This window comes from Blautia sp. HCP3S3_C12 (assembly GCF_052064155.1).
Lineage (GTDB): Bacteria > Bacillota > Clostridia > Lachnospirales > Lachnospiraceae > Blautia_A.
The window spans coordinates 230,687-287,419 of the sequence record NZ_JBQHWC010000001.1 but is presented as its reverse complement, the minus strand read 5'-3'; the positions used below and the strand labels follow the sequence as shown (position 1 = coordinate 287,419).

At 41.2% G+C, this 56,733-nt stretch carries 61 protein-coding genes, 5 pseudogenes and 1 other annotated feature (1 of these 67 running past the window's edge); of the genes and pseudogenes, 15 read left to right on the top strand and 51 right to left on the bottom strand.

The annotated features are described in order from the left end of the window. Positions 1-22: 22 nt before the first annotated feature. From ACTNDS_RS01430 to ACTNDS_RS01355, 16 genes are all read right to left on the bottom strand, one after another. A complete protein-coding gene (locus tag ACTNDS_RS01430) occupies positions 23-202 on the bottom strand; it encodes a type II toxin-antitoxin system HicA family toxin (RefSeq protein WP_441032829.1) in 180 nt (59 codons plus the stop codon). Positions 203-512: 310 nt separating this feature from the next. Next, a complete protein-coding gene (locus ACTNDS_RS01425) occupies positions 513-944 on the bottom strand; it encodes a DUF1492 domain-containing protein (protein ID WP_441032826.1) in 432 nt (143 codons plus the stop codon). A 266-nt stretch (positions 945-1,210) separates the two neighbouring features. Then, positions 1,211-1,393, bottom strand: a complete 183-nt coding sequence (locus ACTNDS_RS01420; RefSeq protein WP_441032823.1) for a hypothetical protein — start codon at positions 1,391-1,393, stop codon at positions 1,211-1,213. Between the two features lie 2 nt (positions 1,394-1,395). Next, positions 1,396-1,644, bottom strand: a complete 249-nt coding sequence (locus ACTNDS_RS01415) for a hypothetical protein (RefSeq protein WP_441032820.1) — start codon at positions 1,642-1,644, stop codon at positions 1,396-1,398. A gap of 29 nt (positions 1,645-1,673) precedes the next feature. Next, positions 1,674-1,802, bottom strand: a complete 129-nt coding sequence (locus tag ACTNDS_RS01410; protein WP_441032817.1) for a hypothetical protein — start codon at positions 1,800-1,802, stop codon at positions 1,674-1,676. Next, a complete protein-coding gene (locus ACTNDS_RS01405; protein ID WP_441032814.1) occupies positions 1,777-2,154 on the bottom strand; it encodes a hypothetical protein in 378 nt (125 codons plus the stop codon). The genes ACTNDS_RS01410 and ACTNDS_RS01405 overlap by 26 nt, the downstream gene beginning before the upstream one ends. Then, positions 2,151-2,408: a hypothetical protein gene (locus tag ACTNDS_RS01400; protein ID WP_441032811.1), complete on the bottom strand. Its 258-nt coding sequence runs from the start codon at positions 2,406-2,408 to the stop codon at positions 2,151-2,153. The genes ACTNDS_RS01405 and ACTNDS_RS01400 overlap by 4 nt, the downstream gene beginning before the upstream one ends. Then, positions 2,375-2,599, bottom strand: a complete 225-nt coding sequence (locus tag ACTNDS_RS01395) for a hypothetical protein (protein ID WP_441032808.1) — start codon at positions 2,597-2,599, stop codon at positions 2,375-2,377. The genes ACTNDS_RS01400 and ACTNDS_RS01395 overlap by 34 nt, the downstream gene beginning before the upstream one ends. A gap of 78 nt (positions 2,600-2,677) precedes the next feature. Continuing rightward, on the bottom strand, positions 2,678-4,036 hold the full coding sequence (locus tag ACTNDS_RS01390; RefSeq protein WP_441032805.1) for a hypothetical protein: 1,359 nt from the start codon (positions 4,034-4,036) through the stop codon (positions 2,678-2,680). A 10-nt stretch (positions 4,037-4,046) separates the two neighbouring features. Then, a complete protein-coding gene (locus tag ACTNDS_RS01385) occupies positions 4,047-5,960 on the bottom strand; it encodes a PcfJ domain-containing protein (RefSeq protein ID WP_441032802.1) in 1,914 nt (637 codons plus the stop codon). Then, positions 5,957-6,451 (bottom strand): hypothetical protein, encoded by a 495-nt coding sequence (locus ACTNDS_RS01380; RefSeq protein ID WP_441032799.1) that lies wholly within the window; start codon positions 6,449-6,451, stop codon positions 5,957-5,959. The genes ACTNDS_RS01385 and ACTNDS_RS01380 overlap by 4 nt, the downstream gene beginning before the upstream one ends. A 75-nt stretch (positions 6,452-6,526) precedes the next feature. Then, positions 6,527-7,282, bottom strand: a complete 756-nt coding sequence (locus tag ACTNDS_RS01375) for a rolling circle replication-associated protein (protein WP_441032796.1) — start codon at positions 7,280-7,282, stop codon at positions 6,527-6,529. A gap of 206 nt (positions 7,283-7,488) precedes the next feature. Continuing rightward, positions 7,489-7,698: a hypothetical protein gene (locus ACTNDS_RS01370; RefSeq protein WP_441032793.1), complete on the bottom strand. Its 210-nt coding sequence runs from the start codon at positions 7,696-7,698 to the stop codon at positions 7,489-7,491. Positions 7,699-7,711: 13 nt separating this feature from the next. Beyond that, the gene (locus tag ACTNDS_RS01365) at positions 7,712-7,837 is read right to left on the bottom strand and encodes a hypothetical protein (protein WP_441032790.1); all 126 of its coding nucleotides are present in this window, start codon (positions 7,835-7,837) and stop codon (positions 7,712-7,714) included. Positions 7,838-7,853: 16 nt separating this feature from the next. Next, complete coding sequence (locus ACTNDS_RS01360) at positions 7,854-8,246, bottom strand: hypothetical protein (RefSeq protein WP_227194621.1); 393 nt, start codon at positions 8,244-8,246, stop codon at positions 7,854-7,856. 33 nt (positions 8,247-8,279) lie between these two features. Beyond that, positions 8,280-8,435: a hypothetical protein gene (locus ACTNDS_RS01355; protein ID WP_441032787.1), complete on the bottom strand. Its 156-nt coding sequence runs from the start codon at positions 8,433-8,435 to the stop codon at positions 8,280-8,282. 164 nt (positions 8,436-8,599) lie between these two features. On the opposite strand from ACTNDS_RS01355, the gene ACTNDS_RS01350 reads away from it, so the two are divergent. Both ACTNDS_RS01350 and ACTNDS_RS01345 read left to right on the top strand, forming a co-directional pair. Beyond that, complete coding sequence (locus ACTNDS_RS01350; RefSeq protein WP_441032785.1) at positions 8,600-8,938, top strand: hypothetical protein; 339 nt, start codon at positions 8,600-8,602, stop codon at positions 8,936-8,938. 214 nt (positions 8,939-9,152) lie between these two features. Continuing rightward, entirely contained in the window at positions 9,153-9,689 is a 537-nt protein-coding gene (locus ACTNDS_RS01345; protein ID WP_441032782.1) for a hypothetical protein, read from the top strand. 238 nt (positions 9,690-9,927) lie between these two features. Here ACTNDS_RS01345 and ACTNDS_RS01340 read toward each other — a convergent pair whose 3' ends face one another. Next, positions 9,928-10,158, bottom strand: coding sequence for a helix-turn-helix domain-containing protein (locus ACTNDS_RS01340; RefSeq protein ID WP_441032779.1), 231 nt, complete (start codon positions 10,156-10,158; stop codon positions 9,928-9,930). Between the two features lie 222 nt (positions 10,159-10,380). Between ACTNDS_RS01340 and ACTNDS_RS01335 the strand changes: the two genes are divergently transcribed. The 4 genes from ACTNDS_RS01335 (at position 10,381) to ACTNDS_RS01320 (ending at position 13,987) form a co-directional block, all read left to right on the top strand. Continuing rightward, complete coding sequence (locus tag ACTNDS_RS01335; RefSeq protein ID WP_441032776.1) at positions 10,381-10,800, top strand: helix-turn-helix domain-containing protein; 420 nt, start codon at positions 10,381-10,383, stop codon at positions 10,798-10,800. Between the two features lie 9 nt (positions 10,801-10,809). Next, the gene (locus ACTNDS_RS01330; RefSeq protein ID WP_441032773.1) at positions 10,810-11,232 is read left to right on the top strand and encodes an ImmA/IrrE family metallo-endopeptidase; all 423 of its coding nucleotides are present in this window, start codon (positions 10,810-10,812) and stop codon (positions 11,230-11,232) included. Between the two features lie 47 nt (positions 11,233-11,279). Continuing rightward, the gene (locus ACTNDS_RS01325) at positions 11,280-12,260 is read left to right on the top strand and encodes a DUF3644 domain-containing protein (RefSeq protein WP_441032770.1); all 981 of its coding nucleotides are present in this window, start codon (positions 11,280-11,282) and stop codon (positions 12,258-12,260) included. Positions 12,261-12,571: 311 nt separating this feature from the next. Further along, entirely contained in the window at positions 12,572-13,987 is a 1,416-nt protein-coding gene (locus tag ACTNDS_RS01320; protein ID WP_441032767.1) for a recombinase family protein, read from the top strand. A 126-nt stretch (positions 13,988-14,113) separates the two neighbouring features. On the opposite strand, the pseudogene ACTNDS_RS01315 reads toward ACTNDS_RS01320, so the two are convergent. From ACTNDS_RS01315 to ACTNDS_RS01305, 3 genes and pseudogenes are all read right to left on the bottom strand, one after another. Further along, a pseudogene (locus ACTNDS_RS01315) lies at positions 14,114-14,212 on the bottom strand (manganese catalase family protein); the annotation flags it as partial. A 3-nt stretch (positions 14,213-14,215) separates the two neighbouring features. Beyond that, a complete protein-coding gene (locus tag ACTNDS_RS01310; RefSeq protein ID WP_441032764.1) occupies positions 14,216-14,491 on the bottom strand; it encodes a spore coat protein CotJB in 276 nt (91 codons plus the stop codon). Then, on the bottom strand, positions 14,488-14,727 hold the full coding sequence (locus ACTNDS_RS01305) for a spore coat associated protein CotJA (protein WP_243874008.1): 240 nt from the start codon (positions 14,725-14,727) through the stop codon (positions 14,488-14,490). Before ACTNDS_RS01305 ends, ACTNDS_RS01310 begins: the two co-directional genes overlap by 4 nt. A gap of 445 nt (positions 14,728-15,172) precedes the next feature. On the opposite strand from ACTNDS_RS01305, the pseudogene trkA reads away from it, so the two are divergent. Together trkA and ACTNDS_RS01295 are read left to right on the top strand one after the other, a co-directional pair. Continuing rightward, positions 15,173-16,530: pseudogene (trkA, locus tag ACTNDS_RS01300) on the top strand (Trk system potassium transporter TrkA). Between the two features lie 12 nt (positions 16,531-16,542). Then, complete coding sequence (locus tag ACTNDS_RS01295) at positions 16,543-17,982, top strand: TrkH family potassium uptake protein (protein ID WP_441032761.1); 1,440 nt, start codon at positions 16,543-16,545, stop codon at positions 17,980-17,982. Positions 17,983-18,162: 180 nt separating this feature from the next. Here ACTNDS_RS01295 and ACTNDS_RS01290 read toward each other — a convergent pair whose 3' ends face one another. The 14 genes from ACTNDS_RS01290 to ACTNDS_RS01225 all read right to left on the bottom strand — a co-directional run bounded on the left by ACTNDS_RS01290 (position 18,163) and on the right by ACTNDS_RS01225 (position 34,035). Next, entirely contained in the window at positions 18,163-19,095 is a 933-nt protein-coding gene (locus ACTNDS_RS01290) for a radical SAM protein (RefSeq protein ID WP_441032758.1), read from the bottom strand. Positions 19,096-19,173: 78 nt separating this feature from the next. Continuing rightward, a complete protein-coding gene (gene sigE, locus ACTNDS_RS01285) occupies positions 19,174-19,884 on the bottom strand; it encodes an RNA polymerase sporulation sigma factor SigE (protein WP_173743251.1) in 711 nt (236 codons plus the stop codon). Between the two features lie 13 nt (positions 19,885-19,897). Further along, the gene (locus ACTNDS_RS01280; RefSeq protein ID WP_173743252.1) at positions 19,898-20,746 is read right to left on the bottom strand and encodes a sigma-E processing peptidase SpoIIGA; all 849 of its coding nucleotides are present in this window, start codon (positions 20,744-20,746) and stop codon (positions 19,898-19,900) included. Between the two features lie 215 nt (positions 20,747-20,961). Continuing rightward, a complete protein-coding gene (locus ACTNDS_RS01275) occupies positions 20,962-21,495 on the bottom strand; it encodes a YdcF family protein (protein WP_330699344.1) in 534 nt (177 codons plus the stop codon). Next, positions 21,434-21,949: an SEC-C metal-binding domain-containing protein gene (locus ACTNDS_RS01270; RefSeq protein WP_019162367.1), complete on the bottom strand. Its 516-nt coding sequence runs from the start codon at positions 21,947-21,949 to the stop codon at positions 21,434-21,436. The genes ACTNDS_RS01275 and ACTNDS_RS01270 overlap by 62 nt, the downstream gene beginning before the upstream one ends. Positions 21,950-22,166: 217 nt before the next feature. Beyond that, positions 22,167-22,991: an HAD family hydrolase gene (locus ACTNDS_RS01265; protein ID WP_303242006.1), complete on the bottom strand. Its 825-nt coding sequence runs from the start codon at positions 22,989-22,991 to the stop codon at positions 22,167-22,169. A gap of 100 nt (positions 22,992-23,091) precedes the next feature. Continuing rightward, a complete protein-coding gene (locus ACTNDS_RS01260) occupies positions 23,092-24,372 on the bottom strand; it encodes an adenylosuccinate synthase (RefSeq protein ID WP_441032752.1) in 1,281 nt (426 codons plus the stop codon). 33 nt (positions 24,373-24,405) lie between these two features. Then, the gene (gene purB, locus ACTNDS_RS01255) at positions 24,406-25,839 is read right to left on the bottom strand and encodes an adenylosuccinate lyase (protein ID WP_019162370.1); all 1,434 of its coding nucleotides are present in this window, start codon (positions 25,837-25,839) and stop codon (positions 24,406-24,408) included. Between the two features lie 85 nt (positions 25,840-25,924). Continuing rightward, positions 25,925-26,611: an amino acid ABC transporter ATP-binding protein gene (locus ACTNDS_RS01250; RefSeq protein ID WP_173743255.1), complete on the bottom strand. Its 687-nt coding sequence runs from the start codon at positions 26,609-26,611 to the stop codon at positions 25,925-25,927. A gap of 50 nt (positions 26,612-26,661) precedes the next feature. Beyond that, positions 26,662-27,312: an amino acid ABC transporter permease gene (locus ACTNDS_RS01245; RefSeq protein WP_441032749.1), complete on the bottom strand. Its 651-nt coding sequence runs from the start codon at positions 27,310-27,312 to the stop codon at positions 26,662-26,664. Positions 27,313-27,423: 111 nt separating this feature from the next. Next, entirely contained in the window at positions 27,424-28,293 is an 870-nt protein-coding gene (locus ACTNDS_RS01240; protein ID WP_441032746.1) for an amino acid ABC transporter substrate-binding protein, read from the bottom strand. A gap of 134 nt (positions 28,294-28,427) precedes the next feature. Continuing rightward, positions 28,428-29,210: a hypothetical protein gene (locus tag ACTNDS_RS01235; protein WP_441032743.1), complete on the bottom strand. Its 783-nt coding sequence runs from the start codon at positions 29,208-29,210 to the stop codon at positions 28,428-28,430. 13 nt (positions 29,211-29,223) lie between these two features. Then, a complete protein-coding gene (locus ACTNDS_RS01230; protein WP_019162375.1) occupies positions 29,224-30,471 on the bottom strand; it encodes a DUF5716 family protein in 1,248 nt (415 codons plus the stop codon). A gap of 18 nt (positions 30,472-30,489) precedes the next feature. Further along, positions 30,490-34,035: a DUF5717 family protein gene (locus ACTNDS_RS01225; RefSeq protein WP_441032741.1), complete on the bottom strand. Its 3,546-nt coding sequence runs from the start codon at positions 34,033-34,035 to the stop codon at positions 30,490-30,492. Between the two features lie 195 nt (positions 34,036-34,230). On the opposite strand from ACTNDS_RS01225, the gene ACTNDS_RS01220 reads away from it, so the two are divergent. Next, positions 34,231-35,040 carry a transglutaminase domain-containing protein gene (locus ACTNDS_RS01220; RefSeq protein ID WP_441032738.1) on the top strand — a complete coding sequence of 270 codons (810 nt, stop codon included), beginning with the start codon at positions 34,231-34,233 and terminating at the stop codon, positions 35,038-35,040. A gap of 116 nt (positions 35,041-35,156) precedes the next feature. Here ACTNDS_RS01220 and ACTNDS_RS01215 read toward each other — a convergent pair whose 3' ends face one another. Then, the gene (locus ACTNDS_RS01215) at positions 35,157-35,900 is read right to left on the bottom strand and encodes an aldo/keto reductase (RefSeq protein ID WP_441032736.1); all 744 of its coding nucleotides are present in this window, start codon (positions 35,898-35,900) and stop codon (positions 35,157-35,159) included. A 113-nt stretch (positions 35,901-36,013) separates the two neighbouring features. Then, positions 36,014-36,232, top strand: a binding site (T-box leader). Positions 36,233-36,380: 148 nt separating this feature from the next. On the opposite strand from ACTNDS_RS01215, the gene thrS reads away from it, so the two are divergent. Together thrS and ACTNDS_RS01205 are read left to right on the top strand one after the other, a co-directional pair. Next, on the top strand, positions 36,381-38,342 hold the full coding sequence (gene thrS / locus ACTNDS_RS01210) for a threonine--tRNA ligase (RefSeq protein WP_441032734.1): 1,962 nt from the start codon (positions 36,381-36,383) through the stop codon (positions 38,340-38,342). Between the two features lie 104 nt (positions 38,343-38,446). After that, a complete protein-coding gene (locus tag ACTNDS_RS01205) occupies positions 38,447-39,808 on the top strand; it encodes an MATE family efflux transporter (RefSeq protein WP_441032731.1) in 1,362 nt (453 codons plus the stop codon). Between the two features lie 110 nt (positions 39,809-39,918). Here ACTNDS_RS01205 and ACTNDS_RS01200 read toward each other — a convergent pair whose 3' ends face one another. Next, positions 39,919-40,968, bottom strand: coding sequence for an NAD(P)H-dependent flavin oxidoreductase (locus ACTNDS_RS01200; RefSeq protein ID WP_441032729.1), 1,050 nt, complete (start codon positions 40,966-40,968; stop codon positions 39,919-39,921). 337 nt (positions 40,969-41,305) lie between these two features. Further along, entirely contained in the window at positions 41,306-41,998 is a 693-nt protein-coding gene (locus tag ACTNDS_RS01195) for a Crp/Fnr family transcriptional regulator (protein ID WP_441032726.1), read from the bottom strand. A gap of 95 nt (positions 41,999-42,093) precedes the next feature. On the opposite strand from ACTNDS_RS01195, the gene ACTNDS_RS01190 reads away from it, so the two are divergent. Together ACTNDS_RS01190 and hcp are read left to right on the top strand one after the other, a co-directional pair. Then, positions 42,094-42,813 (top strand): 4Fe-4S binding protein, encoded by a 720-nt coding sequence (locus ACTNDS_RS01190; protein ID WP_441032723.1) that lies wholly within the window; start codon positions 42,094-42,096, stop codon positions 42,811-42,813. A 14-nt stretch (positions 42,814-42,827) separates the two neighbouring features. Next, the gene (hcp, locus tag ACTNDS_RS01185) at positions 42,828-44,426 is read left to right on the top strand and encodes a hydroxylamine reductase (RefSeq protein WP_441032721.1); all 1,599 of its coding nucleotides are present in this window, start codon (positions 42,828-42,830) and stop codon (positions 44,424-44,426) included. 67 nt (positions 44,427-44,493) lie between these two features. On the opposite strand, the gene ACTNDS_RS01180 is transcribed toward hcp, so the two are convergent. Next, the gene (locus ACTNDS_RS01180; RefSeq protein ID WP_441032719.1) at positions 44,494-45,381 is read right to left on the bottom strand and encodes an AraC family transcriptional regulator; all 888 of its coding nucleotides are present in this window, start codon (positions 45,379-45,381) and stop codon (positions 44,494-44,496) included. Between the two features lie 164 nt (positions 45,382-45,545). Between ACTNDS_RS01180 and ACTNDS_RS01175 the strand changes: the two genes are divergently transcribed. Further along, the gene (locus ACTNDS_RS01175) at positions 45,546-46,772 is read left to right on the top strand and encodes an MFS transporter (protein WP_441032716.1); all 1,227 of its coding nucleotides are present in this window, start codon (positions 45,546-45,548) and stop codon (positions 46,770-46,772) included. A 156-nt stretch (positions 46,773-46,928) separates the two neighbouring features. On the opposite strand, the gene ACTNDS_RS01170 is transcribed toward ACTNDS_RS01175, so the two are convergent. From ACTNDS_RS01170 to ACTNDS_RS01115, 12 genes and pseudogenes are all read right to left on the bottom strand, one after another. Continuing rightward, the gene (locus tag ACTNDS_RS01170) at positions 46,929-47,297 is read right to left on the bottom strand and encodes a hypothetical protein (protein WP_062807890.1); all 369 of its coding nucleotides are present in this window, start codon (positions 47,295-47,297) and stop codon (positions 46,929-46,931) included. Positions 47,298-47,358: 61 nt separating this feature from the next. Then, positions 47,359-47,961: an alpha/beta hydrolase gene (locus tag ACTNDS_RS01165; RefSeq protein WP_173679665.1), complete on the bottom strand. Its 603-nt coding sequence runs from the start codon at positions 47,959-47,961 to the stop codon at positions 47,359-47,361. Positions 47,962-47,995: 34 nt separating this feature from the next. Then, positions 47,996-48,463, bottom strand: coding sequence for a hypothetical protein (locus ACTNDS_RS01160; RefSeq protein WP_005340973.1), 468 nt, complete (start codon positions 48,461-48,463; stop codon positions 47,996-47,998). A gap of 124 nt (positions 48,464-48,587) precedes the next feature. Next, positions 48,588-49,127, bottom strand: coding sequence for a restriction endonuclease subunit S (locus tag ACTNDS_RS01155; RefSeq protein WP_441032712.1), 540 nt, complete (start codon positions 49,125-49,127; stop codon positions 48,588-48,590). A 244-nt stretch (positions 49,128-49,371) separates the two neighbouring features. Continuing rightward, on the bottom strand, positions 49,372-50,427 hold the full coding sequence (locus tag ACTNDS_RS01150; protein WP_441032710.1) for a hypothetical protein: 1,056 nt from the start codon (positions 50,425-50,427) through the stop codon (positions 49,372-49,374). Positions 50,428-50,739: 312 nt separating this feature from the next. After that, positions 50,740-51,276, bottom strand: coding sequence for a GNAT family N-acetyltransferase (locus tag ACTNDS_RS01145; RefSeq protein WP_441032708.1), 537 nt, complete (start codon positions 51,274-51,276; stop codon positions 50,740-50,742). Positions 51,277-51,647: 371 nt separating this feature from the next. After that, positions 51,648-52,751: an RNA-guided endonuclease TnpB family protein gene (locus ACTNDS_RS01140; RefSeq protein WP_441032705.1), complete on the bottom strand. Its 1,104-nt coding sequence runs from the start codon at positions 52,749-52,751 to the stop codon at positions 51,648-51,650. Between the two features lie 54 nt (positions 52,752-52,805). Beyond that, a pseudogene (tnpA, locus tag ACTNDS_RS01135) lies at positions 52,806-53,066 on the bottom strand (IS200/IS605 family transposase); the annotation flags it as partial. A gap of 98 nt (positions 53,067-53,164) precedes the next feature. Further along, positions 53,165-54,550: an MATE family efflux transporter gene (locus tag ACTNDS_RS01130; protein WP_118566248.1), complete on the bottom strand. Its 1,386-nt coding sequence runs from the start codon at positions 54,548-54,550 to the stop codon at positions 53,165-53,167. Positions 54,551-54,619: 69 nt separating this feature from the next. Beyond that, positions 54,620-54,727, bottom strand: a pseudogene (locus ACTNDS_RS01125) (PDDEXK nuclease domain-containing protein); the annotation flags it as partial. A 108-nt stretch (positions 54,728-54,835) separates the two neighbouring features. After that, positions 54,836-55,372 (bottom strand): GNAT family N-acetyltransferase, encoded by a 537-nt coding sequence (locus tag ACTNDS_RS01120; RefSeq protein WP_441032702.1) that lies wholly within the window; start codon positions 55,370-55,372, stop codon positions 54,836-54,838. Between the two features lie 453 nt (positions 55,373-55,825). Continuing rightward, a pseudogene (locus tag ACTNDS_RS01115) lies at positions 55,826-55,942 on the bottom strand (DUF4825 domain-containing protein); the annotation flags it as partial. Between the two features lie 213 nt (positions 55,943-56,155). Between ACTNDS_RS01115 and ACTNDS_RS01110 the strand changes: the two are divergent. Next, positions 56,156-56,581: a Fur family transcriptional regulator gene (locus tag ACTNDS_RS01110; RefSeq protein ID WP_441032699.1), complete on the top strand. Its 426-nt coding sequence runs from the start codon at positions 56,156-56,158 to the stop codon at positions 56,579-56,581. Here ACTNDS_RS01110 and ACTNDS_RS01105 read toward each other — a convergent pair. Beyond that, positions 56,572-56,733: the 3' portion of a YibE/F family protein gene (locus tag ACTNDS_RS01105; RefSeq protein ID WP_022381228.1), read on the bottom strand. 612 nt of this gene lie beyond the right edge of the window; only the last 162 of its 774 coding nucleotides appear in the window; its start codon lies off the right edge, out of view — the gene reads right to left on this strand; it ends in the stop codon at positions 56,572-56,574. The genes ACTNDS_RS01110 and ACTNDS_RS01105 overlap by 10 nt on opposite strands.

Sequence of the window (56,733 nt, the reverse complement as noted above, 5' to 3'; positions counted from 1 at the left end):
TATTATAAGTTTGGGCTGGAATTTATATTCCAGCCTGTCGCATAATAGATTTTGCAGTATCGATATTTATATCGCCACCGTGTTCAGGTATCGTCACTTTACCCGGCTTGCTTGGATGTTTGTACTGATGATGTGAACCCTTTTGGCCAACTTGACGCCAACCATCCGCAAGCAATATTTTTTCGATTTCTCGAAACTTCATCTCAACGGTACTCCTTTCTTTTTCTTTTCAATCGTGTTTCTTTATGCGCTCATTATAATGCATACTATGCGCATTGTCAACAGTTTTTTTGCGCATTATGCGCATTATAAAAAGGAGATAGTAGTAGAGAACATCAGGATTCGAACCTGTGGCTTCATGGCTTGCGCTCACTCCCTCTCGGTGAGATGTTCTGGTGATCTGCCAGGTGGCACTGGCAGTCATCTAAGGGAAGGAGAACTCTGAATGATCTTTTCCATCTGAGTTCATTGTAATAATATCATAAATAGAGCGTGTACTTCTATGTACTCTTTTATATTTTAAAATTCATCAGTGCTCTTCCATGGATTTTATGTATCCACTTCCAACTGTAATTCATTTTCACAGCCACTTCTTCCCATTTCATTCCAAGTATGTATCTCAGTCTCAACACTTCCTGCTCATCCTCATTCTCCATCTGGCTGATCTGCCTCTCAATCTTCTGGTAGCATCTCACTTTTTCCAAGCGTTCCTCTTTCAGAAGGTCTATCTGTTCATCCAGAATAGCTGCGTAATCAGACAGATCTGAATGACTGCTGCCGTGTGGCATTCCATCATTGACTACCGATGGAAACATCTTATCCAGTCTCAACCTCTGGATTTCATCCAGGATATCCTGCTCTCTTTTTATTGCCCGCCGGTAGGATTTCAAGTATTCTTTCTTTTGTTCGTTTTCTTCCTGAATTGTAATCTCTGCTGTTTCCATCGGTATCGCTCCCCTTTCACAAATTCTTCAAATCTGTATCACATATCGCTCACATTTTCTGGGTATATTATTACCTGTACAGAGCAAAGAGTAATTGCAAATAAAACTTTTTTCTTTTTCATACTTTTAGCCGGGAGCTGTTGATAGTTCCCGGTCTCCTTCTTTTTATGGCTCTTTTTGACATATGTGCCAGTAGTGGCAGAATAGACAACAAAATCTGCATTTCTTTCCTCTGGCTTCAAAGAGCCAATGTCTTAGACGTTTTCTCATCTGTTCCATTCCCTTCCAGATCCTAAATCTTTTATTCTAGTTATCTTTAATCCCATGCGATATGCCATTGCTCTGAGTATGCAATAGTCTTTATATGTATGCTGTGGCATTCGATCTGCTGCCTGAATTGCTTTGCTGGCTGTCGGATCTGGATAGCCTTCTTTGTTTTTTCCTGTCATTCTTATGTCCTCCCGCATAATTTTAGAAACCAGTTTCTCCGCATTTCCCATTTGATCCATATTGGATCCTGTTTGGAAATAGCTGTATCTATTACTTCTATTGCATATCTATGTCCAATTGCATAATTCCCACAATAGGCTCCTGATACCGCACTTCTGGAACACTTTAGTCTTTCTGCTGCTTGTTTCAGTGTAACCGCCGATTCTATAATCTTTCCTGTCTTTATGTCTGTGATCTCATATAAATTCATTTCCTCTCCTCATAGAGTCTGCATTCCTTTCAGTTTGTTCTGGCTGTAACATATTTGCCTTTGATGATATGCATGTTCGGGCAGGTGGGGTGGGTGTATACTGCTACAGTTCCGATGTGTCCTGTACTATGTTTACATGTTTCTGCTCTTGTGCTCATTTTCATCCTCCAGATAATTCTTACCGAATAGTTTTACAAATTCTTCCCTGCTGCCACATTTCTTTTCAAAGGCCCTCTGGCCGATCCGCTGCAGGGTGCTTCGGACTTCTTTGCTTCGATGTACGGCTATCTCAGAGGATGTATGGCACTCTGGACAAAGGTATACTGTTAAACCATATTGCTCCGAGTATTTTCGGTTTGCACTGCCATAGATGTGATGGCGTTCCGTATAGCCTCGTTTCTGGCAGATGAAGCACTGACCTTTTATGTCTCTGTCTATGATGCTTTTATGGTGTTTCTTTCGTTTTTTTCTAATGGTTCCTTTGGGAAATAATAATCCTTCCTGATTCATACCCAGCATCCTTTCATTGACGGTACATCAAATTCTGTTCTCTGGAAGAATATCCCAATCCAGTATGTCTGAATATCTTTCTGTAATTCTTCCAGTGTATCTTTTACGATCACGGTATCCGTTGGTTTGGTTAATTCAAATATTCTGCCTACAGATTTTGTCGGATAATCTTCCGGGTGTTCAAATACTGCAATGATCGGGAATCTGATGTCCTCTAAATTTATCTCCTGTATCGATGTGACGATCTTATCCATTCATTTCTCCTTGAAATATTCCGGTTAAAGTCTTCTACCATTCTGGTAGCTTCCCGCTTCTTCATGGCTGCCAGTCCGCCCCAGGGCTTGCCGATAAAAACATGGTAGTCCAGGCTGGTGTAGATTAAACAGTCCGGAGGATTCCATCCCATGGTTTTTCGGAATCGTTTCTTTTTCTGTCTTTTATTCATTTCCTTTCACCTTTCCCCTTCCTGTGATCTGACAGGCTCACACAGGAAGGATGTATCTATGTGAATTTTAGGGCACCCTTAATCTTCCCAGGGTCTTCCGTTATGGTCTACTTTTCCGTTTAACCATTCATTCCAGAAGACAGGATCCAGAAGTGTGCTGTATGTCTTGTTTGCAAACTGCCGCATGGATTTCGCTATATACTCAGCTGTTCCGTAGGCCGTTAACGTATCTATATACTCTTTTCTGGTCTTAGGTATCACTTCCGGAATCTCCGAATTGGATTGCGCCGGCGCAATTTCCGGTACTTTCTCTGTTTTTTCTTCAGGTTTCGGCATATATTCCGGATGATTCATGATGTTGTCTTGTCCCGGAATCTGTGGTTCTTCTTCTGGAAGTGCTGTTTCTTGACTTTTTTCTATATTTTCCGGCTGAGATTCCGGTGTTTCAGAATAGGGCTCCGCTTTAGGATTTCCTGGTACGGAGTCCTCTTTTTCTGAAACTGCTGTTTTTTGATTTTCTTCATGGTTATCCGCAGTTTTTTCCACATTCTCCACCGATTCTGGCTGTTGCGCCGGCGCAATTTCCGGTTCAGGGCGAACATCATGTTTGGGTATCGGATTCGATACGGGTTTTGGTGTAAGTTTCGGAATCTCTTTTGGTGTTGGGTCATGTGTTTCCTCTGGGATCCCGAAGTAATTCTCGTATGTTTTCGCTCCTGCTGCCGCTTCCGCAAATATCTCCTGCGTATATGCAAAAAACTGGTCCCAAGAGATATTTCTCATCTCTCCATTGAATATCTTGACTGTGATATCTTCCTGATGGAACATCAAGAAGACTGTTCCTTTTCGATAACTCATACTGTCACCAGGGTTGATGATCTGCGCCATTTCCTTGATGTTTCCGGACTGATATGCCTCACTGCTGTACAGGGTATTGAGGATTCCTGTCTTTTCTCGAAAGAATTCCTGGATCGTGGCATGGAGCTTGTCCTCTGTACTCTGTGCAGATTTCCAGTCTAAGAGATTCATCGGATTACTTTCATTTTCTTTGTTGAAGTCTTTTAATTCGCGGATGTCCTCTCTTTTATCCTCCGGATGAAAGATCTGTTGGTCTTCTTCCGGAAGCTGGAGCATTTCTACCAGGTTATTGAATTTGAATTCCCTGTACTGTTCTTTAAGCTCCGGTGTATCTCCCGGAATGGAATATTTCTCATATACTTTCATGAAGCGGCTGACTCCTGATGGATTCATGCCATATTCTGTTCTGGCAAATTCTGAAATGGTATTGTAGCCATCGTGTTTGAAGGCTTGGGACTTATCAATCCTGGTCAGCTGCCATCCGATCCGCACAAAGCTCTTTACCATTCCTCCCAGTTCCTGTTTGATCTCGTTTTTACTCTGGATGTAATCATCCATACTTAACTGCACATATTCCATAGTGTCCTCCTTATGCTATGCCTGCTGCCGGTACCTGAATCTTTATCTTCTTTTTCCGGATACTCCGTTTATACCGGTTCAGGACATCATTGATGATCTCTTTATCTGGCTGTCTGTCATATTCTGAATAGAACTGGATGATATGGTCATTCTTTAAGCTGATTTCTATGGTGTAATAAGGCTTTTTCAGTTCTGATTTTCTTCTCAGGAACAGGATCCAGCTGGCGCCGTCCGCCATCTTTCTCATGTAAGTGTCACTGCTTCCCACGCAATGATGAAGTTTTCTTCCTTCATCCATCAGTTCTTTACATGCCCCTGCCGGTATGATCATGTATTCCCGGTCTTCCCAGAAGTAATCTTTCATGTCCGGAAGTCTTCTTTTTATCCGGTCATCCAGTTCCTTATATCCTTCCAGTCGTTTAACATCTTTTCTCTGATTTCTCACTTCTACTAGCTGATCATGTCTTGCCTTTAAATCCTTTGGAAATCTCACAATGTCATCAGTGGTATCATATCCCTCTTCTCTTGCCATACGCAGGTAGTCTCTCCATATGATTGCGGACTTTCCCGGAGCTATTTTCTGTTTCTTCAGATAGTTGACCATCCGGTTTACGCTTTCAAGTTCATCAAGGATATCCTGGCAGTCACTTATTTTTAAATTCTTCCCGGCAATCCATTCCAGACTTTCCTGTGTGATCCGGATGTCATTTTCCTGTTCGTACCTGAGCCATTCCAGGATGGCAGCTCCACCGTTTATCGTTTTCAGTCTGTTCAAGTGGTTTCCGTCCAGCATTAATGCCTCTCTGAGATTCTTTCCGCTTCTGTTGATCTCTACCCAGCGATCATTTACGATATCTGCCGCCAGTCTTGTCAGACCCGCTTTTGTCAGATATTCCAGATAAGAGTTGTTGTGGAAGGATATGATATATGTGTTTACGTTGAATTTCATGCCTGCATTTGCAAGGATATCCATTCCGCTGTGTTCCAGACCTCCGGCTTTTAGTACTTCCGGAAGCTTTCCGGGATACAGGTATGACGGAACGAATCTCTTTCCATGTGGTTTGTCCCAGAATTCCTGTGTGAACTCATCTGCTTCCGGAATCGTCCCGTACCATACTTTTCCCCAGGTTTCCCCCTGTGGGATAATGGCCCTGATTCTCTCAAACAGCTTTATTTCTTTCTTCCCTGCTGTCCATCTGCAGACTGCCCGGAACTGGCGCTCCACCCACTTTTTGTCATATTTCTGCAAGATGGTTACCGGGGCTTTGGCTGTCTTTTCCTCCTGTCTGCTGTTTGTCGTTACCGGTGCCTTGCATTTCGGGCATATGGTTTTTTCTCCATGCTTCCATCCGTGTTTTCTCCAGCCGGCATAACCGCAGGCGGTACAGCTGAATACAGTCCGTTTCTCTTCTTTCTTAAAAAACAGGATATTCCCCGGAAATATTTTATCTTCTACCCACCTCTCTGCTTCCTCCGGCACGCAGGGGACTTCTGTCATCATTTCATTGATTCTTTCCTGCTTCCGGATGTATGCCATGTCTCTTTTTGTTTCATTCACCGTTGTCTCGTAGCTGTTAATGTTGTAAGTTTCCAGAAAGTCATATACCCTCTCTTTATCTTCCTGTGTATCCCACTTCATATCCGGGGAACTATAGTAAAAATCGTTTTTCAAAGCTGATTGTCCCATGCAAAGTCTGAGTACATTTTCGAACTTGCAGGTTGTCCACGTTTCATTTATCCATGTACTGTGGTTTTCTTTATCTGCGAAATACCGGGCTTTCAGTTCTCCTTTTACAAACAGACTAATCTCTACCGCCCACTCTCCGTCCACTTCAAGAAGCTGGCTTGCAGCGATCACATTGTCAGAGTCTTTTACTTTCGGGGCTGCGCATGGGATGCAGCGCAATAATTTTGTCCGCTTCATGCCTTTACTCCTCCCATGTAGTAATCCCGGATCAGCTCCTTGGCTTTTGCCATACCAGGAATTCCAAATGTCACCTTGCTGGCACTGACTCCTGCTGCCTTTATAATTTCTTTATCTACTGTGATCTGGTTTTTAAAAGAATATTTCAGTAGAACCGCCATACATCCCTGCAGAGTCTTTCCTTTCTTGCGAACCTGGTGGGCGATCATCTCGTTCTCCATACATAGTCCCTTGATGTACTCTACCCAGTCCAGCATCAGTTCCTTAGGTTTTAATTTCATGCATTCCACATCAATCTTTCCAATAGCAGCAGATGTGGAATCGCAGAGGGATGGGATGACTTCTTCCAGATACATCTCTACATAATCATCCGGAATTCCGTTTTCCTTTGCCAGTTCTTTTAAGCTGTCCAGATCTCCTTCCTGCAGAAGATTGGCTGCCAGTTCATTGATCTCTGTGTATGAATTCATTTCTCCAAATTTATCAAACATTGTGTTCTCCTCTCCTTGTGTTTTTATCCCTGACAATAAGTGAAATATCTACTCTTGCCATTTTCTGGTCCATCTTCAAATCCTCCTGTCTATCTTTACAAGTGTGTAATGGCGGTACGCGTATCCTGTCACAGGATTGATTCCTTTTTTGATGGAATCCGGATCCACATAATAGCCTTTGGGGGCTTTGGGTTCTCTGACTACTCCATCTTTGTCTATCAGGGAACGTCTTTTTATTTCTTTTCTGGACGGTTCTCTGCGGATCAGGTTTCTGGACGGATGATATGCTTTTGCTTTTTCCGGTTCCCATTCCTGCAAAGGTGTTGCTATGTACTCTGCCAGATCTCCATTTTTCAAGTCGTATACCACTTTCATGTTCGGATTCCCATGTGTCCAGAGTTCCCTGACCATCTTTTCTGTTCGGGTCTCTGCATTTGATTTGGCATTTAAGAGGATGTGTATGTGGATTGCACCCCTCTTTCCTATCTGCGGTCTCCAGATATACTTTAAGATCCAACCATATTTCCGGTATCTGGTCTGAAGCCGCCTTATGAATTTCTGCATATGCTTTATCATCTCTTCCCAGCTTACCCTCTTGTCTTTCTGGTAGGTGAGTGTGATCCAGCTGTCTCCGGTTGTGAAATTCCACTTTACCAGCCTCCTAAGATCTCTCACCCTCTTCCACTGATTCTGCCTTATGATATCTTCCGGGGTGGGTTCCTTCTTCGGCTCCCTCTTCTGACCCCTTGCACCATATCTTCCTGTATGCTTTTCCTCTACCTCTAAGGTTTCCCCACAATCCCATGTATCTCTTATGTATCCACACTTCATATGTCACCCCGGTGTCGTAAGTTTAATACCCTCAATCAAGCCCTGAAGGGACTTCCCTGTCCCCTGAAAAGGTTAAAAATATAGCAGGCTTTCTCCTGCTTAAATCTTGACTTTTTGCCACCTGGATGTTATATTCTTTATAGGTTTAATATCCAAGTGGCGGAAAGTCACCCTGACTCATGTATTTGCGTTACATGAGTCTTTTTTTATTCTATGTGTTCAATCGGTCCGTATAGGCCCTCCATTTCTTTTGCTTTCCGGAGTGCTTCTTCCATAGTTCCTACGTAACTTGCAAGTGTCTTGTTTCTGAATCTTACGATTCGGATGGTTCGTTGCTGATCCGGAGGAACTTTTGTTGTTTCTTTGGCTTTTCTGGAAAGTCGTTCCACTTCCTTTATTCTTTCTTCTTCTGTCATTTTTTGTCTCCTCCTAAGCTCTCCTAAGCTGATCTACCGCCCAGCATGAAGACATTCCAAAAAGAATGTTTAACCATACCGGCATATCCACATATTTCCCTGCAAGGATGCAGAGGGCTATGATTATGTACTGTTTCATAATGCTTGTCCTTCCCCTATTCTTCACCCAAAATTTTTTCCAGTGCATTGGTTCGGTTCATATACGTTCTTCCGGTCGTACTTTTCTCTGCTTTCCTGACTGCGCCAAGAAGCCTCTCAAGCTCATTGATCGTTTTCTGATTCTGATCTGTCCACTGCACGATCGGGGTCATTATTCTTTGAATGTCTTTGGCTTCCCTGCGCCTCTTTCTGATTTCCCTCAGTGCAAGACCTTGTAAAACATAATCGTCTGGATAGTTGTCGTTGAGCTCAATGTTATGTAAGATATCCTGCGTCTTATTGTCCAGATCAGTTTCATTACTTGCTGCAATTCTATTTAATTCCTGGCATGATCTGCAGAATTTTAAAAATGCATTGATCTGGTTACTGAATCCATCTATTTTAACCACCTCCGTTTTAATGCTTGTCCTTCTTTCTCCGCCTTAACCGGCGGCTTTTCTTTCATAGTTCATGCTCAGAAGAAGTTCGTCCTGTCTCTGGATGAGCAGACATTTGATTTCTCCTTCTGACATATTACTGGCTTTATGCTGAATTCCATTAATGCGGATATTTCTTGTTACCAGTTTTAGTTCTGACATCTTCCTCACCTCTTCTTTATGGTATGGGAAATGATATGTATGGGTTACTGTTTATAAAAATTTAAGCAGTTTGTCGAACGACCTTTGTTGACTTCTCTTTGTTTCTCTCCTATTCTTGTATTACAGGGTACTAGCATACTAAAATTTATTGAAAGGAGATTGTTATGATTGACTCAGCTTCCTATTCTTTATTAAAAAAATTCCTTAAACACCAATGGTCACTGCGTGAAATATCCGCAAATCTTGATGCCGACCCTGCATTTGTTGCAGATTCGCTTTCTTATTTACTCGAAAAACGTTATATCCGTAAAACCCTTGGGCATCTTTCCGAAACAGATGTCTACTTAGATGACTGTTTTTGCATTACCCACTTCGGCCTAGTGGCTATTCACGAATATCAAAGATCGTCTTTGCATTTTATATTCAGTGAAATACGATCATGGATCGCTTTGTTAATTTCTTTTGCTGCTCTTATGATTAGCATCATTGCATTAGTGCGATAATGCTAAATATGATAGCAACTATGGAAAATACTATGGTTGCTATCTGTGCTGCTTCACGAAGTGCCCTACGAATCATTTCATCCTCTTCTTCCCATTGAGTTTTCCTTGTTCTCACCTCTTTCCAGATATCCATTCATTGACTTTTGTTTGTGCTTCTTCTATTCTGGTATTACAGGTACTGGCGTACCTGAATTTAATAGAATGGAGGCGTTTTATGTTTCAGCAAGAAAAAGAATATCTGGAGGATGCTTATTCTCATTACCAAAAAACCGGTGAGCGTTCCATGCAGTATAATTTTTCAGGGACTAACCGTGAAAAACAGCTCACTATCCGTTGCTTGGATGCACTACGTGATGATGGATATATTCTCTACGAATATCAGGCAACTGGCTTTTATGGGATCAGACTCACTCCTAAAGGTATTCATTTTGTAGAAAATGGTTATCAAGATGATATTCTTCCTACTGTTTCTGGAAGTAATAATATTTTCGTTACTGGTTCCGGAAATACAATATCCAATAACTACAACCAAATCATTGCAGATGTAGAAGCATCAGAACTTGACTCTGAGATAAAAGAATTATTAGAATCACTTTTATATGAGTTGAAAAATCCTGTTTTGTCTGAGAAGAAAAAAGAGTCAAAAATCAAGGATTTTCTATCAGAGGTTTCTTCTAATACTTTATCTGACACTGCTTCTTCAGTCTTATCTACTTTACTTATGTTCCTTTTTAAGAAGATAATTTTTTAATCTGATCAGCCAGTATTCTGATCTGTTTTTAAAGGTGCTGGCTGATATCTTATAAGTAATTGGCGTGCTGAAATTGCCATGATCGCTTTCCTCTTGCTTTGTGACATATACATGTCGTTTTCTAAATAACTGTTTTTGGATAGAAACAGAATATCTATTTCCGTTATCTGTGAACTGTATTTTGGTTTCTTCCACTTATCTCACCTCTTTCTGGATATCCAAATCATGTTTTTCTCCTCTATGCTGTCTCATTCTGGTCTGACAGAAACCCATCAATTCGGCTTGATGCCCAACATTCAAGCGGAATTCCTGTTGCTGATTCAATCTTAAGAAGTGTATGCAATGAAGGTTTAGAACCATCATCTTTCCAACGCCCCACCGTTCCATTTCCGATATTGCATTTTTTTTCAAATTCCTTAATTGAAATTTGTTCTTTTTCACAATAGCGAACTACTTTTTCGTAAAACAAAATAGACTCTCCTTTCTAAAAAATAATTTATGTTTTAGAGGAAAGTCTATTGACATTTATTAGAGAATAATCTAAAATAAGAATTGTCCAGAAACTTATTTTTAGGGAATCTCTCTTTTATGTTTTAGGCTTTCCCCTAAGCACATTTTTATTATATAGAGTATTCTCTAATTTGTCAACACTATTTTTAGGCTTTCACCTAAAAAAATATGGAGGTACTCTATGAACTGTGTGGAAAGAGTTAAACAGATATGCAAAGAGCGGAAAGTTCCCATTTCAAGATTAGAAAAAGATCTTGGCTTTTCAAACGGGTATATCGGACAACTGAAAAAGGGAACTCTCCCGAATGATAGGCTTATGAAAGTAGCTGATTATTTCGGCGTAACAATTGACTATCTAATGACAGGAGATGATTCATCCGAACAGAAAGGTTTAACAGCAAGGGATAATCGTGATATCGCAAAAGACTTGGATAACATCATGGAAAAACTGACATCCGGTGAAAACGGTCCTGCCAGTTATAATGGAGAAGAAATCAGCCCAGAGGCGGCAGAACTTTTTAAAGATGAACTGGAAATTGCGTTGAAACGATTAAAGCTTATCAACAAAGAAAAATACACACCAAAGAAATACAAAAAGTAGGTGAGATGCTTGGATATCAAGAAGATTGTTTCTTACTACAAAAGAAAAACAGGAACCGCAGACCCTTTCGACATTGCCGATCAGCTCGGTATCTTATACCAGATATGCAATCTGCAGTTCGAGGGATGCTATATGTTCCTGAAGAATCACCGCTACATATTCATTAATGAAAATCTTCCGGAGCATGAGCAACGTCTGGTTATGGCTCATGAGCTTGGACACGCTATCCTGCACCGGAAAGAAAATTGTTATTTTATCAGAAATAAAACTCTCTTATTAAATTCAAAAAAGGAAATTGAAGCTAATAGATTCGCTATGGAGCTGTTATTACCAGATTCGTTATTGGAAGAATATAGAGATTTTACTATTGAACAGATATCTCGGATGACGGGGTATCATCAGAAACTAATTGAATTACGTATTCCGAATTAATTCGCTTCGGCGTTTTAAAGAAAAAAAATTGAAAAAAGGAGGTAGCTATGCAACCTACAGACTTGTCCAACCAATTACTTGATAAATCAAAAGAGGCGTTTACTATGGCAATTGAACTGTACAACAAACCAACCATTCATTATCGAGTTGAAGGCTTTGCTATGTTTATCTGTAACGCCTGGGAATTAATGTTAAAAGCTCATATACTTAAGGTTTATGGTGAAAAGAGTATATATTATAAAGATAACCCAAATCGCACACTAAGTTTAGAAAATTGTATTCAAAAAGTATTTACTAATAACAAAGATCCTCTTCGCCTGAATCTGGAAAAAATCGTGGAATTACGCAATACTAGTACGCATTTTATTACCGAAGATTACGAAATGGTTTATGTTCCTCTATTTCAGGCATGTGTGTTAAATTTCAACGAAAAAATGATGGCATTTCACCAGATTGATATGACTAAAATAATACCTCAAAATTTTTTATCATTATCAGTAAGCATGAAAGCTTTAAACGAATCAGAAATTGTTGCTAAATATCCTGAGGAAATCGCCAGGAAAATATTAGATATGAAAAATAATGTGGATGCGCTTGCACTCGAAAACAACAATGCTAAATTTTCTATTAGAATCGACCATTATCATTATCTAACCAAAAATAAGGATAAAGCAACTTCTTTTGTAAAAATAGATAATTCAGCTGATACGTCTGTTAAGATCATAAAAGAATTAAAGGATCCTAACAACACGCATAATCTTACAGCAAAAGCATGCATTAGTAAAATTCGAGACCGTTTAGCCAAAAACAAGATTGAACTTTGGTATAACGGAAATATTGTTAAATTTACCAGTTTTCATTTTACTAATTTTTGTAAACACTATGGTATAAAAGAAAATGAGAAATTTTGTTATATTCATAAGCAATTTGCTCAGCCTCAATATTCTTACTCGTTGCAAACGATTGAATTTATAGCTACTGAGCTTGAAAAAGATCCTAAACATATTTTAGATAACATAAAAAAATAAGCTAACCCCAGGGGCAAAGGAATTCTAAGCTTCACAGCCTACTCCCATTCGGGAACCCAGCCTTATCCGTCACGAGTTAACTTATTTATATTATATATTATTCTTTAAATGTTGTCAATTATGTATATTATTTCATACAAAAACCGCCCTTGCGCTACCAACACAAGGGCGACAATCAGAATCTCCGAAGAGATCCAGCACTTTAGCAAAGATATTGTATCATCTTCGGAGTAGTTACACAATCAGAACATTTGTGTGGCTGTTATTTTTGTACTTAAAATTACATATTTTATAAAACCGAGGTGATATTTATGAGTAGTAAAGTGGCATGTCTTTACATCCGCGTTTCGACAGAGGACCAAACAGAACTTTCTCCTGATGCGCAGAAACGTCTTTTGCTGGATTATGCTCAGAAGAATGATATGATTGTTTCCGGAGATTTTATCTTTACTGAGAGTGTTTCCGGCCGGCACGCACAGAAGCGTCCGGAGTTTCAGAAGATGATCGCCCTGGCGAAGCAGCCCTCTCACCCTATTGATGTGATCCTGGTATGGAAATTCAGTCGTTTCGCCCGTAACCAGGAAGAGTCTATCGTATACAAGAGCATGCTCAAGAAGGATAATGTAGACGTGATCAGTGTATCTGAGCCACTGATTGAGGGACCTTTTGGCAGTCTGATCGAGCGTATCATCGAATGGATGGATGAATACTACTCTATTCGATTGTCAGGTGAGGTTTTGCGTGGCATGAAAGAAAAAGCCCTGCAAAAAGGCTATCAGACGTCTCCCTGTCTTGGCTATACTGCAGTTGGACATGGAAAGCCTTATGTTATTAATGAGGCTGAATATGCCATTGTCTCTTATATTATGGACCTGTATGATAATCAGAACTTAGATGAGACAGCTATTGCCAGACGTTGCAATGATCTCGGGTACCGGACGAAACGTGGAAAACTCTTCGAGCGGCGCAGCGTTGACCGAATTCTTGGAAATCCCTTCTATTGCGGAACTGTTGTCTGGAACGGAGTGGAATTTGAAGGAAGCCATGAGGTACGCCTTTCCAGGGAACGGTATGAAAAACGTCAGAAGCTGATTACTTCCCGAAAGCGTCCAATCAAGGCGCGAAATGTATCTGCCTGTAAACACTGGCTATCCGGACTTTTAAAGTGTTCTGTCTGTGGAGCCACACTTTCTTACACCGGCAATAATAGGTGCCCTTATTTTCAGTGCTGGAAGTACGCAAAGGGATTTCATAAGACTTCCGTGGCCTTATCCGTCAAAAAGGCTGAAGAAGCTGTGATAAGCTATTTTGAACAGATCTTAGATGGAGCAGAATTTACATATGTGTGTAAAAAGAAAAAGGCTGATCATTCACTGCAAATTGAACAGTTGCAGAAAGAGATCAGTAAGCTCAGTATGAGGGAAAGCCGGATCAAAGAAGCTTATGAGGCAGGAGTAGACACTCTGGAAGAATATAGGAGCAATAAGGACCGTCTGGTATCAGACCGATTAGAATTGACCGCTGCCCTTTCACAGCTATTACAGGAAGAACAGGCAGAACAACCTAATACAGAAGAAATCCTGAAAGAGATCCGTTCTGTTGCGGACGTCTTGAAGAATCCAGACGTAGGTTATGAAGAAAAGGGAAATCTGATCAGAAGTGTTGTGGAACAGATCATATATGATAAAGAGTCTGGGAAAATGTCTTTTGACATCATTATTTCCTGAATTTCAGACATCTATAAAAAAGTGCTATTTTGGCAGTTTTAACACTTTTGTAATATTTTTCCAAAATTGAAAATCCCGCAAACCCGCATAAACACTGGGGTTGCGGGGCTATTATAGGGTACTGCACTCCGGGCCACCGTACTGGCTGAGGATATACTGTGCAATCTTTGCATTCGGTTTGGTAATATTTACCGGATACTGAAGTCTTTTTTCATAATTCCACATAAGCTATCTGCATCCTCCTTCCCTTTCCCAGGGAAATGGCTGTTCCATCCATTTCCAGTTCTCTGACTCTGACATATCCGTACAATCTATAGTAAGAGGTCCAAAGTTTTGGGCATATTTTTCCAGAAGTTCTTTCCTCTCCTTTACCATTTTTCTGCATAGCATCAGAGCTCTCTCATCACAGGGATGGGTATCCAGGTATAAAAGCAGATCATCTACAGCAAAGCTGACCTGATTTATCCGATTCAGAAGTTGCTTTCCGGACCTGTTTTCGTTCATCGGAAACCACCTCTCTTTCCGCAGAATGGCTTGCAAAGCTGTGGGAAAACTGTTCCCACATTCAAAGCATAAGACAAATCAAAAATATCTGTAAATTCCTGACTGGGAACATAAGCCATGGCAGGCTCCGGAGATTTGGGACGGGTAACCATTTCATTCATTGGCTGCTGGCGGTTCATGCCGCAGGTTCGGTTATAGGGTCTGCCACAGGAACAGGCCATATGATAATTTTCCATATTCAATCCTTCCTGATATCATTTTCCATATTCAGTTACCCTATATTTTATGATACCTTTTCCAAAAGGTGCCCCAGATTACCTATTATGTCTTTTTTAACCAGCACTCCTGACGTTACTGTTCACTCCGTTCACAGTAACGTAGCCAAAATTCATTCCAGATTGCCTGCGGCAATGGAATTTTGGCTTGTATGTCTCGGAATTTTGGCATATCCATGCCAAAACACCTCGCGGGATAGTAGTGTGTGAACAGTAACTTCCTAACGCCAAAAAAATCACAAAATTCTCATATTTACAAACAGATTTAATAGTGCTATAGCATCCTTGTTTTCATATGTATAAAAGCTATATAATATTATAAAATATTTCGGGAGAACTGTTGCATAGATTATCATTGGGGATAACAGAAAGTGCATCAGCCCGTTGACTATCTTTTGGAGGAATTATGCAGATTATTATTGTTGGGTGTGGAAATGTCGGCCGAACTCTTGCCGAGCAGCTACAGGAAGAAGAATCCGATATAACTCTTATTGATGTCTCTGCCAACGTGATCAACTCATTGCAGGATGACATTGATGCAATGGGAATTGTAGGAAATGGTGCCAGCATCAATACGCTTATGGAAGCCGGAGTTGACAAGGCAGACATTCTCATCGCAGTGACTGGCTCTGACGAAATGAACCTTCTTTGCTGTCTGATCACCCAGAAAACAGGACACTGCCAGACAATTGCCAGAGTCCGCAATCCAATTTACGGCAATGAGATCAGCTTTATCAAAAAACGTCTCGGTGTAAACATGATCATTAATCCGGAACTGGCAGCAGCCCAGGAGATTTCCCGTCTGCTCCGCTTCCCCTCTGCCATTAAGATCGATACCTTTTCCAGAGGACGGGTAGAGCTTTTGAAATTCAAGGTGCTGCCTGAGTTTGGACTGGATGGTATGACGATTTCGCGCATTACAGAGACACTCAAATGCGATGTGCTTTTCTGTGCCGTTGAGAGCAGGGATCAGGTTTCTATCCCAGGCGGTAATCATATGATCCACAACGGAGACAATGTTTCTATTCTTGCTTCTCCGGTAAATGCCGCTGCCTTTTTCAAAAAAATCGGACTGAAGACCCATCAGGTGAAAAATGCCATCATCGTAGGTGGTGGTACAATCTCCTACTATCTGGCCAAGGCACTTCTTGACATGAATATTTCCGTAAAAATCATTGAGCAGAATACAGCCCGCTGCGAGACCCTGAGTGATCTGCTTCCCAGTGCCACTATTATCAATGGTGACGAACCAACCGCAGCCTTCTCATGGAGGAAGGTCTGCCCCAGACTGAAGCTTTTGTGTCTCTTACCAATCTGGATGAGGAAAATGTTTTCCTTGCACTGTTTGCCAAAACAATTTCCAATGCCAAGCTGGTAGCCAAGGTCAACCGTCTTGCTTTTGACGATGTTATTGACAATCTGGATATTGGAAGTGTAATCTATCCCAAATATATCACTTCTGACAGGATTCTGCAGTATGTACGTGCCATGCAGAACAGTATCGGAAGTAATGTAGAAACCCTTTATCATATTCTGGACAATAAGGCAGAGGCTCTGGAATTTGCCATCCGTGATAATTCTCCGGTAGTTGGGATCCCGCTGTCAGAGCTGAATCTCCGCCAGAATCTTCTGGTTGGATATCTCAACCATAATGGTGTAGTAAAAATCCCCCGCGGACATGACACCATACAGGTAGGTGATACTGTGATCATCGTAACTACCCATAAGGGACTTCGTGATATCACAGACATTCTTGAGAAGTAAAGGAGTCTGATCGTGAATTATTCTATTATTTTTTATATTATCGGATGGATTCTCAAGCTGGAAGCTATATTTATGTTTCTTCCCGGAATCACCGCTGTGATCTACGGTGAAACTTCCGGCTTTGCTTTTCTGATCACCATTATCATCTGTCTGGCTCTTGGCATTCCACTCACCTGGAAAAAGCCATCCAAAAAAGCATTTTACACAAAAGAAGGGTTTGTAACAGTCGCTTTAAGCTGGATTGTACTAAGTATTATGGGAGCACTCCCTTTTATCTTCAGCGGAAGCATTCCAAACCCTGTAGATGCAATATTTGAAACTGTATCCGGTTTTACCACTACCGGAGCCAGTATTCTGGCTGATGTAGAAATCCTTCCCCACTGTGTACTAATCTGGAGAAGCTTTACACACTGGATCGGCGGTATGGGTGTTCTGGTATTTATCCTGTCTCTCCTGCCTCTGACAGGTGGTTATCATATGAACCTGATGAAAGCAGAGAGCCCGGGACCTTCTGTCAGCAAGCTGGTTCCAAAAGTACAGTCCACTGCAAAAATTCTGTATGGAATTTATTTTGTCATGACAGTGATACAGATCATTCTTCTGCTTCTTGGAGGAATGCCTCTGTTTGATTCCCTCTGTGCTGCTTTTGGTACTGCAGGTACCGGAGGATTCGGTATCAAATCCGACAGCATGGCCGGATACAGCACTTACCTTCAGGTTGTGATCACTATATTTATGATCCTGTTTGGAATTAACTTCAATGCCTATTTCCTGCTTATCACCAGGAAATTTGCCCAGGCCTTTAAAATGGAGGAAGTCCGCTATTATCTGGGAATTATTGCGATTGCAGTATTGATCATTACCTGCAACATTTATCACATGTACGGAAGTGTATCAGAATCCCTTCAGCAGGCAGCCTTTCAGGTAGGATCCATCATCACAACCACCGGTTATGCCACAACAGATTTTAACCTATGGCCGGAGATTTCACGAACTATACTGGTAATGCTTATGTTTATAGGAGCCTGTGCAGGAAGTACCGGCGGTGGTATCAAGGTTTCCAGGATCCTGATCCTTTGTAAAACAATCCGCAAGGAACTTCATATTTTTCTGCACCCCAATGCAGTAAAAAAAATAAAGATGAATGGCAAAGTCATTCCTCATGAAGTGCTTCGCTCTACCAATATCTTTATAATTGTTTATATACTGATCATTGCCGGATCTATCTTCCTGATTGCCTTTGATGACTTTGACCTGATCACAAACTTTACTGCAGTTACAGCCACCTTTAATAACATCGGGCCCGGTCTGGAGCTGGTAGGTCCTATCGGAAACTTCGGAATGTTTTCCTGGTTTTCCAAAATTGTCCTCACTTTTGATATGCTGGCAGGCCGACTGGAAATTTTCCCATTACTGCTGCTGTTTGTAAGGGATACCTGGAAAAAATTCTAAGACTCAGAGAAATATATCTCTAAATTTATTTTATCTTTTACATTTTGTTCATATATTATCCATATTTATTGGATATAGTATCAGTAAGAAAGATAGCTATATCTTTCTTATAAATATTTTTCTTTTTCATACGCGCCGGTACGTAAGTACCGGCCTCCTTCCATTTTATGGGAGTTTTTTTTATTTTCTGCCAACTCCCTCATAATCAAATGCCGGGATAAAGCTCTCCCTGGCAGTCTCACCTTCTTGAAAAAAGCCATTTTCTATTCCAAGTTCCAGTGCTGCATTCAATACCTTTTCATATTCTCTTTCTGTTACCCTGCGGTTTAATTCCCTGTATTTCTCCTGCTCATAAACCGGTGTATACTGATTCATAATGCTGATATAAATATGCGTTCCAAATGCACGCTGTAAATACTTCAATACCTGAATGGAATTTCTGGTATGTCCCGGCAGGATCAAATGTCTCACAATAGTTCCTTTTTTAATATATCCTTCCTCATCAAAAACAACAGGACCTGTCTGACGCATCATCTCTGCCAGTGCATTTCCTACAATTTCAGGATAATCCGCTGCATGGGAAAACTGCTGTGCCAGCAAAGGATCTGCATATTTATAATCAGGCAGATAAACATCTACATACCCCTCCAGAAGCTTTAAGGTTTCCACCTTCTCATAACCACTGGAATTATACACCACCGGCAATCCCATTCCCTGTTCTCCTGCTATATCCAAAGCAGCAGTAATCTGAGGCACATAATGGGCTCCTGTAACCAAATTGATGTTTGCTGCCCCCTTATCCTGAAGCTCCAGAAATATTTCAGCCAGCCGTTTTACGTCAATCTCACAGCCATCCTTTCCAATGGCAATATCACGGTTCTGGCAAAAGCAGCACCGCAGCCCGCAGCCGGTAAAAAACACTGCCCCTGAGCCTTTGCATCCTGAAATGCAGGGTTCCTCCCACATATGCAAAGCAGCCCGCGCTGCATAGATTTTATCCGTCATTCCACAGTATCCTGTCCTGCCTGCCATTCTGTCCGCATGACAATTTCTGGGACACAGAGTACAGTCTTTCATATATTTTTCTATTTCATCTGTTTTTTTCTGCATCATCTGTTTGATTCATTCTGTTCCTCTTTCTTATTTGTCAGCCATAGCTTACTGTAAATTTTCTTTTCCGTCAAGGGGGCTTCATTCATATTTTACGATTTCCTTTTTCAGCCTCTTCATAATTCTTTTCTCCAGTCTGGAAATATAAGACTGAGAAATTCCCAGCAGATCAGCTACCTCTTTCTGCGTCTGCTCCTTGCTGTCCCTGCTTCCGATCCCAAATCTCAGCCTTACGATTGTCTGCTCTCTGTCAGACAATTTTCCAATGGCCTTTGTCAGCAGAGAAATTTCTGCTTCATCCTCTAGCCGTCTGGATATCACGTCCTCGTCCGTTCCCAGAATATCTGACAGAAGGAGTTCATTGCCATCCCAGTCTACATTCAGCGGTTCATCAATGGAAACCTCCATTTTGGTCTTGCTGTTCCTGCGCAGATACATCAGGATTTCATTTTCAATACATCTTGATGCATAGGTTGCCAGTTTAATATTCTTCACAGGATTGAAGGTATTGATTGCCTTGATCAGACCTATGGTTCCGATAGAGATCAGATCCTCCACTCCTACCCCTGTATTGTCAAACTTCTTTGCAATATAAACAACCAATCGGAGATTGTGTTCGATCAGAACAGATCTGGCCTCTTCCTTCTGGTCTGTTCCCAGCTTGCCCAACACAAATGCTTCCCTCTTGGGATCCAAAGGTGCAGGCAGCACATCGTTTCCCCCTATATAAAAAATATCCCCTGACCGGTTCATTACCATTCTTGATACAAACTGAACTGGATAACAACTCATAATAATCCCCCTCCTACTGTAGTAATCTGGAATTTAAAAGTACTTCATATTCCTTACCAAAAGCGGAGGGTTCAAAAGGAAATGCAAACACAGGACTTTCTATCTGAACCACTTCTGCCGCGGTCTGAACACAAAGCTTCTCCAGCGTGACCGCCAGAAGCATTCCCTTTTCCCTGTCAATTCCCCGATAGGAAATCAGATGTGGATGAAGCCCTGCGATCTCAGTATCTTGCAGCTCTTCCGGTTTCTCCTGCAGGTGCCTTAACTGATCTGCTGTTTTTTCTGACAATATCTGTTCCAGAATTTCCGGTTTTCCAATAGAAACCGGTTTTCCTGTTACAGAATCCATCAGAAGATTTCCTGAATCGTAAAATCCATAAAAAGAAAATGTTTTCCCCTGATAGGACAGGGTAAGAGGATATACATTTTTCATCCGTATTTTTACAGAATCCTGCAGATAGGACCATGCAGTAAGCAAAAGCCAGGTCACTGTTCCAAGAAGCAGAAAGGTTTTCACGGTAAGATTCCCATGATCTGCAGTCTCCCAAAAGCCTCCACACAGAAACGCAGCCAAATACAATGTCAGCACCGATTTTACAAGGAGACTTCCCTTTTTCAGTCCACAGCCCAAAATCAACATTCCTGTTCCACAGGCTCCGTGAAGGAGTATAAATGCCGGTGGAAACAATTCAAAGGGGATGCAAAGAATCAAACTGGAAAACAATGCCCCAAGAAAAGCTCCCAGCAGTGTTCTGAAAAAGCTTTTTCTGCATCGGAATACCCTTCCAACAAACCAGAGAAGGATATAATCCATCAGAAGATTCGTTAAAAAAACTACATCTATGTATACTTCATAATGCATTCTCCTTCCCCCTGTATTCTTTTTTCTGTTAAGCCTTCCCTTTGGTAAGTGCTATTCATTATAGGAGATTACCCTTGCAGATTTTGTCAAAATGGCAGAGACCGGTCTTAGAATTTATCGCAGGAATACGACAGAAAACGGCATAAAAAAACAGCAGCAGCAAATCTCGAAGTATCTGCTGCTACCGTATTTTGCTGTTACTGTTTCTGATTTTTCTACCAGTTTCCCAAAAGCTTATCCTTTAAAATCGCCAGTATTTCCCTTGGAATATAAATCAAAAGTCTCCAGGAACTATATCTGGAAGGTATGGGATATGCTTCACGGAATCCACATTTTCGGGCTATGGCTGTGCCGCGGAATACATGAAAATTATTTGTCACTACTCCCACTGAATGGTCTGCTCCGATCAGTTCTCTGCTGAAACGCAGATTTTCTGCAGTACTGACAGATCGTTCTTCCAGAAAAAGACGTTCCGGTGCAATTCCATGCTCTGTCAGATAATGATACATTGCCCTGGCCTCTGTGATCAGTTCGCCTTCCCCCTGACCTCCTGACAGAACAGCCTTCGTCTCCGGATGATCCTCCAGATACTGCAAAGCCCTTCTGGTTCGTTCCAGAAGGGCTAATGTAAGCCGGGTACCATCTACATGGGCACCCAGGACAATAATATATTCCACGTCAGGCTGCTTACGCATTTCTTCCGCAGCAGTATTTGTATTTCTTTCCACTGCCGCATGGACACGGATCATTACGTCCAATCTTATGTGCTTTTACCACTGTACCGGATTTCTTCTGCTCCAGATACAGTTCTTTTCTCTTCTCAGGTGTGAAAATTGCATCCCACTGAGGCAGTTCATAGAGCCAGTCTGCTCTTGCATCTACCATATTTTTGTACAGAAGCTCTTTGTCAAAGCAAAGAGATACCTTTGTATTCTCGTCCATTGTCTCAATAGGGTTCGGAATCTTAAGACTGTCATTGATACCATCCAGGAAACCTACCATTGTGAGAACTTCCAGACCATATTTGTCAGCCAGTTCTTTAACAGTACCGGTTACCACTTCGTCCGGATTAGCAAGAAGTTTTTCATAAATACCTTTTTCAATATTAAAATAATTTGCCCAGAATCTCTGAAGTTTATTACGGTCTGCCTGCTGGTCATAGGCGATGGAACGCCACTGCTCTAAAATTGTTTTATCGCTCATTTCCTTAATCCTCTTTTCCGTTTAGGTAATACGCCTGTGAAAGTATCTGAACGAATATATTCCCCACAAGCTTTTATATTATATCATCTTTTTTTCCAAAATACAAATCCTATTGTTTATATTTTTGGTGAAATTTTCGTAAATAGTGTTACTGTTCACTCCGTTCTCAGTAACCGTAAATAATCTTTTCTTCTGCCGAAAACAAAACCAGTACTTTCTACTTTACTCCCAGTTTCTCCAGTTCTGCTGTTCCCTGCTTAAAGGAATGGAATTGAATAGCATGAATTCCAAACTTCTCTGCAGCTTCACAATTTTCTTTTCTGTCATCCAGAAAAACAGATTTCTCAGGCTCCAGATGATAACGTTCGATCAAAGTCCGGTATATTTCCGGTTCTGGTTTGATCTGCTTTACATCACAGGAGAAAACCGCTCCGTCTACATATTTCAGGAACGTAAGTTTCTGTTTTGTCATTCGCATGGTCTCATTTCCATAATTAGATAAAATATAGACTTTATATCCCTTATCTTTCAGATAGCGCACCCAGGTATCTGCATACTCCATCTTTTCAATAGTTTTACCGGAATCCTTCATTACAGCCCGGATTTCCGCTTCACAGTCCGGCGCTGCTTTCACCATCTGATTCACATAATATTCTTCCTCATAGCTTCCCCGGTCACGTTCATTCCATGTATCACTGAGAAATACAGCTTTTGCGATCTTATCCCTTTTCTCCGGTGTAAATCCAAAGCTGTCCAGATAGGCCTCCCACTCAAATTTAACCAGCACCTTACCTACATCAAAAATAATATTTTCCACCACTGAATTCCTCTCTTTCTTTTTGTCACGGTCCAGTATCCTGTAAACCATCCACATTGCATAAGCAAGAACAGGGACAATAATGGCAACTCCAATTGCTGCCCTAAAATAATTACCAGCATTTTCGCCCTTGCCAAAAGCAAAAAACATGGGCATGCACGCTGCCAGAAGCAGGACAATAATGGCAATCCATGCTCCAATCTGTTTCTTTTTATTATTTTTCATTTTATACCTCTCCAAGATAAAGATAAGGCTGCCGCAAAAAATCTGTGATCTGCGACAGCCTTTCCTGGTTATTGGTTGCAGCTTTCAGCAACCCACATTTTTATTTATTTCTGTAGATAATATCGTCTCTTCCAGGTCCGTTGGAAATCATAGTGATGGGGAATCCAATCTGTTTTTCTACAAATTCAATATAATTTCTGCAGTTCTCAGGCAGATCCTCATATTTTTTGATTCCACGGATATCACATTTCCATCCTGGTAGTTTCTCCAGAACAGGTTTTGCTTTCTCAAGCTTTACAGTAGTCGGGAAATCAGTGGTAATCTCACCGTCAATATCATATGCAGTACAAACCGGTATCTCATCCAGATATCCCAGAACATCCAGTACTGTAAACGCTACATCTGTAGTTCCCTGCATACGGCATCCGTATTTGGAAGCAACACAGTCAAACCATCCCATACGTCTCGGACGTCCTGTAGTAGCACCAAACTCACCGCCGTCACCACCGCGTTTTCTCAGCTCATCTGCCTCTTCCCCGAAAATTTCAGAAACAAATGCTCCTGCTCCTACTGCACTGGAATAAGCCTTGCATACAGTAACGATTTCCTTAATTTCGTATGGTGGAAGACCTGCTCCTACTGCACCATATCCTGCCAGTGTAGAAGAAGAAGTAACCATTGGATAAATTCCATGATCAGGATCCTTCAGAGAACCAAGCTGTCCCTCAAGAAGAACCTCTTTTCCCTCTTTCAATGCATTCCACAGATAAAGAGAAACATCACATACATATGGCTCAACCATTTTCTTATATTCCATCATTTCTTCAAAAAGCTTCTCAGGATCAAGAAGTGGTTTATGATATAAATGCTCCAGTAAAACATTCTTAGTCTCGCATACACTTGCCAGCTTCTCTTTCAGATGCTCTTCATCAAAAAGCTCGCTGACCTGGAAACCGATCTTTGCGTATTTGTCTGAATAAAACGGTGCAATACCGGATTTAGTGGATCCAAAAGATTTACCGCCCAGACGTTCCTCCTCATACTGGTCAAAAAGGATATGATAAGGCATTACCATCTGCGCTCTCTCAGAAATAAGGATCTTCGGAGCCGGTACCCCTCTGCTTACTATTTCATTATATTCCTTGAAAAATACCGGAATATTTAAAGCTACACCATTACCGATCACACTTGTTGTGTGATCATAGAATACACCTGACGGAAGGGTATGAAGGGCAAATTTACCATAATTATTTACGATAGTATGACCTGCATTTGCTCCGCCCTGAAATCTTACAATAATATCCGCTTTCTGGGCAAGCATATCAGTAATCTTACCTTTACCCTCGTCACCCCAGTTAGCACCTACAACCGCTTTTACCATAATCTGCTATTCCTCCTGAAATCTGTATAATTATCAAACGTTGATTTCTGCTTTAATTCCCAACATATCCTTATGAGCATCAAGAATGGGCTGAACCACTTTGCTCACAAATTTCTCTGTCTGCTCCTTGGCACGTCCCACATATTTTGTGGGATCCATGGATTTCTGAAGATCCTCAAGTGTCAGATTAAATGCAGGATCTGCCGCAATCAACTCAAGAAGATTATTATCCTTGCCCTCTACCTTTACGGTCTTCCCGGCTTCCATGGAAAGCTCACGGATACGTTCATGAAGTTCCTGACGGTCTCCGCCTGCCTTTACTGCATCCATCATGATATTCTCAGTAGCCATGAATGGAAGCTCTGCCATCATATGTTTCTCAATAACTTTAGGATATACCACCAGTCCATCCACTACATTGAGGCACAGATCCAGGATTCCGTCAATTGCCAGAAATCCTTCCGGAATACTCAGACGCTTGTTTGCTGAATCATCCAGTGTTCTCTCAAACCACTGAGTTGCAGATGTGATTGCAGGGTTCAGAGCATCTACCATCACATATCTGGAAAGAGATGCAATACGTTCACTTCTCATAGGATTTCTCTTATATGCCATTGCAGAAGAACCGATCTGTGATTTTTCAAAGGGCTCCTCTACTTCCTTCAGATGCTGAAGGAGACGGATATCATTTGACATCTTATGTGCACTTGCTGCAATTCCGGCAAGAATATTGGCAACACGGGTGTCTACCTTACGGGAATAGGTCTGTCCGGATACCGGATAGCATTCCTTAAATCCCATCTTCTCTGCGATCATAGGATCAATCTTGTCAATGGTCTCCTGGTCTCCGTCAAAAAGCTCAAGGAAGCTTGCCTGTGTACCTGTAGTTCCCTTGGAGCCAAGAAGCTTCATTGTACTTAACACGTACTCCAGATCCTCCAGGTCAAGTAAAAACTCCTGAGTCCATAATGTTGCACGCTTTCCTACAGTAGTAGGCTGCGCAGGCTGGAAATGTGTGAAAGCCAGGGTCGGCTGTGCCTTGTATTTGTCTGCAAAAGCAGCAAGCTCTGCGATAACATTGACCAGCTTTTTGCGTACAAGCTTCAGGGCTTCTGTCATCACAATAATATCTGTATTGTCACCTACATAACAGGAGGTAGCTCCCAGATGGATGATGCCCTTTGCTTTCGGGCACTGTACACCGTATGCATATACATGAGACATAACATCATGGCGTACCTGACGTTCTCTCTCTCTGGCAACCTCATAATTAATATCTTCTGCATGAGCCTTCAGCTCATCGATCTGCTCCTGTGTAATGTTAAGACCAAGCTCCTTCTCTGTCTCTGCAAGTGCGATCCAGAGCTTTCTCCAGGTACGGAATTTCATATCCGGAGAAAAGATATACTGCATTTCTTTGCTGGCATAACGTTCTGATAAAGGACTTACATATCTGTCTGTACTCATCATTCACTCTCCTGTTTTTTAGTAGGATGGTTTTCATCCTTTGAAATTATATAACATCATTCCCCTAAAAGCAACCACAAAAACCTTATCCCTGATGGAATTTGCCAAGAAACTCCTTCATTCGCACATGATCTGAGGCAAAAACCTCCTGCGGAGTTCCTTCTACTGCGATCAGCCCCTTGTCCATGAAAATAATATGATCCGAAATGTCCCTTGCAAAAGTCATCTCATGAGTAACGATCACCATGGTGATATGCTCCGCTGCCAGATCTCTGATTACCTTCAGGATCTCACCTGTAAGCTCAGGATCCAATGCTGAAGTAGGCTCATCAAAAAACAGGATCTTTGGATTCATACAAAGAGCTCTGGCAATGGATACACGCTGCTGCTGTCCGCCCGACAGCTGGAATGGGTAAGCATTCTCCCTGTCAGAAAGCCCCATCTGCTTTAATAGCTTTCTTGCCTGGGCATACACTTCATCCTTTTTTCTTTTCTGCACCTTGATAGGAGCATCTGTAATATTCTTCAATACAGAAAAATGTGGAAACAGATTAAAATTCTGGAAGACCAGCCCCACATCCCCCTGTTTGATAATTTCACCGCTGTCCGGTGTCTCAAGTCCTGTAGCACACCGAAGAAGTGTAGATTTACCGGAACCGGAAGGTCCGATAATACTTAAAACTTCTCCCTCCTCCACCTCAAGGGAAATATCTTTCAAAACTTCAAGGCTTCCGAAGCTTTTTTTAATATGCTTCATTTCAAATAATTTCATATATTTTCCTCTTATCTATCAGCTTCCTGACAATTCTGCCATCTGCTCTGTTAATGGTAATAATTTAGTTTCTTCTCAATTTTGTCCATTACAATTGCCACCAGCAGATTAAATACAAAATAAAATACTGCTGCAATCACAAAAGGCATCATAGTGGTCTGGGCACTGGCAATCTGTTTGGCAATGGTAAACATTTCCGCTACTGCAACCACAAAGGCCAGTGAGGTATCCTTTACCAGTGTGATCACTTCATTTGTCACAGCCGGAAGAATTCTCTTGATCACCTGGGGCAGAATAATTCTGAAAAATGTCTGCATCTTATTATATCCCAGAATTTTGGCTGCTTCATACTGACCTGCAGAAATGGATTCAATTCCACCTCTGTAAATTTCTGCAAAATATGCCGCATAGTTAATGCTGAAAGCAATAAACACTGCGATCAGGCTGTAGCCCATGGAAATACGGATGCCAAAAATAAAATAAGGTCCAAAATATACCACCATCAGCTGAAGCATTAAAGGTGTTCCACGCATAATGGAAATATATGCAGATACAATCCCCCGCATCACCGGATTCTTCGACATTCTGCCAAAACAGATCAAAAGTCCCAGTGGCAGGGAAAACAACAGTGTCACAACAAAAATCTCCACAGATACCACCATACCACTGGCAAGCTGTTGAAGCATCACACTTATTGACATATAAGTTTCCTCCTGAAATAAAATATATCCTGTACAGTACGAAAGGGACTGTCACAGCAAAAATGCTTTCTGCCGTAATAGCCCCGTTCCTTTATTTATTTAACACAACTATTATTCTGCTTTTGCTTCTTCTGTAGGAGTAGCTTCAGCCTCTTCGGTTTCATCCTCAGCTGCGTCCTTCTCTTCCTCTCCACCAATGCAAAGCATATCTGCTACTTCATATTTCTCAGCAAGCTTATCTACCTCACCTGCATCATAAAGCTTCAGAACTTCATTCCATACCGTATCCTTCAGTTCGTCATTGCCTTTCTTGAAACCAATGCCGTACTGCTCACTCTGAATCGGCTCGTCCATGATCACATATTTGCCTTCTTCTCTCTGGGAAAGCTGATATTTGGCAACACCGATATCTACTGCAATGGCATCTGCTGCACCGGAATCCAGATTCATAAATGCTGTATTATAATCAGGATTCTCTGTAAGTGACCCAAAGCTTGCTGTCAGATCCTTGTTATCATCATTGTTCAGTGCATCCAAAGCTGCAGAAGCCGCCTGCACAACTACATTCTTACCTGCCAGATCTGTCAGCTTCTCAATACCGGAATCTGCGGAAACAACCATTACCTGCTCATTGTTCAGGTATGGATCAGACCAGGTATAATCATCCTCACGTCCATTGATCGTGAAACCATTCCAGATACAGTCAATGGATCCTGAATTCAGTTCCATATCCTTGGAATCCCAGTTGATCGGTTTTTTGACCAGTTCCCATCCAAGATTATCACAGACTTCCTGTGCAAGATCAAGGTCAAAGCCTACATATTCTCCATTATCATCCTTATATCCAAAAGGAGGATACTCTGCATCAAAACCAACTGTTAAAGTTTTATTCTCAGCATCTGCATATACAGAAACAACACCAGCCATAAGAGAAGCTGCCATTGCACCGGCCATAAGTACTGCTAATGTTCTCTTTTTCATGATAAACATCTCCTCTTCATCTATTTTTCTTTATCACGCAGTCACTCTACCACGTGAAAGTATGTGTTTATCCTAACATAAGCCCACATGGCTGTCAACCCTTCTTTTTTAAATAGTCAGAGGATTTTGTTGTATCAGGAACCTGTACTCCTGTGATATCCTGCAGTAAGCTTTGCAAGCGTACTGTCCACATCCTTTTCTTCCAAGGCAGGTTCGGGAACAGCAGCAAATTGTTTCAAAGCATTCTGTATATCCTCTTTGATCTCATCTGTCACATCAAGTCTGACCAGTTCCTTTTCATACTCAGCCCCGGAACGGATGCTCCGGTATGACAACAGATATGCCTTTAATTCTTTCGGAGATTGCGTCTTTTCCCATGCGTGATAAAAACACTCCATGGCTTTCTCCATCTGAAAAAGATAGCTGTAGGCGCATCCCAGGTTATGCCATACATCGGACACAAATCCCTTCCTCTGCTCCTCCAGATCTGTCCTCTCAAGAAGCTTCTGATATACCCGGATAGCATTTACATACATTCCGTTTTCCATCAGGGAATCTCCCTTTTGCTTCTGACGCATATCTGCACTTTCCTTACTTATCAGCACCAGTCTGCTGTTAAGTGCTTTTAATTCCTCATAGGTAAGATAATTAATTTCCTTAAATACCGGATAGATCACATCATCTACATGGATATCCTGTCCCAGAAATTGCCTGATCTTTGCTGCCAGCCCGGGCAGATTCAATTCTTCTCCTATCCAGATACAAAGCTCCTCATTGATGATGGTTTTATCTATCAGATAAAGGTTATGGTACAGATAGTAGCAAAGCTCTTCTACAGAATAAATATTCGTACTGATATTCTCTATAAAATACGGACGCTCTGCTTTTTTTGTCTGGCATAAAATATATCCACTCATCTGTCTGTCTCCTTTACCATTCTACTGTCTCTGTCCATACCTTACCGCAGGACGGAAACAATTCTCCAAATCCCAGATCCTTCACTGTTACTTTACACTCTTTTGGAGAAATATACTGCAATTCCAGATACAGCCGCGTGGTTTTGTTTGGACGCCTTGGAATTCCCGGAAGCATCATGCCCACACGTCTTTTCTCCGGCCTGTCAAAAGTACTCACAACAAACACCAGCTCTTCCGTATTATCCAGGATCAGTTCACAGGATGCCTTGCAGTCATACCAGTTGTTGCCTGCTTCGATCAGAGGATAATACGCCGGAGAACCCATAACACGCATCTCCATTCCCACATCTGCCATAACAAGAGAATCACTGAGAAAACGGTATCCTTTTAACGCTTTATCTTCCAGTTTTTCCTTACCTGCAGCACAGGCCCCTTTGGCAAACAGATTATTTCCATAAAATACCTTACGTTTCTGATAGCAAAGAATTTTTATGGACTGTCCGGCCCAATCCTGTGAGAAGCCTCTGCCTGTGATCTGAATGCTGGAATATAAATCCCTGCCCAGGGTTTGCTGGACAAATTTACAGAATTCAATATCTCTTTCCTCATCATTGACCGGAAGTGCCCTGACAACAGGTTCTTCCAGTCTGACAGATACCGGTTTCGTACTTCCGTTCAAGGTCAGTTTCCGGAAAGACACATTTTCCGGAGTGAACGCGTACCAGGCAACACTGCGGTTCCAGGTTTCCCTCTTCTGTGAAAGCGCATAATAATAAAAGCTTTCCCCGTAATCCTGAAGCATATATTTTCCTTCCGGAAATCCCATGGACGAAAACGCCTTCCGAAAATTCTCCACCTGGATATTTCCCAGATCCTCCAGTGTAACTACAATACATTTCGTATTTTTTACCAGCTCAGTGATACCGAGAAACTTCAGGATTCCTTTCAAAAATTCAGCCAGCAGCTCCCAGGGCTCATATTCCTGTCCTTCTACCACTACGGAATCCTTTTTTTCGCAGATTCCGTAGAGATCATGGATCATAATTCCTCCCTTTTCCCTGGCAAAATACTCTGCTTCCAGTCCTACACAGTAATCCTTCTGCTCTGTTCTCCTGCACAGGCAGGTAGGTGCCTCATACTGGCTTCCTCCCACCTTCATGGAAAGAGAACGTGGTTCCTCTCCTTTACGGTCATAATAACAAATCTGGGAATATTCTCTGCCAAAATCAATTCCCACGATCAAATCACGGATTTCGTTCATCTGTTTCTCCTGTCTTTCCTATTTTCCAGATTCCTTTTCAATGGAAAACATACTCTTCACATACTGCTCCTGACGAAGATATTTTTTCAGCTGAGTCATTACCTCCTGGCTGTTATCCAATCTGCGGGCAGAAAGCATCTGATTGATCAGCTGATATTTGCTCACCGGAATGCCCTCAACCTTGTCCATGGTGATCACACGCTCCTGAGTCTGCCAGGTTTTTTCCCCCAGCTCAGCCTTAAAATAGTAATGCAGAGTTTCACCGTAAAACAGCGTAAAGGTTTTGGTAAAAATTCCCTCATACAGATTACGCAGGGGCTCCATCTGATATTTCAGTTCTCCGCCCAGCCCAGCATCCAGAGCATAATAAAGAGTCACCTTTCCGGCCGGATCTGTATGGTACTCTACAAAGGTTTTATCATCCAGCTGATAAGGGCTCAGCATGGACGCCGGAAGCCTTTTAAAAAATGCAAATTTCAGATTTTTCTTCATACATTTCTGCAAAATCTCTTTTTCCAGGGCCAGCTGATCCTGACTTGGATTCTTCTCTCTGGAAAGTGACTCAAAGAGGGCCAGGCTGCAGATAAAATTCACCGGCCATTTCTGCCTGCAGGCAGTCTCCAGTTCATTGCGCACAAAAATACTCATAGGATATTCCCGCACAAACACGCCATAAGCAATCTGTGTCAGGTAGGCACCAATCAGATATTCTTTGCCAGCATGCTTTACATAATCCTCCAGGATTTTCTCCCCTTCTTTACGATAATCAGAAGTAAACATCAGAAGTCCCAGAAGCTTTTCTTCCAATTCATAGGTATCCATATCAAAGCCATGAGCACTTTTCCACACTGACAGCAGCTCATCCAATGGTCCAAATCGATAATCCATAAGATATTTCAGGATCACCTCATCATATTTTCCCATTCTGTATACATCTGAGGCCAGAGCCAGAAGCTCTTCATCCTCAGCCATCTCACATTTGGTAAGCATTCTGCTGGTAAGCCTCAGCAGGCTTTCCGGTCGGATTCCCTCATATCCGGATTCCTCGATCACAGACATGGCCTGAGAATAAAGCCCCCTGGATATCAGCACCTCCAGAAGCTGTATCCTGTCTGCTTCCGCATATTCCTGATAATCAAGCTTTTTCAGATATTCCTCCTGATCTCCTGCAGGGTTTTCCTCCCCATAATACTTCAGCAGACTTCTCCGGATTTCTGTCCGGTATCCTTCAGAAAATGCTTTCATCTTGGCAGCTTCCTGATATAATTCCAGATTATCCCTTCCTAACTCTGCATTCACACAGTAATGAAGCAGAACCCCCGGCTCTCTTATGCCCAGGGACAGAACCTTTTCCATAAGCTCCCGTTCATCAAAAAGCTTCTTAACATTGTAATCTACCGTTGCATAATAACGTCTCTGTTTTTCATCCTGGAAAAGGATCACTGCATCCTCTGTATAAATCCTTGGATATGCTACTCCCTGCACACAGGGATAGACTTCCTCCATAGAGAATTTATCATGACGTACGATCACCGTGCGGATTTTTTTATCATCACAGTACAACCTGCAGGTAAACATTTTCCCTGCGATCAGCTCTGCCTGTTCCCTGTTCTCCGGTTCTGTGAGAAATTCCTGATAAAGTACTGCGTAATTCTCATCCATCCGGCCCTCTGCTGCCTTTTTACCAGCAAATTCAGCCATACTCTCCCGATATTCCCTATAGGTTCCCGGCTGTGCATCTTTATTTCCCACAATACTTGCATAAATAAAGGCTTTTTTATCATCGCCCAGGGAATTATTATTATATGTAAAATACATCAGAAGAGGCTTTGGCAGCTCTCTCTGATAGGAGGTATCCATCGTTTCCACATAATATTCATACAATCTGGTAAGCCTGAGTCCTCGCTCAACAGCCAGGGCAAACCAGCGGAAATAGATTCGTTCTCTCGGATTTCCCAACATAATATAACGGCAGATTGCTTCCAGGGTATCATCTGCCGGAAAAGCTTCATAACCTGCTGCCAGGGCACGGTACATGCTTGGACAGAAGTTTTTCTCATAACCGGTCAGATAAGCAAAACGCATTACAAGCTCCTCTGTAAGCATTTCTTCTTTTCCTGCCAGGAGGAAAACCTGGGTCCAGAAGCTGCTCATTCTGTGTAACAAAGACATATCTTTACTGATATATTTCCAGGCTTCCAGATAGAGAAGTGGATTGTGACAGCCCTTTTCAAATAATTCCTCCATCATAAACACAGCTCTGGATGGAGAATTCCTAAGCTCCTGATCCACCTGCAGCAGAATCCAGAATAACAGAAAGCTGTCCTCTCTCTGCATGGAGAAATTGCGAAGTCTGCGCACTGCCTGCTCTCTGTCTCTGTATAATCCGGTAAGAGTACAAAGATATAAGTAAGCGCCTGCCATTTCCAGTTCCTCCCGCAGGAAGGTCTGATCCTTAAATCTGCGCAGGATTTCCTTTGCCTGTTCTTCTTCTCCCCCCACATGGCAGAGATATGCCTCATACATCTGATATTTTGGATAATTACAGCCTTCTTCCTGAAGCTGGTTCAACAGAAAACGGCTGCTGCTGATCCAGGTGCCCTGCTCCATTTTTCCGCAGGAATATTCCATAAAATCTTTCATTAAAGAAAAAACCTGCTGTTTCTCATGAAGGCTGGTCTTCAGCTGTACCTTAGGACCGCCGGATGCTGTAATTCTGTAAACCAGCTCCTGATAAGGGCTTTTTACATGAATTTCCCCGTACTGCCGTCCCTTCTGTAAAGCTTCTTTGTGGATCACATACTCAACCTGATAATATCCACCGATAAAGTCCTCATCTGTGACTACATACTTCGGCACTTCCAGAAAATCTCCTCTTGCCTCAATGTCCAGTCTTAAATGTCCCCAACCATCCTTATGTACAGGAAAAGACTCTCTCACAGTTTCTGTAATTTCATAAAAACTGTTATGATCAAATTTTAATTCCATGTTTACCGGTTTCTTCCGTCCGGTTCCCACAAGAAACTCCTCAAGATTCTGATAAGTTACAGGCTGTCTGGAAAGCCCCTTATAAAGAGCCAGTTCCTTTGTCCCTGCATTTTTCAGAAGTCTTGGAAATCCAGGATCTGTAAAAAGACGGTAGGCTTCTTTAAAATCCTCTTTTGCAATCTTTACAAAGGAATCCATATCCGTTACAGAACCTGCCACACTGTGCATCTCTTCCTTTTCAGCCTGGATCACAAAGGGAATTCTGTACTCTCCTACATTGGTGGTAAAGCACAGCCAGCCCTCATGTCTGTCACCCGGATTCATTCCTACACCATCCACCCCGTACTGCAGACGTATTGTAGTCCCCGTGAACTGATCTGTTCCCGGAACAACCCGCCTGTTGGAAGATGTAATATATCCACGGATCCTCTGGTTACCTTCTGTCCCGAAATACAGTTCTCCCCTGTATACATCTCCGGCTTTCAGTGTCACTTCAATTTTCTCTTTTGAAAAAAGAAGTCCCGGCTGCTCATATCTGAATTTTCCACTTAAGAGTTCTTCTATCGTCTTTTTCAAGTTGTTCACCTATATTTCCCTGTTCATCATAATTTATCACTGTCAAATAACCTTATCTGTTTATTATACACCACAACCGCAACCTGTGCAATATTTGGCTTGACCGGATGTTTTTAACCTTGCGAACACCTATCATTTCTAATATACTGATACTATAATATCAAGGTCAAAAGACCAGAAAACAGGAGGTGCTCTATGAACAAGAAAAAGTCTTTGCTTTGTCCCTGCATTGTGTTTGCATTTCTCTTTGCCTGTATAATGTTTTCCACCTTTGCCTATGCCAAAGCTGCCCCATGCAATAAATTTGAAAAAAAGGCCAGTGGAAATGTTTATTATTACGACAAAACCGGCAAACGGGTAACAGGTCTTGTCACGATCAAGGGGAAAAAGTACTATTTTGACAGCAAGGGTGTACAACAGAACGGCTGGCAGAAAATCAAGGGAAATTATTATTTCTTCCGGATCAAAAACGGGGCTCAGGCATATATGGTCACCTCCGGAAAAGTCAATCAGATTTCTCTCGCCAAAAACGGAAAAGCCAGATACAACAGCCAGGAGCTGCGTAAATTAAATGTTATGGTATATGCCAATCAGCAAATGAGACAGATCACAAAGAGAAATATGTCCATGCCTGAGAAACTCTGGATTTGTTTTCAGAAAGCCGTCAACTACAACTATGGTGGAGCAGGCAATGATTTTGCCTACCGTTCTGCTGCTGCCAACTGGGATGTGGGCTATGCTGAAGACATGTTTTACAGAGGCAGAGGCAATTGTTTTGCATTTGCATCCGCTTTTGCCTATCTGGCCAATGCAGTGGGCTATGAAGCCAGTGTAGTTTCCTCAGGCGGGCACGGATGGGCAGAAATCAAGGGGAAGGTTTGTGACCCTGACTGGGCAAAGGTTACCAGGAACATAAAGCTTTACTATCGTATGGATTATAGCCTCAGTGGAATAAACGGAATCCCCCGATATAAAAACAACCGGGCATATGTAAAAATCGTTTAACCGAATATCCACTTGACTCTTTATAAATATTTATCCCAGTACATTGTTTCGCAACAGAAAAATCCGGACAGTCTGCCAGACTTTGCCCGGATTTTTCATTTTCTGTACATATAAAATTACTCCCGATAGTCCTCTGCACGGAAAGGAATCTCAAAAGTTCCCATAGCGTCTTTTAAATCCTCTGTGTTTCGCGGTCCATACAGTGGCAGACACTGAAAATTCTGACAGGTCAGATACCCCAGCACAGCCTGGCTAACAGAAATCCTATACTTTTCCATCAGTTTACTAATGATTCTCATATTATTCAGATTACCTTCCGCATAGTACTCTGAATTTACCACTGCTTTCCAGCCAGCTGCCAGAAGTTTATGAAAAAATCCATTGCATGCTGCAGAATAGGGCGTTGCCAGATTTTGTGGATTCTCTTCATGATATCTCTGCATTTCTTTATCCATGATCACCAGAGTATCATCTGCCATAGGTTTCATCCACGGCTCCCCAATATTATATAAAGCTTCGTTTGCCACAAATCCACGGCAGCCTTTAGACGCAGCATAGACATCTGCTTCTTTCATTCTGGCTGTCGTCCAGTTGGAGCAGGCATAATAGCGAATTTTTCCCTGCTTTCTGAAATCCTCCATAATATCGATCAGTTCACTGACCGGCACATCTTCGTTGTCTCTGTGATAAAAATAAATATCAATATAATCTGTTCCCAGCACACGCAGGGATTCTTCCAGGTCATATTTCAGGCAGCTTTCACTTACTCTGGATTTATGCATATCCGGATTCGGTCCTGTCATATCCGGATGTCCGCCTTTACTCACCAGAATAACATCTAATATATGATGCTCCCTCAAAAATCAATCCCTTACTGTTCATTCCATACTGGCTGCGGCAATGGAATTTGTAATTTAGCAATTGACAAACCTATTTTTCAAGTTTATAATCAGTGGCAGAAAAGATAAGAAAGCTTAAAACGTTGAAGAGAAGAGTAAGCTGAGGAACGTTACAGAGAGAAATGCATTCCGGTGCAAGCATTTCATCGGGAAACAGCCGAAGACCACCTCTGAGTGACTTTAATACAGTCCGGTGATTCCGTTACCATCGAATGAAGTGGTTCTGAATTATTATTTTCAGTCATTCAGAACAACCGGGGTGGAACCGCGAGTAATAATATCTCGTCCCCTACAGTATTTAACCGTACTGTAGGGGATTTTTTTATTCTTTCTTTTCCCCCTTTGCAGTACAAAATACACTGAAAGATGCTCCTCACATCCAAACAGGCAGCCGGACATCTGACAGCATACAAAGAATATATAATAAAGGAGATAATGACCATGATCGTAACATTAAAAGACGGATCAAAAAAAGAATACGCTGAAGCAAAATCAGTCATCGACATTGCTTACGACATCAGCGAAGGCCTTGCACGTGCAGCCTGTGCAGGTGAAGTAAACGGAGAAGTCGTGGACTTAAGAACAGTTCTCGACAGTGACTGCGAATTAAACATCCTGACAGCAAAAGACGAAAAAGGACTTGCAGTTCTCCGTCACACAGCATCCCATGTACTTGCCCAGGCAGTGCAGACATTATATCCAGATGCAAAGGTTGCTATCGGACCTTCTATTGACACAGGATTCTACTATGATTTCGACTGCCCTCCATTCTCCCGTGATGACCTGGATGCAATCGAAAAAGAAATGAAAAAGATCATCAAAAAAGGCGCTAAGATCGAACGCTTCACAAAATCAAGAGAAGATGCCATCGCATACTTCAAAGAAAAAAATGAACCATATAAAGTCGAACTGGTTGAAGACCTTCCGGAAGGCTCCGAAATCTCTTTCTATTCCCAGGGAGACTGGACAGACCTCTGCGCAGGTCCTCACCTTATGAGCGTAAAAGGTGTAAAAGCATTCAAACTTCTCTCCTCTTCCAGCGCTTACTGGAGAGGCAGCGAAAAGAACGCAATGCTCACACGTATCTACGGAACCGCTTATCCTTCCAAGGACGAACTGAAAGAACATCTGGAACAGATGGAAGAAGCAAAAAGACGTGACCACAACAAGCTTGGCCGTGAAATGAAAATTTTCACAACTGTAGACGTAATCGGACAGGGACTTCCGCTTATCATGCCAAACGGTGTGATCATGATGCAGGAGCTTCAACGCTGGATCGAAGACGAAGAAGCAAAACGCGGATATATCAGAACAAAAACTCCGTTAATGGCAAAGAGCGACCTTTACAAGATTTCCGGACACTGGGATCATTACAAAGACGGTATGTTCGTTCTCGGTGATGAGGAGACTGACAAGGAAGTATTTGCGCTTCGTCCTATGACATGCCCATTCCAGTACTATGTATACAAAGCAGAACAGCACAGCTATCGTGATCTGCCTCTTCGTTACGGCGAAACATCCACTCTGTTCCGTAATGAGGATTCCGGAGAAATGCACGGTCTGACACGTGTACGTCAGTTCACAATCTCCGAGGGGCATCTGATCGTAAGACCTGACCAGATGGTTAAAGAATTCAAAGACTGTATCGCACTTGCACAGTACTGCCTGCAGGTTCTCGGCGTGGAGGAAGACGTAACCTATCATCTTTCCAAATGGGATCCGAACAACAGAGAGAAATACATCGGTGATGCAGAAGTGTGGAATCAGACAGAAGCTCATATCCGCCAGATGCTTGAAGAACTGAACATTCCGTTTACAGAGGATGTTGGAGAGGCTGCTTTCTACGGACCTAAGGTTGATATCAACGCAAAGAACGTATACGGAAAAGAAGATACAATGATCACAATTCAGTGGGATGCTCTTCTTGCTGAACAGTTCGACATGTATTATATCGACGAAAACGGCGAAAAACAGCGTCCATACATCATCCATCGTACATCCATGGGATGCTATGAGAGAACACTGGCATGGCTCATTGAGAAATATGCAGGCATGTTCCCAACATGGCTCTGCCCGGAACAGGTTCGTGTAATCCCGATTTCCGAGAAATTCCACGACTATGCTGCCAAAGTTGAAGCTCAGTTAAAAGAAAACGGAATCCGCTGCTCTGTTGACCAGCGTTCCGAAAAGATGGGTTACAAGATCCGTGAAGCACGTCTTGCAAGAGTTCCATACATGCTCATTGTTGGTGCCAAAGAGGAAGAAGAAGGCAAGGTTTCTGTAAGAAGCCGTTATCTTGGCGACGAAGGAATGAAAGACCTTGGCGAATTCCTTGCATCCATCAAAGAAGAGATCAAAAATAAGACAATCCGCAAGATTGAGGTTCAGGAAGAAAATAAATAAAGCCTGATAGACCATCCCTCTGACTGTCACATATTTCGAAAACCGTATATGTGGTACTGTCAGAGGGATTTTTCATAATATTATCAGACAGGAGGTTATCATCCATGCAGGATAACAAAAATTTTCTGGGCACAGAACCTGTTGGAAAGCTTCTTTTAAAGCTATCCATTCCAACAGTGATCGCCCAGCTTATCAACATGCTTTATAACATTGTAGACCGTATTTATATCGGCCACATCCCGGGGGAAGGCAGCCTGGCACTTACAGGTGTGGGAGTCTGTATGCCCATCATCATAATCGTCTCCGCATTTGCGGCACTGGTCAGTTCCGGCGGTGCACCAAGGGCTTCTATTTATATGGGAAAACAGGATAATGAATCTGCTGAGAATATATTAGGTAACTGTTTTATTCTTCAGATTATTATCTCTGTTATCCTCACTGCCATTTTACTGATCTGGGGCAGAGATTTATTGCTGGCTTTTGGCGCCAGTGAAAACACCATCAGTTATGCAACCGACTATATGCATATTTACGCTTTTGGTACCTTGTTCGTACAGTTAACCCTTGGTATGAATGCATTTATTACTGCACAGGGATTTACCACATTTTCCATGGTTTCCGTCCTGATCGGTGCTGTCTGCAATATCGTTCTGGATCCTGTGTTTATCTTTGTTTTTCATATGGGGGTACGTGGTGCTGCACTGGCAACTGTTATCTCACAGGCGATTTCCACACTCTGGGTAGTTTCATTCCTCTGCAGCAAAAAGACACTGCTTCACCTCAAGAAAAAGCATCTCCACCTGGAGGCAAAGGTTATTCTTCCCTGTATCGCGCTGGGACTTGCTGCTTTTATCATGCAGTCAAGTGAAAGTATTGTAACTGTCTGCTTTAATTCATCCCTGCTTCGGTACGGCGGTGATATTGCAGTGGGAGCCATGACCATCCTGACCAGTGTTATGCAGTTTGCCATGCTTCCTCTTCAGGGAATCGCGCAGGGAGCACAGCCAATTTCCAGTTATAATTACGGTGCCAAAAATGCAGACAGAGTAAAGAAAACTTTTCGTTTGCTTCTGATCACCTGTCTGTCATATTCTGTACTCCTCTGGGCTGCTGTACAGCTTGTTCCCAGAGTATTTGTAAGCATTTTTACTGCTGATACAAATCTTATTGGATTTACTGCACCAATGCTGAAGATTTATCTGGGTGGTCTGTTCCTCTTCGGTATCCAGATTGCCTGTCAGATGACCTTTACCTCACTTGGAAAGGCAGTAAACTCTATTATTGTTGCTGTTGTCCGTAAGTTTGTACTGCTGATCCCGCTGATCTATATTATGCCTCATATGATATCTGATCCAACAACAGGCGTATATATGGCAGAACCCATTGCAGATATTACTGCTGTGATCTTTACCTCTGTTTTATTTGCATTTCAGTTTAAAAAGGCACTGGCAGAAATTCAGAATTAAATACTGTACAAATCCATAATAAGGGGTGAACATTACAAAACGTTCACCCCTTAAATTATGCATTTCTATAGTCAAACGGATATTCACAATCCGCTTCGCTACTTGATTGATTAAAACAAGTCATTAATCACTTCCTGTACTGTCTGCAAACGCTCTGCTTTCCATGCTTTTGCACCACAGAAAAGAAGCCCTTCATCTACATTTCCTTTTACTGCATTGATCAGTCCGTCAGTAATACAGTAGGGTATTTCTTTTGGGCTGCATTTTACGAGACATCCATGACAGGGACTGTGTGGAATCTGTTCGCCGTTCATGACACGGGTCATGAATTTGTTCATAATGGCACGACCTGGCATTCCTACCGGACTTTTTACAATGGCAATGTCGGATTCTTTTGCTTTTAAATGGGCTTCTTTATAGCGGATGTCTGCATCACATTCTTCCGTTGTGATAAAGCGGGTAGCAACCTGAATGCCATCAGCACCAAGATTATCCACTTTTCGGACATCTTCTCTGTTATAGATACCACCTGCTACGATCACTGGAATTTCTGTCTCATATTTCTCTGCGTAGCTTTTTACTGTTGCGATGATTTTCTTTATTTCTTCACTGTAGGATTCTTCAGTATATTTCTCCAGCTCTTCTTTATGAAAACCAAGGTGTCCGCCTGCCTGAGGACCTTCGATCACTACCAGATCTGCAGTTCTTTTGTATTTTCTGTCCCAGTATTTCAGGATTACTTTTGCGGATTTGTCTGTAGATACGATGGGTGCAATCTTTGTCAGACTTCCTTTTACCAGTTCCGGAAGCTCTGTGGGAAGTCCCGCACCGGAAATAATGATGTCTGCTCCGGCTTTTACTGCAGCCTTTACGTGAGATGCATATTCTTTCAGTGCAACCATAATATTGTATCCTATGATTCCGTCTTCTGAAATCTCACGGGCTTTTTTCATTTCGCCGGCAATGGCACGTTCGTTGGCTGCCGCCGGATTTCTGTCAAAGTCTTCTTCCCTGTAGCCGATCTGTGCAGTGGAAATAATACCAACTCCTCCTGCTTTCGCAACAGAACCTGCAAGTCTGCCAAGACTGATCCCAACTCCCATTCCTCCCTGAATCAATGGAACTCTTGTGATTTTATCTCCTATTTTGAAATTCTTCATTTTGATTCTTCTCCTATTGTTTTGTTTGCATTTTAAATATTTTGATATCCAAAGTATATCACAATATTTATTGTTGTCAAGAGAAACCAGTTTATATAGTTTTTAATACTATATGCATAACCGATATCTGTCCTTTTTCCTATAGCAGTCCTAATAAATAATGCATTTAAGACAGTTCATCAGAGTGTGTGAAAGACAAGGATGATATCTGCAGGCGTGCCGACACACGGCAAAGATATCTGACGCAGAATTTCTCTGCTTTTTTAACCGAAACAGGTAAGTCTCCTGCTTCAATTGCGAATACCCACATGACTCCTATCATTTTTCATGATGGATATCACATTTTTATTTCAGAAGCCGAATTATTACAAACAGTCAATTCAAAATGATTTCTATTTGTTTTTATAAAGCCTTCTTTCTGCAGCTTTGATATCTCCGTAGACATTGCCGCACGGTCAATGCACAGATAATCAGCCAGCTGCTGCCGGTCAAAGGGAATATCAAAGGATAACGACGAATGTCTGATAGACTCTGCCGACAGATAGGACAATAGTTTGTCCCTTGTCGTTCGCTTGCCCACATGTGTGATTTTGTCGTTCAGAATCAGTATCTTATTTGCCAGGACACTGACCAGGTTGCGGATCAGCTTCTGATGGTGTTCGCATGCAGTCGGGCAGGAAATCAGAAGCCTTTGGACATTTAGCAGAATAATCTCACAATCCGTATCTGCCACCACACTGACATTCAGAACAGCTCCCGGGCTTGCTGCATATGGCTCACCAAAGAAATCACCGGTATGACATTTCGACAGAATATTCCGATGCCCCCAAAGGTCTTCCTGAATAACAAGAACACAGCCGGACACCACAAGTCCCATTACCTCGGTAGAATCTCCTGCTCTGAAAATATAAGAATCTCGTTTTTTGGAAACTGTTGTTGCTTTTACACAATGCAGTATAGATAATATCTCGTTATCAGTAAGGCCTGTAAAAAATGGACTAGTTTTTAAAATAGATAAATATTTTTTCAAAATCATTCCTCCTGTTGGAAATCAAACATACAAGTTGTATTTATCATACTATAATGCTGACAGAAACAAAAGTTAAATCTATTGACGGAGGTAAAATGATAAGAAAGATTATTCGAATCGATAAAGAAAAATGCAATGGCTGCGGCGCCTGTGCAGATGCCTGCCACGAAGGTGCCATTGATATCATTAATGGAAAAGCAGAATTGGTGAGAGAACATTTCTGTGACGGACTGGGGGATTGCCTCCCGGAGTGTCCCACAGGTGCCATTTCCTTTGAGGAACGGGAAGCACCTGAATATGATGAAGCGGCTGTGAAAGAAGCACAGAAAAAAATATTTGCCAAAAATCAGGCAATAACTGCTCATGCTGGCTGTCCCGGGTCTAAAAGCATGCAGATTCAGCGATCAGAAATGCCCAAATCAGAAAAAACATCTTCAACCACAGGTCAGGTATCCAATCTTCAGAACTGGCCGGTACAGATTAAGCTGGCACCTGTCAGTGCCCCATATTTTAACGGCACAAAGCTTTTAATCGCAGCCGATTGTACTGCTTACGCTTACGCAGGCTTTCATCAGGATTTTATCCGAAATAAGGTAACATTAATCGGCTGTCCTAAATTGGATCAGGTGGATTATAGCGAGAAACTGACTGCAATAATCCAAAATAACGATATTCAAAGTGTGACGATTGTAAGAATGGAAGTGCCATGCTGTGGCGGACTTGAGATGGCAACCAGAAAAGCACTTCAGAATAGTGGAAAATTCATTCCCTGGCAGGTTATAACCATAGGTATTGATGGAAATATTATAGAATAAAGGAGGATACGACAATGGATAAAAAAATGTTTTGTTATCAGTGTGAACAGACAGTGGGATGCACCGGCTGCACAGGAAATGCAGGTGTCTGCGGAAAAAAGGCAGCCACTGCCAAATTACAGGATGAGCTGACAGGTGCATTGATCGGTCTGGCAAGAGCTGTCGATGGCGCAGAAACTATTTCCAAAAGTACCAGTCAGGTCATAATTGAAGGACTGTTTACTACCGTTACAAATGTGAGTTTTGACGATGCAGCAATCGAAAATATGATACAAAAAGTCAGAGCAGAAAAAGAAAGACTGGTTCCTGACTGCAATAAATGTCAGTCACCTTGCGGTAAATCAGACGAATATGACATACAGCAGCTGTGGAATGCAGATGAAGATATCCGCTCCCTGAAGTCCCTTATTCTTTTCGGGATTCGCGGAATGGCAGCCTATGCTTATCATGCAAATGTTCTGAATTATGAAGATGCCGAAGTAAACCGTTTCTTCTGCGAAGCATTATTTAAGATTGGTTATGAAGAAAGTATGGACACACTGCTTCCTACTGTACTGAAAGTAGGGGAAATCAATCTGAAATGTATGGCACTTCTTGACAAGGCCAATACAGAAACTTACGGAACACCGGAACCGACTGCAGTTACACTTACTGTAGAAAAAGGACCATTTATTGTAGTAACCGGTCATGATCTGAAGGATCTGCAGCTTTTACTTGAACAGACAGAAGGAAAAGGAATCAACATCTATACCCACGGTGAAATGCTCCCTGCCCATGCCTATCCACTCTTAAAGAAATTCTCTCACTTAAAAGGAAATTTCGGAACTGCATGGCAGAATCAGCAGAAAGAGTTTGATCATCTTCCGGCTCCGATCCTTTACACCACCAACTGTCTGATGCCACCAAAAAGCAGTTATGCTGACAGAGTATTTACAACAGAAGTGGTTGCTTTCCCAGGCGCTGTTCATATCGACGAGAAGAAAGATTTCACACCGGTTATTGAAAAAGCACTGGAACTGGGTGGTTACAAAGAAGATCAGACACGCACAGGCATCAACGGCGGTACGAAAGTGACAACCGGTTTCGGACATGCAGCCATTCTGTCCCATGCAGATACTGTAGTAGAAGCAGTAAAATCAGGCGCTATCCGCCATTTCTTCCTGGTTGCCGGCTGTGATGGTGCCAAACCAGGTCGAAACTATTATACGGAATTCGTGAAGCAGACACCTTCTGACAGTATTGTTCTCACCCTGGCATGCGGAAAATTCCGTTTCAATGATCTGGATCTGGGAGAAATCGGTGGTCTGCCACGACTGATGGATATGGGCCAGTGTAATGATGCTTATGGTGCAATCCAGGTTGCTGTGGCACTTGCGGATGCATTTGGATGTTCTGTAAATGAGCTTCCGCTTTCCTTCGTTCTCTCCTGGTATGAACAGAAAGCAGTTTGTATCCTGCTGACACTTTTACACTTAGGTATCAAAAACATCCGTCTTGGTCCTTCTCTTCCGGCGTTCCTGTCTCCTAATATTCTGAACTATCTGGTGGAAAATTATGGTATTGCACCTATCACCACACCGGAAGAAGACATCAAAGCACTGATGAACCAGTAAAATAAATTTTTCAAAATCTTCGCAAATTAACAAAGCCGATACAGGATTCAAAAATCCCGCATCGGCTTTATTTATGGGTCTGAAGACTCGGATCTGCCGACAACAATTTTAAACATGTGCAGCGATATTCTGATGGGGTTAAATGATAACGTTTTTTAAACAATCTGCAAAAATAATCAACGTTATGAAATCCACTTTCATAGGCAATTGTTTTTACTTTTTTATTCGTATTTTTCAATAACCAGGAAGCTGCCTGAAGTCGATATCCTATCAGATAATTAACCGGTGTAGTATGTAAAAACCGGTGGAACAAATTAAGTGCAGTACTTTTACTGATTCCTATATGCGAGGAAATTTCATCCAGAGACAAATTGCGATTATAGTTTTCATGTATATATTGCATGATTAACTGTACTCTTTTCTGTGCAACTTCATCAACTGTCTGTACCTCTCCTTTATCAGAAAACTTTACATTTTCATAAAAAGTCAGCCATAAATCCTGCATCAATGCCAAAGTAGCAAGTTCTCTTATTTTCTCATTCTCCTGTATTTCCATTATTTTTATCATAGTTTGTATAATCTTTGTCTGCCATAGTTCATCAGTCTGAAAACACCGGAAATATATATTCGATGAAATGATTGGCAAGATATATTTCTTATAGATCAGACTGTTCTCCGGTGCAATAAATTCCGGCATACATACAAAGTTAGGAATGATACCACCTGATGATGCGTAAAAGCGGTGCAATATTTTAGAATTAATAAAAATTGCTTCTCCTTCTGACAATATAATCTGTTTTTCTCCTATTCCGCATGTAACTTGTCCAGACTCCACATATAAAAACTCAAATTCTCTGTGCCAGTGCCACTCAATACAATGAAAATCAAACAATTCCAGATTATCATAATAATACTGGAATGGATAATCACTGCTTCCATGCTGTTTAATTTCCATGAACTCCTCGTCTGTAAGTATTCTATTATATGTTTTATTATAATCCATCTCCATATCACGTTCTTTCTTTTTTACGATATTATACAGTATTTCTACAATTTAATTCAATGTATATATCTAATATTTGCTATATAATCAAGTAAAAAAAGAAAAGAGGTATACTTATGATTTTTAAATGTAGAAATTCTATAAAAAAAACAGACTACCATAAGACAAAAATCGCCTGTTATATGGGGTTTATCACACAGGCTATTACGGCAAACTTCGCACCGCTTCTTTTTTTGAAATTTCACAGTGACTACCATATTTCTCTCGGTAATATTGCTCTGATATCCACTTTCTTCTTTTTCACACAGCTTCTGGTTGACCTGTTCTGTGCCAAATTCGTGGACCATATCGGGTATCGTGTGTGCATTGTTACATCAGAAATATTTTCTGCACTGGGTCTGCTTGGACTGGCATTTTTACCTGATTTTTTACCTGATCCTTTTATTGGAATTATATGTAGTGTTATTGTTTATGCCATCGGAAGTGGTTTAATAGAAGTACTTTGCAGCCCTATTATAGAGGCCTGTCCGTTTGAAAACAAAGAAGCAACTATGAGTCTGCTCCATTCCTTTTACTGTTGGGGAGCTGTTGGGACAATTTTGATTTCCAGCTTATTTTTCCTGATATTTGGAATAGACAACTGGAAATGGCTCGCCGTAATATGGGCAATCATTCCTGCAGTTAATACTTATAACTTCATGACCTGTCCCATTGAACCTCTGGTTGACAATGGTTCCGGAATGGGAATTAAGAATCTGTTTTCCAAACCATTTTTCTGGGTTGCAATATGTCTGATGATCTGTTCCGGAGCTTCTGAGCTTGCAATGGCTCAATGGGCTTCTGCTTATGCAGAAGCCGCACTAGGATTGTCAAAAGCCCTGGGAGATTTAGCAGGTCCATGTATGTTTGCAGTAACAATGGGAATCAGCCGTATAATTTTTGGAAAATATGGAGAACAGTTAGATTTAATGAAGTTTATGGGTGGTTCAGGCATATTATGCGTTGTCTGTTATCTACTTGCCGCTTTGTCATCCAGCCCGATTATCGGACTTATCGGTTGTATTGCATGTGGATTTTCAGTTGGAATCATGTGGCCTGGAACAATCAGTATTTCCTCAAAAACTTTTCCAACAGGTGGAACGGCTATGTTTTCTCTTCTTGCCATGGCAGGAGATTTAGGTGGCAGCATTGGACCTGGAATTGTTGGTCGTATCACCCAGAATGCCGGAAATAATATTAGGATTGGCATGGGATTCGGACTTATTTTTCCGGTAATTCTATTGTTTATGTTATTCCTGCTGTATCGAAAAAAATCCACACAGCCTCAAATATCAAAGCACTGATGAACCATTAAAAGTAAATTTTTCAAAACCTCTGTAAGATCAATAAAGCCGATACTGGATTCAAAAGTCCCGCATCGGCTTTTTACTTTGGTTTCTTTCTTTTCCCTGTAATTTTTTCTACCTTCAAAACATATCATTGCTCCATAACAAGGAAATCTATTGTATATCATTTTTTAAGTTCATAAAGAAAATTGCTATTTTATCTAACTTTCCTTCATTATATTCTGCAAAATCCAAATAATATTTTGGAATACTTTCATCTTGAATTTCTTTTTTATATAACCATTGTCTTGTTTTAGCTTCCGGAGCAAAAATAACTGCTTGATGTTCACTGGAAAAAATCTCATTATAAGTACATGCTGAATGGTCTAAAACACACTTCCAATCCATATTCTCATCCTGAAAATATCGATTTAGTTGATTCAAAAATTTCTTTGCTTTTTGCATATAAATGACATTCATAATTGGATTATAATGTTCTCCCTCTATTACAGGAATTTCCCATACCAAACAACACGTTTTCATTTATAGATCCCCCTTTACAAAATGCATAACTCCCCAATTTCCTAATCAATAAAACTTGAATTTATTTGGAAGATTTTATTATCCATTCATCAAGAAATTTCATTTGTTCATCCGTATGAAACCAATGCTCTCCATTTTTCATAATAGAAAGTGTTGAATTAGTCCTCTGTACAAATTCAAATATCGTTCCATAAGCGGTAAGATTATCTTTTTCACCATACAAAATGTGCGTTGGGATTTCCCATATAATAGGATTTTCTCTTGCATAGCAAAGATAATCCCATGAAAGAGTCTCTCCAAAGGTTGTCTGAATTTCTTTTTTCTCTTTGAGTTCATCCTCTGTAACATTTTCCCAAATCATCATATCAGCAATAAGCCTTTCCATATCTACAACGGGCGAAATAAAATATGCTTTCTCTATTTGCTGATTTGATAAGGCATTGATAGCAAAATACGCTCCAATGCTATTGGCAATTACTTCAACAGTCTTGTAGTTTCTATAAATTGAATTAAAAAGTAATGGAAATTCTTCTTTTGCTTCCCATGGAAACTGTGCAGTATAGTCGAGACCAATCACATCACAATTACTAAAGAGCGGTTTGTAATGAATAGCTTCTTCAGCATTACCACCTTTTCCATGTATATAAATAACTGCTTTATCCACAATAGTTATCCTCCACAAATTCAAATTGTTACACTTAAAAAAGCGGAATTTCACCATCATAGTTTTCTGCTTTTTCCAATAGCGGTCCTTTAGCTCCCATCGTAAACGCGATGTCGCTACTGCGGATAGAGAGCAGCTCCATTCCGGGTCTCACCTTCAAAAAATCCATCATTTTCTTCGTAAGAAGAATTTGCCCCTCCTGTGAAATCTCTACCCAGCAGTAGGAACGCCCCTTGTATTTGATAAATTCGCCAGAACCTGCTGAGTAGTCAAGCAACGGTGGAGTATCGTCCAAAATGTGACCAAGTTTTGACGGATGCAAAAGGCCTTTCCGGGTGACGCAGAAGCCACCGGTAATCTTACTTCCGGTAAAAAGATATACTTTTCCTTCATCTGCAATGTGATATTCTTCCATTGCCTGCGGTGGAATCCGCAATGTTCCATCCGTCCGAATGAGTGATTTCCCGAAAATAAATTTTCCTCCCTTATTCATTTGTGGCATAAAAACACCTCCTGAAATTCCGATTTTAATGTCTCTATTATACCATAATGATACTATTATAAAAAAGGAAAAAGAGCTCCTTCGAGCTCTTTTGATTCAGTTCTGTAAACTGGAATTTAGCTGCTTAGAGATTCAGCTCTGAAACATCCATTTCGCCAGACATCAGTTTAGGAAGCATGGAATCTCTTATTGATGCAAGTGACTCATTCTGTTGTCTATTGCCAGAAATCATTTTATGTATAGGGCTACAAGTTTCGATAAATGCTGAAATTTTTTCTTCTACTGGATACTTAATAGGTATAGCATTTAGAATTTCTTGCGTCATTAGCGGTTGTCCGGTGCCAATATGTCGGGAAGATAGTGATGCATTTCGCAATAAGTAATAAATAAACAATGGTGAGGAGCCAGTACGATTTTTTGCTTGTATGGCATTATCGCTTGTCCAGCATTTATCAAGGCATAAAAATGTATTACCGCAATATGCGCCAACCCTACCAATGATGACACAATTATCAGCATTAGATTTATCAGTATATGCTAATATGCCATTTCCACCATATACGGGGATGTTTCCAATTGTTTTTGGGCGTTTTTTGCCATTTGCAAATACGATTAAATCTTGGAGAGTAGCATCCGTATTTAATGAAAAAATGTCAGGAAACATATCATCAAATATAGCCTGAGCTTGCTGCTCTAAATTTTTGTTTTCCTATAACATCTTACTCCAACATACACTATTGCTATCAGCCCAAATCTCCGTGGCGGAGTAGATGGGCGATGCTTGCTAAAGCAATACTAGTAGGTTTTGCTCCCCTTCTGAATGTAAAAGTAGCCCTGAGCAACTGAGCTCAGGGCATGTAGTTTAATTATTCTGTTTGGTTTTTGTAATTGTTATCAGTGTACACCTATCAAATCTTTGCCTTCTTAGCCTTTGAGTCGTAGCTGTAAGCCTTATACTTAGTATCATTATAAGTCTTTACCTTAACTGAAACAGTTTTACCCTTTAAGCTCATAGGCATATCCCAATTGAAATTCGCTGTGTAGGTATTCTTTGTGCCCTTAAGTGTCTTGTATGAAGAAATGCCGTTTACACTTGTAGTAAGATCTATACCCTTTGCACCCTTAGCCATCTTGCTTAAGGTTACAGTCATCTTGAATGTGGTCTTATATCTATATTTCCCTTCATTATAGCTAAAATATCTCTTAACCTTAACATTAGAAATCTTTACCGACTTGATTACAGGCTTAGTTGAAGGACCCATAGTCACTGTAGCTAACTTATAAACCTTGGAATTAACCTGATAGTTGTTAACTCGGTCTATCTGTCCTGCATACAAGTTATATTTCTTACCTGGCTTCATTGTCGATGGAGCCTTTGTTGCCATCCACTCTCCCCATCCATTCTTGAGCATTGCATCAAAGTTATGTCCTTTAACAAACACATTTGTATACTCACCATGCTGGTCACGAGTCAGACGGTCAGCATTAAACAGAATCTTGTCAGGATATGTTGTAATCATCATCTTAGTAGCTTTTTGGAAGTTTGCATAGAAGAAATCTATCGTATAATTCTTCCAACCATCGCCATTACATGTAAGACTATACATTCCTTGCTTAAGATTACTACCTTTAATATTTAATACACCATATGCAACGGTTCCATTCTTGTCCCACTCCTGGTTAGGAAGTCGTTTACTATAAGTTAGACCAAAGAAAGGGTAATTGCCGAATTCATCGCCTTCCCTAAGCTGAATTTTGCACTGAATGTAGTCTGTAGCGACAGGTTCATTAATAAGATCTCTAGTAAAGGACACAACAGTACCATCTTCAAGAGTCTTAGAATACTTATAATCTGCATCATTTTTGTTAATTGTTGCTGCGCTTGCAACCACTGCAGTTGCAGCGATCATAGCAATTGTCACTGCCAGAATTAACAGCGGTCTCGATACTCTACGCTTTTTCATCTTCTTGCCCTCCTATTTGAAAGAACATTAACATTAACATTAACATTAACTTCTGAGTTCGAAATATGAAAAGTTTTGATGTATTAAGGTGCTGTACGTTCACCTCCTCGTCACCTAATTTACTTTAACGCTCTATATTGTTATAATCATTATACACTAGTTTACCCCTCCTCGCAAGACTTTTCGTATAAACTTTCACACCCTGCAGTTTGTATTCAGACTTATGGAGTTACGCAAATGTGCGATTATATGGAAATAGACAGCCGAAGCTGCCTATTTATGTTCGTATATAGGGTTTCTGTAAACTGGAAGTTACCTAATAATCTTTTCAAACCGAAACATTCCGTTCGGAAACTGCTCGTCCTGCTTTTCAGCATTCATTTCCGGATTATTGGGGGCTTGGTGATATTTGTTAAAGAACTCTACGATGTGAAAACCACATCTGTTCACATAAAAATGGATGTTCCGCTGCTCGAAATAGGGCGTTACGGTTTCCCAGACTTTCACTTCTGGATATAACTTCTCAACTTCGCACCATGCAGCATACCCGATGCCTTTGCTATGAACTGATGGCGCAATGAAAAGAAGATCTAGGTCGCCTTTTTCACCCTCGACTTTAATCACAACACCGCCTACTTTTTTGCCATCGAGTACGATGCGGTAAGCTTCACCATCGTCAATGGACTGCTCAATCGTTTCTCGTGATATAATCTGTCCATCTTCCTCAAAATGATTATCTCTAAGGCCAAATTCTTCCAGGGCACCGTAATTGAAGGCTTCCTGATTGTCTAAAACAAATTGCTCTCTATCACTGTGTTCAAGGGGGCGCAACTGCACAATAGTAGTCATGTCTTTACTCCTAAAAATTCCGATTGTTCTAATTATTTTTAGTTCCACCTTCTTGCCCCTCGGACAAGAAGTATCCCTCACTTTCAGCTCGGTCAATTCCGATTGAGATTTCACCCGTTTTGTAAGCTGATTTTCTTTCCAGTCAATTGTGGAATCCACCTGGCATATAAATCACAGAGTGGCTGTGACTATTTTCCAACCCATATTTTCGTGACATGCTCCCACCACTTAAATCCCAGATTTTGAAGTGGGGGCTTCTTGCTCAATGACTCTACTGAGCCAAGTATCTACAAGCTATCCTCGCGTGCCCCGCGATTCTTTTTGCCCGGACACGGGCGTATTTTCTTACTTATTGTCCGGATATGGACAGTTTATACTGCCAGCATCCTTCTTGCCTCTTCACGGATATTGATCGCTGCATTTCGATCTCTGTCCATCTCATTTCCACACGTGCAGCGGTATACTCTTTCGGATAATCCCAGCTCTTTTTTTATCTTTCCGCATTTACTGCATTTTTTGCTTGAAGGGAAAAAGCGGTCTATCTTTACTAATTTCTTTCCCTTCCAGGCAAGCTTATAATCCAGCATATTCCGGAACATCCCGTATCCATTATCCTGTACACTTTTCCCAAAGTGCAGGCACTGGCCCATTGCTTTCATATCAATATCTTCTACCGCGACTATATCGTACTGGTCTGTGATCCTGCGGCTCAGTTTATGCAGATAATCCTTTCTCTGGTTTCGTATTTTTTCATGGCAACTGGCAACTTTCTTTTTCTGCCGCACATAATTGCGGCTTTCTTTTACACATCTCGACAGTTTACGCTGCTCCCTTGCCAGCCTTTTTTCATTTCTTCTGAAGAATCCTGCTTTTTCAAGTTCAATCTCTTCTGAAAACACTGCCATCCCCTGCATCGCATAATCAATCCCCAGTATTTTGGCATTGCTGTAATCTTCATCTGCTGCTTGGTTTTCGCAGCTGTATCCTTCATACAGCAGACTTGCAAAATACTTTCCGGACGGCTCCATACTGACTGTCACTGATTTCAGACAGCAGTTTTCTGCAGGCTCCCTGTGTTTTTTCATGGAGATCCATTTTAATTTGGGAAGCCGGATCCGCTTATTTTCTACCAGAATATTTCCGTTGACTACATTTGTTGTGTAGCTGTTTTTGGAGTGATGTTTTGACTTGAAACGTGGAAATCCAACCTTGGGATCACGGAAAAAATTCTTATATGCTTTCTCCAAATGAAGCTGAACATTTGCCAGTGCCAGCGAATCTACTTCTTTCAGAAATGAATACTCCTTTTTATACATGGCTGGTGTATTTTTTAACAGTTTTTTCGTCTTTTTATACTCCCGGATCTTGTCATTAAGCATCTGGTTATACAGAAAACGGCAGCAGCCAAATGTTTTTCCCAGAAGTATCTTCTGTTCTTCTGTTGGATAGATCCGGAAACGATATGCTATGTTCAATGCTTTTTCTCTCCCTGGGTTTCGATATATTGACGGATTACTTCAACTGGTGCGCCTGCTGCTGGCACTTTTATATGCATTGATAAATTTACTGAGTTCCGTTTTAGGCTGTGCACGAAACATTACATGCACATGGTCAATATCATGATTCCATTCCTCCAAAACAATTCCATATCGGGGTGCAATATATTCCCATATTTCTTTTGCTCTTTCTGAAATTGGGTCATTGATAACTTTTCTTCGATATTTTACCACCATGATCAGATGATAATACATCAAATATACTGAATGTGCATTGTGATCTATTTTTTCCATAAAAACAGTCCTTTTTTGATCTTTTACCTTATCGACTGATTCTATTATACCATGAATCGCGTTGCAGAACAAGTGTTCTTTTCTGTTTTTTTTGCAATTCATCTCCCACCTATAGAGGAAGGAGAATTCTTGCTATATATTATGTTAAAACTTACAACAAAAAACAGAGTTTCTGCAAGTCCTGTAATTCCCCATGAGAAGATATACAAAAGATACAGTGATGAAATCGTCTGGAAATGTGCAAATACTGTATAAATCCAGACAATACGAAATACGCAGGAGCCCAGGATAACGATAATGGTAGGCGGAATACTTTTTCCGATGCCTCGGGATGCGGCGATACTGCCATCCATAAAACAGCTAAACGCATAGCTGAATGCCATAATACGAATCCTCTGCATACCAGCATCAATAACTGTTGGTTCCGTAGCGAACAGAGAAAGAAACTGTGGGCCAAACACAAGGAGTAGTCCACCCAGGATTGCACCGAAAATGAAGGCATATGTAAGGCTGACTCTATAAGATTTCAGCATTCGTTTTTTATTACCGGCACCCCAGTTCTGACCGATAAAGCTTGCACATGCAGTATAAAAAGAAAACATGACATTATAGATCAGGGAGTCAGCATTTGCGGCAGCTGCATTTCCGGAAACCATCACTGCATCAAAAGAGTTGACACCAGTCTGCACAAACAGGTTTGCAATAGCAAAGATTCCGTTCTGAAGACCTGTAGGGATACCAAGCATGAGAACTGCTTTGCAGGCCTTGGGGTGCAGGCAGATCTTACGCAGAGATACTTTGCAGTCATCGGTTCTTCTGAGGAGATGGATCATCACCAGAGAAGCAGAGATATACAGAGAAATTGCGCTGGCTGTTGCAACGCCTGCGGCTGCCATATGACAGACAATAACAAAAAACAGATTCAGAAGAACATTGACCACACCTGCAATGGAAAGGTAGATCAATGGTCGTTTCGTATCGCCTATGGCACTTAATACGCCGTTTCCGAAATTGTATACGGCCATTGCAGGCATTCCCAGGGAATAGATCTTCATATATAAAATAGCCTGATCAATAAGTTCCGGCTTCGTGTTCATCATGGACAGCATCCGCCCGGAAAACAGAAGACAGATGGCGCAGACGAGCAGACCTGTGATTGCGCACAAAAGAAGAGAAGTATGGATTGTTTCTTCTGTGCCTTTTTTATTACCGGCACCCAGTTCGTGAGCTACGCGGACATTGACACCGGCACCCATTCCGATAAGGATTCCGGTAAACAGAGTAACCAGCAAAGTTGTGGAACCGACAGCACCTAGTGCCATATAATCTGCAAACCGTCCAACAACGGCAACATCGCTTAAGTTAAAAAGAACCTCCAGTACCTGTGATCCCATAAGAGGAAGGCTGAAGAGAAGTATATTTTTCCAGAGAGATCCTGTGGTCATCTCAATGGAATGATATTTCTTTTTTTCATTTTCACACATAAAATTACCTCATAAAAATTACTTCATCCAAATTATACAATACTCTGTTGAAAAATGTTTGTCTGGAAGTTATTCATTTAATTCAACTTCAATTTCTTCAATGGTAGGCATACTACCTCTGAACTCTTCTGGTATAAGTTTTGATAATTCATAACCGGAAATACCGAGTGGCTGGCTTCTTATATTCATTATCAGCCTTAATCAACTCACTCATATATAATCCTTTCTAATGTGTCAGTTCGACAATTTCCGATTAGTAAATACTTTTCATTTCATATGTAACTGCTACTCCGCCAGTACATATTCGTAAAATACGAATTCTGTTTCTCCGGTACTTTCATAGTACTCCTGTGCTGTTCCGCAATTAACAAAGCCGTATATTTCATACAATTTCTGTGCTGGCACATTAGTTCCGATCGCGTCCAGCCGCACTGCCTTTTTCTTTTTGTCTGCAGCCAGCTTGATGATTTCATCAAGTGCTGCTGTTGCCGCTCCATCTCCCTGATATTCAGGTAAAACCATCAGCAGATGAACCACCGCTGCATCCTGATCATCCACCTTAACTTTCCAGTGAATCTTTCTATATTCTTTTGACTGAGCATTCGTCACCGCTACTGCACCAATCACATCCATGTCCTTCAAAATCAAGTACATTTCACCTTTTACAATATAAGAATTCCAATCGTCATCATTTGGATATATATTCTTTTTCCACTGCAGGATCTGACTATATTTCGGAGAACTGTCCAAAAGTCTCCAGTACAGTGCCCTGATCTGATCAAGATCTTTTATAGATACTTCTTTTAATCTAAGATTTTTCATTATTGTTTTCTCCTCACCTTCTTGCCTTTCGGAGAAGAAGCATTCCTCGCTGTCGATATAGTCAAGATATTTCTTATCTTGTCTTCATTCCAACGCTCTCGTTCTTTCCAAATGTTTTTCTCAATTGTACCAGAAAAACAAAGAATTCTCAATCTGACCAAAATCGTTTTATCTACCAAAGGTAACATTCTGTTTCCTGACTAATGTCTCAAAGGACAAATCCTGATAAACTCCACAGTTAAGGAATTAGACAAAGCCATTTCTGATGCAGTTAAAAATGGCTAACTCATACAAGAAGAAGGGGATTCCATTCACCAATAAAAAACATCTGCCGTACAACGGTAAAAGAACGTTGTACAGCGAGTTCAAAAGGCGTATGGAGTTAAATTAAAACTTCCATACGCCTTTTGAAACTCCGCTCTGCAAATTGTCTAAAAGTTGACTAAAAATATATTACCGTTCATACGATGCAATAATTTCTTTGCTATCTGCTGTTTTATAATCAATTGTTCCCAAATTACCAATCAAGTCAAATGTCATATCTGCATTAGCCTGCAATTCATCTTCAAGGGTATCCCATAAGCTTATATGAGTCCGGTAATTCTTTCCTGCGATCCTGTATTCTTCCAGATGTTCTACAAAATCATACATAGGATAAAAGCTGGCCATAACTATCTCAAAGCCGAATTGACGCAGAAGAAATAAAAGGCTACAATAATAAATAAAAACAGAAGCGCATAATTGATTGCTACATACCAACTGAATAATGGAGGATATAAAGAAATGGCTGAACGAAAACCCTATACTACAAAAACAAGGCAGGTTATTCTAGAATATATGAAAGAACAAAGCGAAGTTACTGTCAGTGTTGCTGATATTGAAAAGTATTTAAAAGAAACGGGAATTAAAGTAAACACAACAACTGTCTACCGCTATCTGGATAAGCTTTGCGCGGAACACGTTGTAATTAAATACCCGGATCTGAATTCTGACAAAGCAGTGTTTCAGTTCGCAGGAAAAGAAAAAAAATGTACAGACCACCTGCATCTGAAATGTATCAGATGCGGCAAGGTTGTACATCTTGACTGTGACTTTATGGATGAATTAAAAGAGCATCTGTTCCGGGATCATGGATTCCGTCTGCAGTGCAGCGGAGATATGCTTCATGGAATCTGCAAAGACTGTGAAAACAAATCCGATCAGCTGTGATCTGTTTCAGATGCAGCATGATGGATCTGGCGGATCACACATCTGATTGATACCGGTACTGTAAAAAGGCAGGCAATCGCCCCAGACAGCATGATTGCAACATCCTGAAAAAGAAATTTGGAATTCAGAATAATTTCCAGGTTATATTGCTG

What these genes read in the sequence shown, in the direction of transcription:
- ACTNDS_RS01270 (WP_019162367.1), bottom strand. Translation starts at nt 21,949, where the DNA reads ATGAGCGATAAAACAATTTTAGAGCAGTGGCGTTCCATCGCCTATGAC.
- ACTNDS_RS01220 (WP_441032738.1), top strand. Translation starts at nt 34,231, where the DNA reads ATGAACAAGAAAAAGTCTTTGCTTTGTCCCTGCATTGTGTTTGCATTT.
- ACTNDS_RS01150 (WP_441032710.1), bottom strand. Translation starts at nt 50,427, where the DNA reads ATGAAAAAGCGTAGAGTATCGAGACCGCTGTTAATTCTGGCAGTGACA.
- ACTNDS_RS01155 (WP_441032712.1), bottom strand. Translation starts at nt 49,127, where the DNA reads ATGTTTCCTGACATTTTTTCATTAAATACGGATGCTACTCTCCAAGAT.
- ACTNDS_RS01325 (WP_441032770.1), top strand. Translation starts at nt 11,280, where the DNA reads ATGCAACCTACAGACTTGTCCAACCAATTACTTGATAAATCAAAAGAG.
- ACTNDS_RS01250 (WP_173743255.1), bottom strand. Translation starts at nt 26,611, where the DNA reads ATGAAATTATTTGAAATGAAGCATATTAAAAAAAGCTTCGGAAGCCTT.
- thrS (WP_441032734.1), top strand. Translation starts at nt 36,381, where the DNA reads ATGATCGTAACATTAAAAGACGGATCAAAAAAAGAATACGCTGAAGCA.
- ACTNDS_RS01310 (WP_441032764.1), bottom strand. Translation starts at nt 14,491, where the DNA reads ATGAACGAAAACAGGTCCGGAAAGCAACTTCTGAATCGGATAAATCAG.
- ACTNDS_RS01335 (WP_441032776.1), top strand. Translation starts at nt 10,381, where the DNA reads ATGAACTGTGTGGAAAGAGTTAAACAGATATGCAAAGAGCGGAAAGTT.
- ACTNDS_RS01430 (WP_441032829.1), bottom strand. Translation starts at nt 202, where the DNA reads ATGAAGTTTCGAGAAATCGAAAAAATATTGCTTGCGGATGGTTGGCGT.
- ACTNDS_RS01350 (WP_441032785.1), top strand. Translation starts at nt 8,600, where the DNA reads ATGATTGACTCAGCTTCCTATTCTTTATTAAAAAAATTCCTTAAACAC.
- ACTNDS_RS01130 (WP_118566248.1), bottom strand. Translation starts at nt 54,550, where the DNA reads ATGTGTGAAAATGAAAAAAAGAAATATCATTCCATTGAGATGACCACA.
- ACTNDS_RS01170 (WP_062807890.1), bottom strand. Translation starts at nt 47,297, where the DNA reads ATGAAAACGTGTTGTTTGGTATGGGAAATTCCTGTAATAGAGGGAGAA.
- ACTNDS_RS01175 (WP_441032716.1), top strand. Translation starts at nt 45,546, where the DNA reads ATGATTTTTAAATGTAGAAATTCTATAAAAAAAACAGACTACCATAAG.
- ACTNDS_RS01205 (WP_441032731.1), top strand. Translation starts at nt 38,447, where the DNA reads ATGCAGGATAACAAAAATTTTCTGGGCACAGAACCTGTTGGAAAGCTT.
- ACTNDS_RS01415 (WP_441032820.1), bottom strand. Translation starts at nt 1,644, where the DNA reads ATGAATTTATATGAGATCACAGACATAAAGACAGGAAAGATTATAGAA.
- sigE (WP_173743251.1), bottom strand. Translation starts at nt 19,884, where the DNA reads ATGAGTTGTTATCCAGTTCAGTTTGTATCAAGAATGGTAATGAACCGG.
- ACTNDS_RS01400 (WP_441032811.1), bottom strand. Translation starts at nt 2,408, where the DNA reads ATGGATAAGATCGTCACATCGATACAGGAGATAAATTTAGAGGACATC.
- ACTNDS_RS01240 (WP_441032746.1), bottom strand. Translation starts at nt 28,293, where the DNA reads ATGAAAAAGAGAACATTAGCAGTACTTATGGCCGGTGCAATGGCAGCT.
- ACTNDS_RS01390 (WP_441032805.1), bottom strand. Translation starts at nt 4,036, where the DNA reads ATGGAATATGTGCAGTTAAGTATGGATGATTACATCCAGAGTAAAAAC.
- ACTNDS_RS01245 (WP_441032749.1), bottom strand. Translation starts at nt 27,312, where the DNA reads ATGTCAATAAGTGTGATGCTTCAACAGCTTGCCAGTGGTATGGTGGTA.
- ACTNDS_RS01110 (WP_441032699.1), top strand. Translation starts at nt 56,156, where the DNA reads ATGGCTGAACGAAAACCCTATACTACAAAAACAAGGCAGGTTATTCTA.
- ACTNDS_RS01305 (WP_243874008.1), bottom strand. Translation starts at nt 14,727, where the DNA reads ATGGAAAATTATCATATGGCCTGTTCCTGTGGCAGACCCTATAACCGA.
- ACTNDS_RS01410 (WP_441032817.1), bottom strand. Translation starts at nt 1,802, where the DNA reads ATGAGCACAAGAGCAGAAACATGTAAACATAGTACAGGACACATCGGA.
- ACTNDS_RS01230 (WP_019162375.1), bottom strand. Translation starts at nt 30,471, where the DNA reads ATGAACGAAATCCGTGATTTGATCGTGGGAATTGATTTTGGCAGAGAA.
- ACTNDS_RS01385 (WP_441032802.1), bottom strand. Translation starts at nt 5,960, where the DNA reads ATGAAGCGGACAAAATTATTGCGCTGCATCCCATGCGCAGCCCCGAAA.
- ACTNDS_RS01120 (WP_441032702.1), bottom strand. Translation starts at nt 55,372, where the DNA reads ATGAAAAATCTTAGATTAAAAGAAGTATCTATAAAAGATCTTGATCAG.
- ACTNDS_RS01180 (WP_441032719.1), bottom strand. Translation starts at nt 45,381, where the DNA reads ATGGAAATTAAACAGCATGGAAGCAGTGATTATCCATTCCAGTATTAT.
- ACTNDS_RS01370 (WP_441032793.1), bottom strand. Translation starts at nt 7,698, where the DNA reads ATGACAGAAGAAGAAAGAATAAAGGAAGTGGAACGACTTTCCAGAAAA.
- ACTNDS_RS01200 (WP_441032729.1), bottom strand. Translation starts at nt 40,968, where the DNA reads ATGAAGAATTTCAAAATAGGAGATAAAATCACAAGAGTTCCATTGATT.
- ACTNDS_RS01145 (WP_441032708.1), bottom strand. Translation starts at nt 51,276, where the DNA reads ATGACTACTATTGTGCAGTTGCGCCCCCTTGAACACAGTGATAGAGAG.
- purB (WP_019162370.1), bottom strand. Translation starts at nt 25,839, where the DNA reads ATGAGTACAGACAGATATGTAAGTCCTTTATCAGAACGTTATGCCAGC.
- ACTNDS_RS01320 (WP_441032767.1), top strand. Translation starts at nt 12,572, where the DNA reads ATGAGTAGTAAAGTGGCATGTCTTTACATCCGCGTTTCGACAGAGGAC.
- ACTNDS_RS01420 (WP_441032823.1), bottom strand. Translation starts at nt 1,393, where the DNA reads ATGACAGGAAAAAACAAAGAAGGCTATCCAGATCCGACAGCCAGCAAA.
- ACTNDS_RS01265 (WP_303242006.1), bottom strand. Translation starts at nt 22,991, where the DNA reads ATGAAAAATAATAAAAAGAAACAGATTGGAGCATGGATTGCCATTATT.
- ACTNDS_RS01395 (WP_441032808.1), bottom strand. Translation starts at nt 2,599, where the DNA reads ATGAATAAAAGACAGAAAAAGAAACGATTCCGAAAAACCATGGGATGG.
- ACTNDS_RS01260 (WP_441032752.1), bottom strand. Translation starts at nt 24,372, where the DNA reads ATGGTAAAAGCGGTTGTAGGTGCTAACTGGGGTGACGAGGGTAAAGGT.
- ACTNDS_RS01280 (WP_173743252.1), bottom strand. Translation starts at nt 20,746, where the DNA reads ATGCATTATGAAGTATACATAGATGTAGTTTTTTTAACGAATCTTCTG.
- ACTNDS_RS01425 (WP_441032826.1), bottom strand. Translation starts at nt 944, where the DNA reads ATGGAAACAGCAGAGATTACAATTCAGGAAGAAAACGAACAAAAGAAA.
- ACTNDS_RS01380 (WP_441032799.1), bottom strand. Translation starts at nt 6,451, where the DNA reads ATGTTTGATAAATTTGGAGAAATGAATTCATACACAGAGATCAATGAA.
- hcp (WP_441032721.1), top strand. Translation starts at nt 42,828, where the DNA reads ATGGATAAAAAAATGTTTTGTTATCAGTGTGAACAGACAGTGGGATGC.
- ACTNDS_RS01290 (WP_441032758.1), bottom strand. Translation starts at nt 19,095, where the DNA reads ATGATGCAGAAAAAAACAGATGAAATAGAAAAATATATGAAAGACTGT.
- ACTNDS_RS01345 (WP_441032782.1), top strand. Translation starts at nt 9,153, where the DNA reads ATGTTTCAGCAAGAAAAAGAATATCTGGAGGATGCTTATTCTCATTAC.
- ACTNDS_RS01235 (WP_441032743.1), bottom strand. Translation starts at nt 29,210, where the DNA reads ATGAGTGGATATATTTTATGCCAGACAAAAAAAGCAGAGCGTCCGTAT.
- ACTNDS_RS01275 (WP_330699344.1), bottom strand. Translation starts at nt 21,495, where the DNA reads ATGATCCGTGTCCATGCGGCAGTGGAAAGAAATACAAATACTGCTGCG.
- ACTNDS_RS01355 (WP_441032787.1), bottom strand. Translation starts at nt 8,435, where the DNA reads ATGTCAGAACTAAAACTGGTAACAAGAAATATCCGCATTAATGGAATT.
- ACTNDS_RS01160 (WP_005340973.1), bottom strand. Translation starts at nt 48,463, where the DNA reads ATGCCACAAATGAATAAGGGAGGAAAATTTATTTTCGGGAAATCACTC.
- ACTNDS_RS01405 (WP_441032814.1), bottom strand. Translation starts at nt 2,154, where the DNA reads ATGAATCAGGAAGGATTATTATTTCCCAAAGGAACCATTAGAAAAAAA.
- ACTNDS_RS01375 (WP_441032796.1), bottom strand. Translation starts at nt 7,282, where the DNA reads ATGAAGTGTGGATACATAAGAGATACATGGGATTGTGGGGAAACCTTA.
- ACTNDS_RS01365 (WP_441032790.1), bottom strand. Translation starts at nt 7,837, where the DNA reads ATGAAACAGTACATAATCATAGCCCTCTGCATCCTTGCAGGGAAATAT.
- ACTNDS_RS01190 (WP_441032723.1), top strand. Translation starts at nt 42,094, where the DNA reads ATGATAAGAAAGATTATTCGAATCGATAAAGAAAAATGCAATGGCTGC.